Source organism: Nocardia sp. NPDC127606, from assembly GCF_042671725.1.
GTDB lineage: Bacteria > Actinomycetota > Actinomycetes > Mycobacteriales > Mycobacteriaceae > Nocardia.
Map to the genome: position 1 here is coordinate 511,101 of NZ_JBHXWQ010000003.1, position 57,671 is coordinate 568,771.

Here is a 57,671-nt window from a genome sequence, read left to right on the forward strand (position 1 = left end):
TGTCGTCAAATGCCTTGCCGACTGTCGTCGGCCAGCGCAGACCCACGTGGGCCGCACAAAGCAACCCTGCAAGACTAGCGGGCCGGGCCTCGAAGTTCCAAACCGGGTATCCCGGTCGACCTGCCGAGCACAGCCCGGCTGAGGGCCCGTCCGAGGTCAGCGTACCCCGGTCGGTAGCTGGCGCTAACCTGGCGTGCGTGCTCGGCGCGCGGGTACGCAGAACGGGGAGCGAGGTGGCGGTGGCGCACGTGCGGGAGTCTCTCGACGGCCCCGATCTGCTGGTCTGGGCCCGCGGTTGCCGCACCGACCTGGAGCTACGCCGCGCGGAGATCGACGCGCTCAACGTGTTCCCCATCGCCGACGCCGACACCGGGACCAATCTCCTCGCCACGATGCGAGCCGCCGTCGCGACGGCGGAGCGGGCCGTGCTCGACGTGGAGGACGTCACGTCCCACCTCGTCGCCCAGGCCCTGGCTCGCGGTGCGACGACGGGTGCGCGCGGAAACTCGGGCATCATCCTGTCGCAGGTCCTACGCGGGATCGCGGAGGCCGTTGTCGCTGGTCCCTTGACCGGTGCGCGGCTGCAGGAGGCATTGCGACGCTCGGCCGTGCTGGTCCGCACGGGACTGAGTGCCCCGGTCGAGGGCACGATCCTGACGGTTCTCGACCGCGCTGCCGCCGCTGCCGCCGAGGTCACCGAACCCTGCCTGGACGAGGTGGCCAGGTCCGCCGCCGAGGGTGCCGCGCGTGCGCTGAGCCGGACTCCCACCCAGTTGGGCGTGCTGCGCGCGGCGGGAGTCGTCGACGCGGGGGCGCGCGGACTGCTGGTGTTGCTCGACTGCCTCGTGACCGAAGTCTGCGGCGAGGCACCCGCCCGAGTCAGGTACACCCGGGGCGAACGGGCGGACCAGGGGCCGCATCGGCGCCCGGACGACGGCGACGAGCAGGGAGCGACGCTCCCCGGCCGGTCCGGTGACATCGATCACGGACGGGCGCGCGAGGGCGATGGAGAGGCCGTCTCCGACGGCCGGGAGCGCCGGATATACGACACCCGCGACGACCACGATCACCGTGATCAGGACGCGGATCCACACTTCGAGGTCATGTACGTGATCTCCGGCACCGACGAGACCGCCGCGGGTGGGCTGCGCGATCGGCTCGCCGTTCTCGGTGATTCGGTGGTGGTGGTCGGCGACGGTGACAGCACCTGGTCCGCCCATGTGCACTGCCGCGACGCGGGGGCGGCGATCGAGGCCGGGCTCGCGGTGGGCACGGTGACGAGCATTCGGATCGAGAGTTTCGCGGTGACCGCGCCCCACAGCGGCCACCACGAGCACGGCACCCACTGGCTCGCCACGCAGCACGCGCGGGGCAGCAACAGCGCCCGCGACGCCTCCGTGCTGTGTGAGGCGGTTGCGAGTGGTACCGGCGATCGACTGTCCCGTCCCGTGGGCCGAGACGTCGTAGCCGCCACCGGAGACGGCCGCGTCGTCGGCGACCCCGCCGCCGACGATGTCCTCGCTGACCGTGGCGTCCTGGCGGTGGTCGCAGGCGCTGCCGCCACGCGCCTGTTCGAAGATGCCGGCGCGGTGGTGTTACGCGGGGATCGGCAGGTCGATACGAGCACTCTGCTGACCGCGATTCGGCGGATGCCGCATCGTGAGGTGCTCGTGCTGCCCAACGGCGCCCTGCCCGCGCAGGAACTCGTCGCGGTCGGTGTGGCCGCGCGTGACGGGTCGCGTGATGTGTTGTTGCTGCCGAGCGCGTCGATGGTGCAGGGCCTCGCGGCGCTGGCGGTGCACGATCGCGGACGGATCGCGGTGGACGACGCGTTCGCGATGTCGGAGGCGGCCGCGACCACGCGGTGGGGTGCCTTGCGGGCGGCACGGGTGCGGGCCCTGACGATGGTCGGAATGTGTTCTCCCGGCGACGGACTCGGTCTGGTCGGCCAGGATGTGGTGGTGATCGACCCCGATGTGGTCGGCGCGGGGCGCATCCTGCTCGACCGGATGCTCGGTCTCGGTGGGGAATTGGTGACATTGCTGATGGGCGCCGATGCGGGGCCCGAGCTGGCGCAGGTGCTCGCCGATCATGTGACGGCCGGTTTCCCCGGCGTCGAAGTAGTCGTGTATTCCGGTGGACAGCAAGCGGATCTGGTGCAGATAGGGGTCGAGTAGATGGCGACGTTGAGTGACCGGCTCGACCATGTGCTGGGCGTCAAGGCGGCCGACCGGTTGACCGAGGCGTTCGACATGACCACCGTCGAGGATCTGTTGCGCCACTATCCGGCGCGCTACGCCACGCAGGGTCAGCCCCTCACCGAGGAGGAGCCGGAGGAGGGTGCGCACATCACCGTCATCGGCCGCATCACCAAAACCGAACTTCGCCCGATGAAGAACCGGCGCGGCTCCCTGTTGAAGGTGCAGCTCGACACCGGCGCCCAGCGTCCGCTGGAAGCCACCTTCTTCAACGGTGACAAGGTGCGCTATCTGGTGAAAGAGGGTGTGCGAGCGATGATGTCGGGCACCGTGCACTGGTGGCGCCCCGACCGCTGGAACCTCTCGCACCCCGATTACCTGATCCTGCCCGACAAGGCCGAAGCCGGCGTGGAGGAACTCACCTCCGTACGCGGCAGCGGCGCGCTGCGCGGGCTGGCGCAGAGCGCGAAAGGTGCGGGCGGAGTGGACGCCTCGTTCTTCGAGCGCGAATTCGTGCCCGTGTATCCGGCGACCGCGAAGGTCCAGAGCTGGGACCTGCTCGCCTGCATCCGCCAGGTTCTCGACCAGCTCGACCCCATCGAGGACCCGCTGCCCGCCGACCTGCGCGAGGAACGTCAACTGCTCTCGCTCTCGGAAGCGTTGCGCCTGATCCACCTCCCCGAGCACAAACTGGATATCGAGAAGGCCAGGGACAGACTTCGTTTCGACGAGGCGCTCGCCTTGCAGCTCGTGCTGGCCGAACGCCGCCACGAAGTGGAGGGCCGCACCGCCCCCGCCTGCCCGCCCTCGGCCGACGGTATCGCCGCGACCTTCGGCGAGCGCTTGCCGTTCGAGCTCACCGAAGGCCAGCAGCAGGTGCTCGCGGAGATCTCCGAAGACCTCTCCCGCACCCGCCCGATGCACCGCCTGCTCCAGGGTGAGGTGGGCTCGGGCAAAACGATCGTGGCGCTGAACGCCATGCTCCAAGTGGTGGACTCAGGGCGCCAATGCGCCCTGCTCGCACCGACCGAAGTCCTTGCCGCCCAGCATTATCGGTCACTGCGGGCCATGCTCGGCGACCTCGGCAATGCGGGCGAACTCGGTGCCGCGGAGAGCTCGACGAAGGTCGTGCTGCTCACCGGATCGATGTCGACGGCCGCGAAGAAGGCGGCATTGCTGGACGCGATGACCGGCGAGGCGGGCATCGTCATCGGCACCCACGCGTTGATCCAGGATGCCGTCGAGTTCTACGACCTCGGCCTCGTGGTGGTCGACGAACAACACCGCTTCGGTGTCGAACAGCGTGACGCGTTGCGCGCCAAGGCGAAAGACGGCATCAGCCCGCACCTGCTGGTGATGACCGCGACCCCGATCCCGCGCACCATCGCGATGACCACACTCGGCGACCTCGAAACCTCCACGCTCACCCAGCTGCCCAAGGGCCGTTCACCGATCGTGTCGAAAGTTGTTCCGCGCAAACTGCACCCGGGCTGGGTGGATCGCGCGTGGGAGCGCATCGTCGAAGAGGTCGGCCAGGGCAGGCAGGCGTATGTCGTGTGCTCGCGCATCGGCGAGGATCCCGACGCGCCACCGGCCAAGGGGAAGAAGGCGGAGAAGGAAGGGCCGACCACCGCGGCCGCGGTCGAGATGTACGAGACGCTGAGCGCCGGTCCACTCGCCGGTGTGCATGTCGGCCTGCTGCACGGCAGGCTGCCGTCCGATGAAAAAGACCACGTGATGCGCCAATTCAACGACGGCGCCATCGATGTGCTGGTCTGCACCACGGTCGTCGAGGTCGGTGTCGACGTGCCGAACGCGACCGTCATGGTGATCGTCGACGCCGACCGGTTCGGGGTGAGTCAGCTGCACCAGCTGCGCGGTCGCATCGGCCGAGGCAAGCATCCGGGCCTGTGCCTGCTGGTCACCGATGCCGCGCCGGGCGGGACGGCGATGGCGCGGCTCGAGGCGGTGGCGGCGACCACCGACGGCTTCGAACTCTCGGTGCTCGACCTGCGGCAGCGTCGCGAAGGTGACGTCCTCGGCTCGGCGCAGTCCGGTACCGCCCGGTCGCTGCGTCTGCTCTCGCTGCTCGACGATCTCGAGGTGATCACCGCCGCACAGGAACTCGCCCGCCAGGTCGTCGCCGAGGACCCGGGTCTGGTGAACCACCCGGGCCTGGCGGGCATGATGCACGCCGCCGTCGACGGCGAACGCATCGAATACCTCGCCAAGTCCTGAAACCCGCGCGGTGTCAGCGCGGTAGGCGCGGGTACGGCAGGTCGGTGGAGGTGTGTTCGGTCACGGCCAGTGGCCGCCCGATCTGCGGGAACGCGCGCTGCGGGCACGACGGACGCTCGCACACCTTGCACCCGGCTCCGATCGGCACCGCCACCTGCGGATCGTCCAACTGCAGCCCCTGGGAATACACCAGCCGGTCGGCGTATTCGATGTCGCAGCCGAGTCCGATGACGAAGTTCTTCGACGCCGCCCCGAATCCCTGCGCGGCGGGGGGAGTGGTGCGGGCGATCCACAGGTACCGGCGCCCGTCGGGCATCTCCGAGATCTGGGTGAGGATGCGACCGGGGTGCGCGAACGCCTCGTGGGTGACCCACAGGGGGCAACTACCGCCCACCCGGGAGAAGTGGAACGCGGTGGCGGACTGGCGTTTCGAGATATTGCCCGCCCGGTCGGTGCGTACCAGGAAGAACGGCACACCGCGCTGACCCTGCCGCTGCAGGGTGCTGAGCCGATGGCAGACCGTCTCGAAACCGACCTCGAACCGCAGCGCGAGCAGGTCGACGTCGTAGCGCAATTCCTCGGCCGATCGTAGGAACCGGCCGTAGGGCAGGATCAGCGCGCCGGCGAAGTAGTTGGCCAGCCCGACCCTGGCCAGCGTGCGGGATTCGCCGGTGAGCGCGCGGGATTCGGCGAGCACGTTGTCGATCTCGCGGCCGTAGAGCAGCAGGCCGAGAGTGGTCGCGATCTGGAAGGCGCGTTGCCCGGGGCGCAGTCGTCTGGCCAGCGTCAGGGTTCGGGTGTCGGGGTCGTAGTGGCGTTTCGGGATGGCCGGGTCGGCGCCGTCGCCGCGTACCAGCACCGTGACGCCGGCCCGTTCCTCGGCGATCCTGGCCAGCTGACGATCCAGCGAACCGATGCTCAGACCGGATTCCTCGAACAGCTGCTCGGCGGCGTGATCGAGGGTCGAGATGTGATTGCGGTGGTCGTAGAAGAAATCGCGTACGTCCTCGTACGGCATGGGGGTGCCCGGCGCGCCCGCCGGTGTGTCGACGCGCGAGGACAGCAGGTCGAGCTGGTCGGTCGCCGCGCGCAGCCGCCGGTGCATCGCGATGACGATGCGCGCCACCTCGGGCAGCCGGGTCGCCAGTTCCTCGACCTCGGTGATCGGGGCGGTGTCGCCGCCGCCCGCGGCTTCCACCAGTACCTCGTGCAGGTCCGAGACCAGCCGCGCGTCGGAGTCGGCGGCGAAGAACTGCACGTCCAGATCGAAGGTCGAGTTGAGTTTCAGCAGAACGGGAATGGTCAGCGGACGCTGATCACGCTCGAGCTGATTGAGATAGCTGGGTGAGAGGTCCAGCGACTTCGCGAGCGCTGCCTGGGTCATCCGCCGTTCTTCGCGCAGCCTTCGTAGCCTGGCCCCCGCGTACATCTTCCGCACGTCGCAGATCCTAACGCGACCTGTTCGCAATGTTTGCTCAAAGTGGCGAATGCCTCGGGAGAAGTCCAGTCCTGCAAGGGATTTTACCTGTGTCTACCCGTGCGTAACATGCGAAGCCCGCGCCGGTGGCAGGAAGAAGTTCGCTCGCGGTGACCGAATCATCGCCGCGAGACAGTGACGCGTTCCCTGTGTGGTTGCCGGAGAATTCACCATAGCGCTTCGGCATCATCGTTTCGGGGCCGATCGCCGATCTTCACAGCATCCGGCCACACTGATCGCGGAGGTGGCCGCGGCGGCGGGACCTGCGCCGAACCACTGCCCCGGACGGAAATTCCGTCCGGGGCAGTGATCTGTGGAGTCGGTGGACAGCTCAGTCGGCCGGAGCGGTCAGCGCAGTGCCGCGGCGGCCGTCACCAGATTGCGCAGCGACGCTTCGACCTCCACCGGTCCGCGGGTCTTCAGTCCGCAGTCCGGATTCACCCAGAGACGTTCGGCCGGAACGGCTTTCAGCGCGGCGGACAGGGAAGTCGTGATCTCCTCGACCGAGGGCACCCGCGGCGAGTGGATGTCGTAGACCCCCGGTCCGACGCCGAGCGCGAAACCGGCCGCGTTCAGATCGTCGAGGACCTCCATGTGCGAACGCGCCGCCTCGATCGACGTGACATCGGCGTCCAGGCCCGCGATCGCCGAGATGACCTCGCCGAACTCCGAGTAGCACAGGTGCGTGTGCACCTGGGTGGTGTCGGCGACGCCCGCGGTGGCGAGGCGGAACGAGTCCACCGACCACCGCAGGTAGGCAGGCTGTTCGGCAGCGCGCAGCGGCAGCAGCTCGCGCAGGGCGGGCTCGTCGACCTGGATGATCCGCGCGCCCTGGGCTTCCAGGTCGACGGTCTCGTCCCGGATGGCGAGCGCGACCTGGCGGGCCGAGTCGCCCAGCGGCTGGTCGTCGCGGACGAACGACCAGGCCAGGATCGTCACCGGGCCGGTGAGCATGCCCTTGACCGGCTTGGTGGTCAGCGACTGGGCGTACCCGATCCACGACAGCGTCATCGCCTCGGGCCGGGTGACATCGCCGAACAGGATCGGCGGACGCACGCAGCGGGTGCCGTAGGACTGCACCCAGCCCGCCTCGGTGACGGCGAAACCGTCGAGCAGTTCGGCGAAGTACTGCACCATGTCGTTGCGTTCGGGTTCGCCGTGCACCAGCACGTCGAGGCCGAGCTTCTCTTGCAGGGTGATCACGTCGGCGATCTCGGCCCGCATCCGCCGCACGTACTCGCACCTGTCGATCTCGCCTTTGCGCAGCGCGGCGCGGGCCAGCCGGATGGTCGAGGTCTGCGGGTAGGAGCCGATGGTGGTGGTCGGCAGCACCGGCAGGTCGAGGTGATCGCGCTGGAGGGCGCGGCGCTCGTCGGCGGGGGAGCGGGTCAGGTCGTGCTCGTCGAGCGCGGCCAACCGGCTGCGGACCTGGTCGTTGTGCAGACGCGGGTCGGTCCGGCGTGAGTCGGCGGCGGCGCGGGCCGCGGCCAGTTCGTCGGCGACGGCGTCGACGCCCGCGGTGAGGGCGGTGGCCAGCACGCGCACCTCGCCGACCTTCTCGGCGCCGAAGGCCAGCCACGAGCGCAGCCGCTCGTCCAGCCCGGTCTCGGGAGTCAGCGAATACGGCACGTGCAGCAGCGAGCACGAACTCGACACGGCCACCGCGCCGGCGCTACAGAACAGGGTGCCCAGGGTGCCGAGCGCCGCGTCGAGATCGGCGCGCCAGATATTGCGGCCGTCGACCACGCCCGCCACCACCAGCTTGCGGGACAGGGCGGGCAACGCCGCGACGTCGGCGCCCGCGGTGAAATCGAGGGCGACACCCTCGATTTCGGTGTCGGCCAGCACCGCCAGGGCGGCATCGGGGTGCCCGAAGTAGGTCGCGACCAGGATCGCGGGCCGGTTCCGCGCGGCCGACAACGCGCTGTAGGTCTGGCCGACCAGGGCGAGCTCCGCCTCGGTCAGGTCGGTGACCAGCACCGGCTCATCGATCTGTACCCACCGCGCGCCCGCATCCGCCAGCTGGGCCAGCAGCTCGAGGTACAGCGGCACCAGCTCGGGCAGCCGCTCCAGCGCGGCGTTGTCGGCAGCCTTGGCCAGCTTCAAGAAGGTGATCGGACCGATCACCACCGGCCGCGCGGGGACCCCGAGCTCGATCGCCTCGTCGAGTTCGGTCAGCAGCTTGCCCGGCTGCAGGGAAAAGGTGGTGGCCGCGTCGATTTCGGGCACCAGGTAGTGGTAGTTGGTGTCGAACCACTTGGTCATCTCCAGCGGAGCGACCGTGTCGGTGCCACGCGCGGCCGCGAAATAGCGGTCGAGCGGATCGGCGATTCCGGCGACCCGCGGCGGCAGCGCGCCCAGCAGTTCCGCGGTGTCGAGCATCTGGTCGTAGTAGGAGAAGGTGCCCACCGGCACCGAATCCAGTCCGGCCGCGGCGAGTTCGGTGAGCTGGGCGCGACGGAGCTGACGGCCGACCGCGTGCAGGTGCGCGGCGTCGGCGCGGCCCGCCCAGTAGGACTCGGTGGCGCGCTTGAGTTCCCGGTTCGGGCCCACTCGCGGTAGGCCGAGAACCGTTGCGGTGAACGGAGTATGCGAAACAGTCACGGAGATTCTCCAGTGTGGTGCAGGGAGAGCCGTCGCCTTTTCGCGGGCACACGCCACACAGCCGACAGAGTCGCGAAAGCTGCGACAGGTCGGCATCGGTGGTCCGCGCGCCCGATCCACGAGGCGGTGGCCGCCGGATACGGCGTATCCGGCACAGTCGGCAGGTCTTCGGACTCGCGGGCACCGGTCGTGTGATCGACCGACCTACTGGCCGTCGCTTCCCAGGCGTGCAGCCCAGTGCTGATGACGGCGGTCGTTCCTGCTCACCGCTGCGGGACAGTCCCGGATTCTCACCGGGTTCCCTCTCACCCGGTGCGGAACATGATCCGCACCCGGGTTTCGACGCCTACCCGGGAGGTCGGGGCTCCGACTCTTCCACCGCGCACGCGAACCAGCTGCCTGCCCAGCATAGGCCCTCAGCAGGGCCATGGGACACCGCACCATCCCGAACACCCCCGTGACCTGCGGTTGCGCCCACGTTGTCCGCGCGCACCACGCACCGCTGCGCACGGTGAGATGTGACGGCCCGATGAACGCAACTTCGCAGGTAGGCAGGTGTGCGGTGTGAAGATTGCTGCGAAGCCACCTTGCGTGTCCGGCCCCGGCTCGTGGCCGGGTACCGTAGGCCAATGTTCTCGAAAGTCTTGGTCGCAAATCGTGGTGAGATCGCTATCCGTGCCTTCCGCGCGGCCTACGAACTCGGCATCGGAACGGTCGCGGTGTTCCCGTACGAGGATCGCAACTCCGTGCATCGCCTGAAGGCGGCCGAGTCCTACCAGATCGGCGAAGAGGGACATCCCGTTCGCGCGTACCTGTCGATCGAGGCGATCATCGAGGCCGCCAAGAGCGCCGGCGCCGACGCGATCTACCCCGGCTACGGCTTCCTGTCGGAGAACCCCGACCTCGCCGCGGCCTGTGCCGCCGAGGGCATCACCTTCATCGGCCCCACCGCCGAGATCCTGGAGATGGCGGGCAACAAGGCCACGGCCATCGCGGCGGCGAAAGCGGCCGGGCTGCCGACACTGAAGTCCAGCGAGCCCTCGGCCGATATCGACGAATTGCTCACCGCCTCGGCCGAACTCGAATACCCGATCTTCGTCAAGGCCGTCGCCGGTGGTGGTGGCCGTGGCATGCGCCGGGTCGCCGCGCCCGAGCAGTTGCGCGAGTCGATCGAAGCCGCGTCGCGCGAAGCGGAGTCGGCGTTCGGCGATCCGACGGTGTTCCTCGAGCAGGCGGTGGTGAACCCGCGCCATATCGAGGTGCAGATCCTGGCCGACCAGCACGGCAACGTCATGCACCTGTTCGAGCGGGACTGCTCGCTGCAGCGTCGCCACCAGAAGGTGATCGAGCTCGCGCCCGCCCCGAACCTGTCACCCGAACTGCGCGAGCGCATCTGCGCCGACGCGGTGGCCTTCGCCCGCCAGATCGGCTACATCAACGCGGGCACCGTGGAGTTCCTCCTGGATGAGCGCGGCAACCACGTGTTCATCGAGATGAACCCGCGCATCCAGGTGGAGCACACGGTCACCGAGGAGATCACCGACGTCGACCTGGTGCAGTCGCAGCTGCGCATCGCGGCGGGCGAATCCCTCGCCGACCTGGGCCTGAGCCAGGAAACGGTGCAGATTCGCGGCGCCGCCCTGCAGTGCCGCATCACGACGGAGGACCCGGCCAACGGTTTCCGCCCCGACACCGGCCGCATCACCGCCTACCGCACCCCCGGTGGCGCGGGCATCCGCCTCGACGGCGGCGCGAACCTCGGCGCCGAGATCGGCGCCTACTTCGACTCGATGCTGGTGAAGCTCACCTGCCGTGGTCGTGACCTGCCCGCCGCTGCCGCTCGCGCCCAACGCGCGCTGGCCGAATTCCGTATCCGTGGCGTGACGACCAACATCCCGTTCCTGCTGTCGGTGCTCGATGACCCCGATTTCCAGGCCGGGCGGGTGACCACGTCGTTCATCGACGAGCGTCCAGAACTGCTCACCTCACGGGGGTCGGCCGACCGCGGCACCAAGATCCTCACCTATCTGGCCGACGTCACCGTCAACAAGCCCAACGGCGACCGCCCGACCACGGTGTACCCCTACGACAAGCTGCCCGCTGTCGACCTCACGCTGCCGCCGCCGGACGGTTCGCGCCAGCGTCTGCTCGCCCTCGGACCGGAGGGTTTCGCGAAGGCCCTGCGCGAGCAGAAGGCGCTCGGCGTCACCGACACGACCTTCCGTGACGCACACCAGTCGCTGCTGGCCACCCGTGTCCGCACCAACGGTCTGCTCGGTGTGGCGGGTCATGTCGCGCGGCTGACCCCCGAACTGCTCTCGATCGAAGCCTGGGGCGGCGCGACTTACGATGTGGCACTGCGGTTCCTGCACGAGGACCCGTGGGAGCGCCTGGCCGCGCTGCGCGAAGCCGTGCCGAACATCTGCTTGCAGATGCTGCTGCGCGGTCGCAACACCGTCGGCTACACGCCCTACCCCGAACAGGTCACGCGCGCTTTCGTGTCCGAGGCCGCCACCACCGGCATCGACATCTTCCGCATCTTCGACGCGCTCAACAACGTCGACCAGATGCGCCCCGCGATCGACGCGGTCCGCGAAACCGGTACCGCGATAGCCGAAGTCGCGCTCAGCTACACCGGTGACCTGCTCGACCCGAACGAGTCGCTCTACACCCTCGACTACTACCTGAAGCTGGCCGAACAGATCGTCGACGCGGGCGCGCACGTCCTCGCGATCAAGGACATGGCCGGTCTGCTGCGCGCCCCCGCCGCCGCGAAACTCGTGACCGCACTGCGCAGTAACTTCGATCTGCCGGTGCACGTGCACACCCACGACACCCCCGGTGGTCAGCTCGCGACCTACCTGGCGGCCTGGCAGGCCGGGGCAGACGCGGTCGACGGCGCGTCCGCGGCCATGGCGGGCACCACCTCACAGCCGGCGTTGTCGGCGATCGTGGCCGCCACCGCGCACACCGATCGCGACACCGGCCTGAACCTGCAGAACGTGTGCGATCTCGAGCCGTACTGGGAAGCGTTGCGCAAGGTCTACGCGCCGTTCGAGTCGGGTCTGCCCGCGCCGACCGGTCGTGTGTACACCCACGAGATCCCGGGTGGTCAGCTGTCGAACCTGCGTCAGCAGGCGATCGCGCTCGGCCTCGGCGACCGGTTCGAAGCGGTCGAGGCCAAGTACGCGGCCGCCGACCGGCTGCTGGGTCGCCTGATCAAGGTGACTCCGTCGTCGAAGGTCGTCGGTGACCTCGCGCTCGCGCTGGTCGGCACCGGTGTCGACATCGAGGACTTCGCCGCCGATCCGGGCCGCTACGACATCCCCGATTCGGTGATCGGTTTCCTGCGCGGCGAGCTCGGCACCCCGGCCGGCGGCTGGCCGGAGCCGTTCCGCAGCAAGGCCCTGGCCGGGCGCAACGAGCCCAAGCCCGAGACCCCGCTGAGCCCGGCGGATCAGAAGGCCCTCGACGGCTCGTCCGCCGAGCGTCGCGCCACGCTGAACCGGCTGCTGTTCCCTGGCCCGACCGCCGAGTTCGACGCCCACCGCGAGAAGTACGGCGACACCACCGGGCTGTCGGAGAACCAGTTCTTCTACGGCCTGCGCCGCGGCGAAGAACACCGTGTGCAGCTGGAGAAGGGCGTCACCCTGCTCATCGGCCTCGAGGCGATCTCCGAGCCGGACGAGAAGGGCATGCGGACGGTGATGTGCATCATGAACGGGCAGTTGCGCCCGGTCGCGGTGCGTGACCGGTCCGTCGCCTCCGAGGTGCCCGCGGCGGAGAAGGCCGACAAGAACAACGCAGGCCACATCGCGGCACCGTTCGCCGGTGTGGTCACCCTGGCGGTGTCCGAGGGCGACGAGATCCACGCCGGAGACACGGTCGGCACCATCGAGGCGATGAAGATGGAAGCGGCCATCACCGCGCCGCGCGGTGGCGTGGTGGGCCGGATCGCGACCACCAAGGTGGCCCAGGTCGAGGGCGGCGACCTGCTGGTGGAACTGGTCGCACGCGAGTCGGAATGACACGCATCGTCGCGGGTGTGGCGGGCGGGCGGCGCTTGAAAGTGCCGCCCGCCGGTACCCGGCCCACCTCCGATCGGGTGCGTGAAGCGCTGTTCAGCGCGATCGACGCCCGCCTCGATCTGGACGGGACGCTGGTCCTCGACCTGTACGCGGGCTCGGGGGCGCTGGGATTGGAAGCGCTGTCGCGCGGGGCGCAGCGGGCGCTGCTCGTCGAGTCCGATCGCAAGGCGGGCGATGTGGTGCGCGCCAATATCGCCGAGCTCGGTCTGCCCGGTGCCGAACTGCGGCTCGGCAGCGTGTCCTCGGTCCTGAAGCAGACCGCGCCGAGGGCCTACGACGTGGTGTTCTCGGATCCGCCCTACGACGTGAGCACCGAGGACGTGATCGCCGACCTCGCCGCGCTGGCGAACAACGGCTGGCTCGCGCCGGAAGCGCTGGTGGTGGTGGAACGGTCGAGCCGGTCACCCGAGATCACCTGGCCCGCAGGCTATGTGGCGTTGAAGACACGCAAATACGGGGAGACCAGAGTCGAGCTCGCCGAGTTCGGTGCTAGCGTCTGAGGTATGGCTGCAGCACTGTGCCCCGGCTCCTTCGACCCGGTCACCAACGGTCACCTCGACGTGTTCGCTCGCGCGGCCGCGCAGTTCGACGAGGTGATCGTCACCGTCAATGTGAACCCCAAGAAGCAGGGCATGTTCACCGTCGAGGAGCGCATGGAACTGCTGCGCGAATCGGTCGCGCACCTGCCGAACGTGCGCGTCGCCTCCTGGCAGGGCCTCACGGTGGACTTCGCCAAGCAGGAGGGCATCAGCGCGATCGTCAAGGGCCTGCGCGACGCGGGCGACTTCGGCTACGAGCTCCAGATGGCCCAGATGAACCACAAACTGGCCGGCGTGGACACCTTCTTCATCGCCACCAACCCGTCCCTGAGCTTCCTGTCCAGCTCGCTGGTCAAGGAAGTAGCGGCCTACGGCGGCGACGTGAGCGACATGCTCCCGCCCGCTGTCCACAAGCGGCTGCTGGACCGCCTGGCCGAGCGTAAGGGCTAGGAAGTCGCGGGTAGGCGGAACAAACCGCGCAACGCGAGGAACCGCATGCCGCCGACCGCGGCGGTGATGGCCAGGACTGTCAGTGCCTGCGTGATGTCACCCAGGCCGGGTGCCCAGAAATCCAGTCCGGCCAGACACGCGGTCGTGATCGCAAGTCCGATCAACGCGATCCCGCCGCCTTCCCACTGTGCGGTGAACCAGGTGACCCGGTCGGTGGCGTGGAACGTGAGCTGACGGTGGAATTCGTTGGCGATGATCGTGCTGACCACCGATCCGGCCACATTGGCGATCAGCGGGCCGATGCCGTGCATCGCGAAGAACAGCAGCACATAGGCGATATTGCTCGACCCGCCGACGAGAGCGAAGCGGAAGAGCTGAGGGAGCGCGCGGTCGCCGCGCAGGTACGTGAGCGCGCCCTCGAACTGCGGGCGCAGCGCGGGTGCGACTTCACTCGGTGTCACCACGGGGAACGGACCGGTCCAGGGAGTGAACATGCCCGCGACGTGCGACACCGGACTCCTAGGAGTTTCCAGGAGGGTCATGTTCGACTCCGATCCCAAATGAACAGACGTCGAGGAGTACAACAGCGAAAAGGTTGCGGTGCTTCCCGGCGGACGGCGTTGTCGTGCTCACTGATGGTAACCGAAGTGGAGGGCTGCACTCCACTTGATATCTGTGCGATCTTGGACACTGTCGCGACACACCGTGCCGACATTCGGCACAGCCGCCCGGGACAGGCACACTGGGCGTCGGCGGTAGTGGTTTCGCCGTGAGTCCGCAGGAGGGTAGTGAGCATGTATCGCGTATTCGAAGCACTCGACGAACTGGTCGCCATCGTCGAAGAGGCGCGCGGCATCCCGCCGACCCGCAGTTGCATCGTGCCGCGCGGCGATGTCCTCGAGCTGCTCGACGACGTCCGCGACGCGCTACCCGGTGAACTCGACGACGCCCAGGACGTCCTCGATCACCGCGACAAGATCGTCGGCGACGCCCGCAGCGGTGCCGAGACGACGGTCACCACGGCCAACGAGCAGGCGCGCACCACGATCGACAAGGCTCGTGCCGAGGCCGATCGCATCCTCGCCGACGCCAAGGACCACGCCGACCGGATGGTCGCCGAGGCCACCGCCCACGCCGACCGCCTGGTGACGTCCGCCCAGGCCGAGGCCGATCAGGTCGTCGCCGACGGCAATGCCGAGTACGACGAGCTCACCGGTCGCGCCCAGATCGACGCCGACCGGGCCATCGAAGCGGGCAAGGCCTCCTACGAGCGTTCGGTCGCCGACGGCAAGGCCGAGCAGGCCCGCCTCGTCGCGCAGACCGAGGTCGTTCGGGTCGCGCACGCCGAATCCGCCCGTCTGATCGACGAGGCGCAAGCCGAGTCCGACCGGGTGCGCACCGAATGCGACGACTACGTCGACGAGCAGATGGCCGATTTCGGCAACAGGCTCGCGTCCATGGAAGAGACGCTCAACACCACCCGGCGTTCGATCACCCGCGGCCGCCAGCAGATGCGCGGCGCACCGGCCGCCGAATACCCGGAATACGCTGCCGAGCACCGGCGCTGACCTGTCCCGGCGCCCAGCGCGCGTTTTGAGTTCCGGCGGGGTCCTGCCGTACTGTGGAGTGGTTGCCCATTATCCCCTCGACGGTAAGTGAGTCCGTGATGTCCGCCGGTTCCGGTTCGTCCGCGCGTCCACGCAAGACCAGTGGTCCTGTGTCGGAGGCGGGCTTTGTGCTGGATGTCCGCAATCTCGGCCGTCGGCCGGGAACCATGCGGGAGTTGCGTCGCACGGTCACCGACCACGAGCGGCTGGGTCTCGACCTGATCGCCATTCCGGCCGATGCCGAGGTGGAACTCGATCTGCAACTGCAGGCGGTCTCGGAGGGTGTGCTGGTCACCGGCACAGCGTCCGGGCCGACGGTCGGGGAGTGCTCGCGCTGCCTCGAACCGTTCGACGACCAGGTGGAGATTCGTCTGACGGAGTTGTTCGCGTATCCGGACAGCACCACCGAGCAGACGACCGAGGATGCCGAGGTCTACCGCATGGAAGACGACCTCGTCGACCTCGAGCCGGTGATCCTCGACGCCATCGGGCTGGAGCTTCCGCTGCAGCCGCTGTGCTCGCCGGACTGCGCGGGCCTGTGCCCCGAGTGCGGTGTGCGGATGGCGATTGCGGGTCCTGATCATGGGCATGAGATACTGGACCCTCGCTGGGCGAAGTTGGCGAATTTTGCCACTGACGAGCCCGGTACCGGCGACCCCGCCTGAGGGTTCCACCACCAAGACCAAACCGCTGCCGCGGCATCTGATGCCGGTGTAGTCAGCGAAAACCAAGAGGAGAAGTAGCCGTGGCTGTTCCCAAGCGTCGGATGTCGCGTTCCAACACCCGGTCGCGGCGCAGCCAGTGGAAGGCCACCGCGCCGACCCTGGTCACCTGCCCGAACCGCGCGTGTGGTGAGAAGACCCTCCCGCACATCGCGTGCCCGTCCTGCGGCACCTACAAGGGCCGCCAGGTCACCTCTGCAGTCTGATCGTTGTAGATCATTCCTAGCAACGTGACAGCCAGTAAAGACAATGTAGGCGCGGCGGATCACGCCAGCCTGCTCACCGCCCTCGGTGTCGACGTACGACCGGAGCTTCTGCGCCTAGCGCTGACGCACCGGTCGTACGCGTACGAGAACGGCGGTTTGCCGACCAACGAGCGCCTGGAATTCCTCGGCGACTCGGTACTCGGCCTCAGCATCACCGAGCGCCTGTATACCGAGCATCCGGAGAAGTCCGAGGGTGAACTCGCGAAACTGCGCGCCAGCGTGGTGAACATGCACGCGCTCGCCGAGGTGGCGCGTGGTCTCGGCGACGGCGGTCTCGGTCAGTATCTGCTGCTCGGTAAGGGCGAAGAGCTCACCGGCGGTCGCGACAAGCCGAGCATCCTCGCCGACGGCATGGAATCGCTGCTCGGTGCGGTGCACCTCGAGCACGGCATCGAAACCGCGCGCGGTGTGGTGCTGCGGCTGTTCGCCGACCTGCTCGAGCGCGGCCCCCGCATGGGCGCCGGCCTCGATTGGAAGACCAGCCTGCAGGAGCTCACCGCGGAGCGCGGTCTCGGCGTGCCCGCCTACGAGATCACCTCCACCGGACCGGACCACAACAAGGAGTTCACCGCCACCACGGTGATCGCCGGTCATCCCTACGGTTCCGGCATCGGTCGCTCCAAGAAGGAAGCCGAGCAGAAGGCTGCCGGCACCGCCTACAAGGCGCTGACCGCCGAGTCCGCAGACAAAGCCTGATCCGTGCCCGAACTGCCCGAGGTCGAGGTTGTTCGGCGCGGTCTCGCCGATCACGCCGTCGGTCGCGCGATCGATACCGTCACCGTCACCCACCCGCGTGCCGTGCGCAGGCACGCCGCGGGTGGTGCTGATCTGGCGGCCAGGCTCACCGGGTTGCGGATCGACTCCGCGCAGCGCCGCGGGAAATATCTCTGGCTCACCTTCGACGAGCCCGACACCGCGCTGGTCGTACATCTGGGCATGAGCGGTCAGATGCTCGTGCAACCCGCCGACGCACCCGTCGAGAAACACGCGCACATCCGGGCCGTGCTCGGTGACGGCGCCGAATTGCGCTTCGTCGATCAGCGCACCTTCGGCGGTTGGGCCCTGGCCGATCTCGTCGAGGTGAACGGGACCGTGGTACCCGATTCCGTGGCCCATATCGCGCGCGATCCGCTCGACCCGCTGTTCGACCGCGAAGCCGTGGTCGCGGCCATCCGCGCCAAGAACACCGAGATCAAACGAGTGCTGCTCGACCAGACGGTGATCTCGGGCATCGGCAACATCTACGCCGACGAAGCACTGTGGCGGGCCGGATTGCACGGCACCCGCGTCGCCGCCGAACTCACCCGCCCGGTCGTGCGCACCCTGCTCGACGGGGTTACCGCCGTCATGACCGAAGCGCTGGCCGTCGGTGGTACCTCCTTCGACGCCCTGTACGTGAATGTGAACGGCGAATCCGGCTATTTCTCGCGGTCACTGGCCGCTTACGGGCGCGAGGACGAGCCGTGCGATCGGTGTGCGACGTTGCTGGTACGGGAACAGTTCATGAATCGGTCGTCTTTTTCCTGTCCGAAGTGTCAACGGAAGCCGCGCCGCCGCTGATCCGGGCACGCTAACGTTTCCTCTGACAGGTCGTGACAGACCGGGTCCGTGCAGGGAGGACGTTATGCGCAAGCTGACCTATTTCGTGGCATCGACAATCGACGGTTTCATCGCCGCCGAGGACGGAACGCTGGACTTCTTCCCGGTAGGCGGTGATCACGGGCCCGCGATCATCTCGCAGTACCCGGAAACCCTGCCCACCAAGGTGCGCGAGGCGCGCGGGATCGCGGCGGGCAACATCTACTTCGACACCGTGATCATGGGCCGCAAGACCCACGACTTCGGGGTACGCACCGGCACCGCCAGCCCGTACGAGCACCTGCGCCAGTACGTGGTGTCCACGACGCTGCCCGAAGCGCCGGCGCCCGGGGTGGAACTGATCGCCGAGGATCCGGTCGCCGCAGTGCGCGAACTCAAACGCGAAGACGGACTGGGGATCTGGCTCTGTGGCGGCGGTGAACTGGCGCAGGCACTGCTGCCCGAGATCGACCAGGTGTTCCTGAAGCTGCACCCGGTGGTACTCGGCACCGGCAGGCCGCTGTTCGGCGGCGGGGCGAAACTGCCCGCGCCGGAGAAGTTCCGGGTGATCACCAGCCGGGTGTACGCCGACGGCGTCGCGTTCCTCAAGTACGGCCGGATCAAGTAGTCGCGATGACATCGGCGGCGAGTCCGGGTCCGGTGGCGGCGCTGCGCGAGGTCGGGTTCTGGCTCGAACGCGGTCGTGCCGAAACGCACCGGGTGAAGGCTTACCGCCGTGCCGCCGATGTCGTCGCCCGGCTCGCCGACGACGAGGTGGCGACTCGCGCCCGCGAACACAGTTGGCGTGAGCTCGCCGGCATCGGGCCCAAGACGGCGGCCATCATCGAACAAGCCTGTGCCGGTGAGGTTCCCGGCTACCTGGCCGAGCTCCGTGCACAGGCGGAGCCGATCGCGCCCGCGGGCGAGCAGCTGCGCGTCGCGCTGCGTGGTGATCTGCACACCCACTCGGACTGGTCCGACGGGGGAAGTCCGATCGCCGAGATGATGGGCGTCGCGGCCGCGCTCGGCCACGAATACTGTGCGCTGACAGACCATTCGCCGCGTCTCAAGGTCGCCAACGGCCTGTCCGCCGACCGGCTGCTGCGTCAACTCGACGTGATCGCCGAACTCAACGAGCAGATGGCGCCGTTTCGCATCCTCACCGGCATCGAGGTCGACATCCTCGACGACGGCACCCTCGATCAGCGAGCGGATCTGCTCGAACGTCTGGATGTCGTTGTCGCCAGCGTGCACTGGCACCTGCGCGACGACAGCGACACCATGACCAAGCGTATGGTCTACGCGGTCGCGAACCCCCACGTCGATATCCTCGGCCACTGCACCGGCCGCCTCGTGGAAGGGGCCCGCGGCACCCGCCCGGAGTCGTCGTTCGATGCCGAACTCGTCTTCGAAGCCTGCCGCCGCTACGGCACCGCCGTCGAGATCAACAGCCGGCCCGAACGCCGCGACCCACCCGGGCGTTTGATCGAGCTGGCTGTCGAGATGGACTGCTTGTTCTCCATCGACACCGACGCGCACGCGCCGGGCCAGCTGGCCTGGCAGGGGTACGGATGCGAGCGGGCGCTGGCGCACGGGGTGACGGCCGAGAAGGTGATCGATACCTGGCCGGTCGAGGAGTTGCTCGCCTGGTGTTCGGAATCGAATGGGTGAAGTCTTGCCCAACAACTGATTTCGATCTCCGATCGGCCGAATCCCGCCTGGTACACATCAACTCGCTGATCGAACTGGTTTAGTGGGGGATTTGATGGATATTCCGGTGGAGCTCATACTGTCCGCGGTCGGCCTCGTGGTGGCCTCGGCGGCGTTCGTCCGCGAATTCGTCCTGGTCGGGCGGCGTCGACTGGGGTACCGCTTCCAGATGGATACGCCGGTGACAGGCGAGACGGACACCGCGTCGCTGGTCGGCGCCTTGGCCAATCTGAGCACCCCGGAAGCCGGTGGGCCGCAGTTGGACCTGTCCAAACTGTCGGTCGTGCTGGTCCGCATCGAGAACAGCGGCACGCTCGCCATCGACCCCGACGACTACACGATGAGTGGAACCGATCCACGTGTTGGACTTCATGTCACGTTCCCCGGCCGTGAGGTCATCGGTCTGGCGGTGACCGAGCTGGACGGGCCGCTCTCCGACAATCTCGGCCCCGGATCGGGGATCGGCAAGCGGGCCAGAGGCGAGGGCGAGAACTTCGTCGGCATCATCGACCTGCCGAAGGTGCAGCTCGAACGGCGCCAGCACTACAAGATTCTCGCGGTGCTCAAGCGGGTGCACGGTGACGGTGAGCCGGCGGAACCGGTGCTGACCGGGCGCGTCAAGCGGGGCAAGGTCGTCGAGACCACGAGTCACTCCGGCCCGTCGAAGAAACTGATGGCGCTGTCCGGGTTCCTCGTCGCGTTGATCGCGGTGCAAGCGGTGCTCGCTCTGCAACCGGACCCGCCACCGCGTGACTGCGCCGAGGGGGATCTCACGCTGGTCGGGTCCACCGCGATGGCGCCGATGATTCGCACGGCCGCGCAGAACTACGCAAAGACCTGCACCGGAGCGAAATTCACCTTCGACTTCGCGGGAACCTCCGACGGGCTCGTCAAGCTGGTCCAAACAGGCCCGACGCAGGGGATGCTCGCGATCAGTGACGGTCCCAAGGGCAACGGCTTCGACAAGCTGGTCGAGTATCAATTGGCTCTCAGTTCCTTCTCGATCGTGACCCACCCGGGTGTCGGGCTGCCGAATCTCACGACGCAGCAGGTCCGCGATCTGTACCGGGGAAACATCAAGAACTGGAACCAGATCGGTGGGCCCGATCAACCGGTGGTGCTGATCGACCGGGAGGCGGGCTCGGGCACCCGAACGGCGCTCGAGAACCGGTTGCTCGAAGGTAACCGAAAGGTTTTCCCGTTCATCCCGTGCGCCGGAAGACCCTCCGGGGGCGAACAATGCGAGGTCAAGACCACCGAAGGGGTGGCATCGTTCGTCGCCCGGACCCCGGGCGCGGTGGGCTACATGGAGACTTCGGCGGTCAGCGATGAGGTGAAACTCGTCGCGCTGGACGGGGTCAGCGCCTCGGAGGACACCATGAAGGCCCGGACGTATCCGCTCACGGTGGTGGAGTATGCCGACACGCATGAGCAGGTGGCCGGTGATTCGCTCGCGGCTCAGTTCATCGACTACCTGATGCACGGTCAGGGCAGGGCCACTATTCGGGAGTTCGGCAATATTCCGTGCCTGGATTCAGTTGGACAGGCAATCTGTACGCCGTAGACCACCTCTGACCGCGTAATCTCCTGCCGTGGTAGGGAATCGAAATAGAACATTTCCAGCAACACGCTGGTTTACTCTGCGGTAGCGGGGTACGTTCCTTGACGGCCCCTCTGTTCAGGCGGGCACCCGAAACGGTGCGCATCGCGTCTGGCCAGGCCAACCATGCCCCATGGACGGCGGTGAAGCTCTCGTCTCCACCTCCGCCGAGGCGGCCATCTCTTGTTCGCGCAAGTGTTGCGAGGTTGCGTCCCTGGAAGGAAGGTCATGAGTACAGACACGTCGGCAATGTCGCCGATCGGTTTGTCCGCGTCCGATCTCTATTCGATCGATCACCACGGTGGTCCACTGCGGATCGCCATGGTTGTTCCACCGTATTTCGACGTTCCACCCAAGGCCTACGGCGGCGTCGAGGCCGTAGTCGCCGATCTGGTCGACTCACTGTGTGAGCGCGGCCATCACGTCACCCTGTTCGGTGCGGGCGTAGACGGCACCGAAGCGAATTTCGTCCCACTGTGGGACCGGATCCAGCCCGAACGGCTGGGCGACCCGTTCCCGGAGATCGTGCACGCGCTGCGGGTGCGCCGCGCCATCGAGCGGCTGGCCGATACCGAAGGCATCGACCTGGTCCACGACCACACGTTCGCAGGCCCGCTGAACGCGCCCGCCTACGCCAATCTCGGGTTGCCGACGGTGGTCACCGTGCACGGCCCGGTGCAGGACGACTGCTACCGCTATTACAAGGAACTGGGCCAGGAGTGTTCGCTGGTCGCGATCAGTGACCGTCAGCGCGCGCTGGCGCCCGATCTGCCGTGGGCGGGCCGGGTCCACAACGCGCTGCGCCCCGATCAGTGGCCGTTCGAGACCGAGAAGCAGGATTACGCGCTGTTCCTCGGCCGTTTCAGCGACGACAAGGGCCCGCATCTGGCGCTCGACGCCGCCCACGCCGTCGGCATGCCGCTGATCCTGGCGGGCAAGTGCAGTGAGCCGCCGGAGAAGGCCTACTTCGAGGAGTTCGTGCGACCGCGGATGACCGATCAGGATCAGATGTTCGGTCTCGCCGACGCGGCCGCCAAGCGTAAGCTGCTCTCCGGAGCTAAGTGTCTGCTGTTCCCCATTCGATGGGAGGAGCCGTTCGGCATGGTGATGATCGAGGCGATGATCTGCGGAACACCGGTGGTCGCGCTGCGCGGCGGTGCGGTGAGCGAAGTGGTGGTCGACGGGGTGACCGGGCGGATCTGTGACGATCCGGCCGAGCTGCCCGCCGCCATCGCCGAAGTCCAGACCTACGATCCGGCGGTCTGCCGTAAGCACGTGGTCGACAACTTCAGCGCCGACACCCTCGGCCGCGGCTACGAGCAGGTGTACCGGGAGCTGCTCGCCCGCACCACGATCGGGTACGACACCGCGTATGCGATGCCGATGCCCATCGGGGTGGCGGCCAACGGGCGCGCATGAGCACCGACAGCGCCTCGGCGCCGAGCCCCTTCAACGCGGGGGAACCCGCGGGGCTCGGTGGCGGTGGCGGCAACATCACCCTTGTCGAAGGCGGCACGTTCTGCCTGTCCGACCGGCTCGGCGATATCGAGCCGGGCAAGCCGCAGGGCCTGTTCTTCCGTGACGCCCGGGTGATTTCGCGCTGGGAGCTGATGATCGACGGCAAACGGCCCGAGGCGCTGTCGGTGTTGAGCCCGGAGGCCTTCGCGGCACGGTTCGTGCTGCGCAGGCCGCCGCAACAGGGTCGGGCCGACAGCACCCTGCTCGTGGTGCGCGATCGGCTCGTCGCCGAGGGCATGCACGAGCTGATCACGCTGGAGAACATGAGCCGCGAGGCGACAGCGGTGGTGCTCGAACTGCACGTCGACGCCGATTTCGTCGACTTGTTCGCGGTGAAGGAAGGCCGTACCCACGGGCGCCGGGCGGAGATGACCACCACCGACGGTGAGCTGCTGCTGCACGACCGCGCCGATCTGTCGCGTGGGCTCGCGCTCACCTCGACCGTCGAGCCGATGGTGTTGCCCGGAACCATGATCTGGCGGGTCGTGGTCCCGGCGGGCGGGCGCTGGCAGACCGAGATCACCGCCCAGCCCGCAGGCGCCGCGCAACGCCCGCAGACCGCGGGAACACCGGGCGAGCGTTATCGGGCCAGCGAGCCCGTGCGCAAGATCCAGGCCTGGCGAGCCACCGCCACCGATATCTCCGCCGATTCGGGGCTGCTCAACCAGATCCTGCGGCGCACCGAAAGCGATCTGGGCGCCTTGCAGATCCACACCGATTCGGGCACCAACCGGCCCTTCGTGGCGGCGGGCGCACCGTGGTTCATGACGCTGTTCGGCCGGGACTCGCTGCTCACGGCGTGGATGTCGCTGCCGCTGGAAACCGATCTGGCACTGGGTACTTTGCAGCAGCTGGCCGAATTGCAGGGCCAGACGATCGACCCTCTCGTCGAGGAGGAGCCGGGCCGGATCATGCACGAGATGCGGCGCGGGCCCTCGGTCGGGCAGGTGCTGGGCGGGCAGATCTATTACGGAACCGTCGACGCCACACCGCTTTTCGTGATGCTGCTCGCCGAATGTCTGCGGTGGGGCGCGGATCCGGCGTCGATCGCCACCCTGCTGCCCGCGGCCGACGCCGCGATCAGCTGGATCACCGATTTCGGTGACCGCGACGACGACGGTTTCGTCGAGTACGTGCGCGCCACCGATCGCGGCCTGATCAATCAGGGCTGGAAGGACAGTTTCGACGGAATCAACGACGCCGCAGGACATATCTCCGAGGCCCCGATCGCGCTGGCCGAGGTCCAGGGATATGTGTACGCGGCGTTCCTGGCCCGTGCGGAGCTCGCCGACCAGTTCGACGACCCGGAGCTGGCCGTGCGGATGCGGGAGCGGGCCGACGAGTTGCGGACCAAGTTCGCCGAACAGTTCTGGCTACCCCATTACGGGTGGTACGCGGTGGCCTTGGACGGCCGCAAACGGCAGGTCGACGCGTTGACCAGCAATGCGGCGCACTGTCTGTGGTCGGGCATCGCGACCGACGAGCACGCCGAGATCCTGATCCGGAATCTGTCCCGGGCGGAGATGGATTCGGGCTTCGGGTTGCGGACATTGGCTTCCGATATGGGCGCCTACAACCCGATGAGTTACCACTGCGGGTCGATCTGGCCGCACGACACGGCGATCGCTGTCGCCGGGTTGATGCGATACCAGCATGTGCCGGGCGCGGTGGAACTGGCGACGAAGCTGTCGGGTGGTCTGCTCGATGCCGCCGCGGCGTTCGACGGCCGGTTGCCCGAGCTGTTCTGTGGTTTCCCGCGTGCGAGATTCGCCGCGCCCGTGCCGTATCCGACGTCGTGTTCGCCACAGGCCTGGGCCAGTGCGGCGCCGTTGCTGCTGGTTCGGTCGTTCCTCGGGCTCGATCCCGATGTGCCGGCCAAGACCTTGACGTTGCGGCCGCAGGTGCCCCCGGCCTGGGGGTGCGTGCGGATGTCGGAGTTCCGGCTCGGCGACGGGGTGACCGTGGATCTCGAGGTGTGTGGCTCGGCGGTGACCGTGACGGGCTTGCCCGAGGGCTGGGCTCTGATCACCGACGAGGAGTAGACCGCAGAATCGGGGCCGCGACGAGCGATGGTCGCGGCCCCGATTGCTGTGTTTCAGCCCTCGAACGGGTAGCGGGCGTCGAGATCGAGGTTGAGTTCGACGACGTTCACCCGTGGCTCGCCGAGGAATCCGAGCGTGCGCCCGTCGGTGTGCGCGGCGAGGAGTTCGCGCACCTGTGCGGCGGTGATGCCGCGCGCCTTCGCGACCCGCTCGACCTGGATGGCCGCGTACTCGGGGGAGATGTGCGGGTCGACTCCGCTGCCGCTCGCGGTGACCGCGTCGGCGGGGACGGCGGCCTCGGCCGGTGCGTCACCGAGGATCGGGATGATCCGGCCGACGGAGTAGTCCTCGCCCTCCGTCGCGCACTCCACCGCGACACCGCGGAACGTGGGTAGGAACGGTCGCGCGGGGCAGAGTTCGTTGACGCTGACCACCTGCACCGGCCGCGACACATCGCCGTCGGCGTCGCGCGGCCCGATCACCGAGAGCACCGCGCCCACACCGTCTTTCGTGCAGAACTGTCGGGCCCCGTCGACCCCCTCACGGTCGCCGACCTCCTTCGAGCGCGCGCACACGGTGGTGAGCAGACCGGTGCGGTCGGCGGTGTCGACGATGTCCTCCGGGCCGAGATTGCTCGCGGCGGTGGACAGCGGGTCGTAGCCGTCGCCTGCGACCGAGGGGCGGCTCTGGAAATACTGCGTCATCGCCTTGCCCTCGGCATCGGTGAAGGACTGCCCGATCAGGCTGGAGCCCACCAGCTTTCCGTCGCGCTCGAGGAGCGAGCCTTCGGCGTTCTCGTCGAGTCCCGGCAGGTGAGCGATCGCGAAAACGGCGACGGGATAGACGATTCCGGTGATCACGGTCAGCACGAGCAGGGCGCGTAGCGCGGCCAGGTGCTGCCGGATCCAGGTCGACATGCGCATTTCAGGCCATCCCGGGGAGAAGTTGGACGAGGAGGTCGATGAGCTTGATTCCGACGAACGGCGCGATGATGCCGCCGAGGCCGTAGATCGTCAGGTTGCGGCTCAACAGCGCCGAGGCATTGCTCGCCCGATAGTTCACACCGCGCAGCGCCAGCGGGATGAGCGCCACGATGACGATCGCGTTGAAGATGACCGCGGACAGGATCGCCGACTGCGGGCTGGCCAGGCGCATGATGTTGAGTGCGTCCAGGCCGGGGAACAGTGCCACGAACAGCGCGGGAATGATCGCGAAGTACTTGGCGATGTCGTTGGCGATGGAGAACGTGGTGAGCGCGCCGCGGGTGATCAGCAACTGCTTGCCGATCTCCACGATCTCGATCAACTTGGTCGGGTCGGAGTCCAGATCGACCATGTTGCCCGCCTCTTTGGCGGCCGAGGTGCCGGTGTTCATGGCCACGCCCACGTCGGCCTGGGCGAGCGCGGGGGCGTCGTTGGTGCCGTCGCCGGTCATCGCGACCAGGCGGCCGCCGTCCTGTTCGGACTTGATCAGGGCGAGTTTGTCCTGCGGCGTGGCTTCGGCGAGGAAGTCGTCCACGCCCGCCTCCTCGGCGATCGCCTTGGCGGTCAACGGGTTGTCGCCGGTGATCATCACGGTGCGGATGCCCATGCGGCGCATCTCGTCGAAGCGTTCCCGCATGCCGTGTTTGACGACGTCTTTGAGGTGGATCACCCCGAGCAGTCGTGGTGTGCCGTCGCGGAGTTCACCGACCATCAGCGGGGTGCCACCGGAGGTGGAGACGCCGTCGACGATCGCGGCCGCCTCGCTCGGAATCGAACCGCCCTGGGCGCGAACCCATTCGGTGACAGCGCCGGCCGCGCCCTTGCGCAGTTGGTGCCCGTCGGCGAGGTCGACACCGGACATGCGGGTCTGTGCGGTGAACTCGACCCACGTCGCGCCCGGCAGTTCCCCCGCGCTGCGTTCACGCTTGTCGAACACCTCCTTGGCGAACACGACGATCGAGCGGCCCTCCGGTGTTTCGTCGGCCAGGCTCGACAGCTGCGCCGCGTCGGCCAGTTCGTCGTCGAGAACGCCGGGCACCGGGATGAATTCGGCGGCTTGCCGATTGCCGAGGGTGATGGTGCCGGTCTTGTCGAGCAGCAGGGTGTTCACATCGCCCGCCGCTTCGACCGCACGACCGGACATGGCCAGCACATTGCGCTGCACGAGACGGTCCATCCCGGCGATGCCGATGGCCGACAGCAGCGCGCCGATGGTGGTCGGGATGAGGCAGACCAGCAGCGAGACCATCACGATGCCGGTGATGCCGTGCGCGTCCAGCGCCGAAGTATCCGACACACCGGGGTTGTTCGACTTGGCGAAGATCGCCAGTGGTTGCAGGGTCGCCACCGCGAACACGAAGATGATCGTGAGCGCGGCCAGCAGGATGTTGAGCGCGATCTCGTTGGGTGTCTTCTGCCTGTTCGCGCCCTCGACGAGTGCGATCATCTTGTCGATGAAGCTGGCGCCCGGCTCCTGGGTGATCTCGACGACGATCCGGTCCGAGAGCACCGTGGTGCCGCCGGTGACCGCGCAGCGATCGCCGCCGGATTCGCGGATCACCGGCGCGGACTCACCGGTGATGGCCGATTCGTCGACGGACGCGATGCCTTCGACGACGTCACCGTCACCGGGGACGACCTGACCGGCCTCCACGACCACGAAGTCGCCGCGCCGCAGTTCCGTCGCGGCGACGCGCTCTTCGATGATCCGGCCGCCGGGGGTCCAGTCCGCCAGCCGACGAGCGACGGTGTCGGTCTTGGCTTGTCGCAGCGTGTCGGCCTGGGCTTTGCCGCGCCCTTCGGCGACGGCCTCGGCCAGATTGGCGAACACGACGGTGAGCCACAGCCAGACGACGATGGCCCAGGCGAAGAAGGTCGGGTCGCCGATCGCCAGGATCGTCGACCACACCGCGCCGATCTCCACGATCAGCATGACCGGGTTCTTCCACAGGGTGCGTGGGTCGAGCTTGCGGACCGCGTCGGGAAGTGAGGTGAGCAGCAGCTTCGGGTCGAGGACGCCCTTGCGTACGCCCTTGGTCCGCGGTGCGACCGTGGATTGGATGGTGGGAGTTGTCATTTCAGTGGAGTCCTTCGGCGAGCGGCCCGAGCGCGAGAGCGGGCAGGAAGGTGAGCGCGACCAGGATCACCGTCACGCCGACGACCATGCCGACGAACTGCGGCCGGTGCGTCGGCAGCGTGCCGATCGACGCGGGAGTGGTGCCCTGGCTTGCCAGCGATCCGGCCAGTGCCAGCACGAAGATGATCGGCAGGAACCGCCCGAACACCATCGCCAGACCGAGCGCGGTGTTGAACCACTCGGTGTTGCCGGTGAGACCGGCGAAGGCGGAACCGTTGTTGTTGGCCGCGGAGGTGAAGGCGTACAGCACTTCCGAGAGTCCGTGTGGGCCGCTGTTGAGCATGCTCGCCCGTTGGCCGGGCAGTGCCATCGCGACGGACGTGCCGATCAGCACGATCAGCGGGCTCACCAGGAAATAGGAAGCGGCCAGCTTGATTTCGCGCGGGGTGATCTTCTTGCCGAGGTACTCGGGCGTGCGACCGACCATCAGGCCGGCCACGAACACCGTGATCACCGCGAGGATCAGCATGCCGTAGAGGCCGGAGCCGACGCCGCCGGGCGCCACCTCGCCCAGCTGCATGTTGAACATCGTCATCATGCCGCCGAGGCTGGTGTAGGAATCGTGGAACGAGTTCACCGCGCCGGTGGAGGTGAGGGTGGTCGCGCCGGCGAAGGTCGCCGAATCGGCTACGCCGAAACGGGTTTCCACGCCTTCCATCGACGCGCCGATCGCGGTCGGCACCGTGCCGTGGGCTCGCAGCTGGAAGAAGTTGGTCAGCGTGATGCTGGTCAGGGCGATCGTTCCCATCACCGCCACGATCGCGTAGCCCTGCTTGGTGCTGCCGACCATCCGTCCGAACGTGCGCGGCAACGAGAACGCGATCACCAGGAGCAGGAAGATCTCCAGGAAGTTCGTCCACGTGCTCGCGTTCTCGAACGGGTGCGCGGAGTTGGCGTTGTAGAACCCGCCACCGTTGGTGCCCAGCTCCTTGATGACCTCCTGGCTCGCGACCGGACCACCGGTCAGGGTCTGCTGCGCGCCGCCGACGGTCTGCGCGAGCTGATCGTGCAGGTGGAAGTTCTGGATGACGCCACCGGCGACCAGCACGATCGCGAAGACGAACGCGATCGGCAGCAGGATGCGCAGGGTGCCGCGCACCAGGTCGACCCAGAAGTTGCCCAGCTCACCGGTGTGGCGGCGGGCGAAACCGCGCACCAGGGCCACCGCCACCGCCATGCCGACGGCCGCGGAGACGAAATTCTGCACCGCCAGACCGGCCATCTGCACCAGGTGCCCCTGGGTGGATTCGCCGGAGTAGTTCTGCCAGTTGGTGTTGGTGACGAAGCTGACCGCGGTGTTCCACGCCAGCGCCGGGGTCATCTCGGTGCCGGGATCGTTCAGATGCAGCGGCAACGCGCCCTGGACCAGCTGGAAGAAGAACAGGAACAGGATGCCCACGGCCGAGAACGCCAGCACACTGCGGGCGTAGATCGGCCAGGTCTGCTCGACCTCGGGTTTCGCGCCGATGGCGCGGTAGATCAGCCGCTCGACGCGAGAGTGCTTGTCGGCGTTGTACACCCGGAACATGTAGTCGCCGAGCGGTACGTGCACCAGGGCCAGCGTGATCACCAGGGCCGCCACGAAGGCGATCCCCGCGGTTGTCGTGTTCACCTAGAACCTCTCGGGGAAGAGCAACGCCGCGACCATGAAGACGGCGACGAGAACGGCCAGGACCAGACCGACAAGGTTCGCGATCACAGCTTCTCCACCCCCCGCTGGATCAAGCCCAGTAGCGCGAAGATCGCCACGGTGAGCACCGTGAACACCACGACAGACATTTCCAACCTCCTCGACGCTCCGAGGTGAAGCGCCGAGGTGAGTGAAACGCCGATTTCGGGCTCGGCGCGGTTTCCTTACGACTCCTTAGCGCCCGACGGCGCCGCCTTTGCGGAATGTTGACGCGCGAGGGGCGTGCGGATGCCGTCAAAGCGGGGCCGATAGCCGTCAACACTCCGTAAAGATCGAGATCAGGTGAATTCCGGCGCGGTAGACAGTGGTGTACCGGCAGGCGAAGGGCGCTGTCGGACCCAGTTCGCGGAAAGTGAGATCGCGGTGTCTGTTGTGACCCTTGCGGTGATCGGAGGTTTCGTCGGATCGCTGCTGTTGATCCGGGTGCTCGGTGGGCGCAGCAGCGCGCACGCGCCGATGGTGAGCGTCGGTGTGTTGCCGGTGCGCCCACCGGTTGCGGCGCGTCGGCACGCGATGATGGACCGGTGAAACGCGGACAACTGCGCATCTACCTCGGTGCGGCGCCGGGCGTGGGCAAGACCTACGCCATGCTCGGCGAAGCGCATCGGCGGTCCGAACGCGGCCGTGATGTGGTCGCGGCCGTCGTGGAGACGCACGGGCGCAAGAAGACCGCCGAACTCCTGGACGGCATCGAGCGCATTCCGCCCAAGACGGTCTCCTATCGAGGGACCGAGCTGCCCGAACTCGATGTCGACGCGGTGCTCACGCGCAAGCCCGCGGTGGTGCTGGTCGACGAACTGGCGCATACGAACGCGCCGGGCAGCGTGCACGAGAAGCGCTGGCAGGACGTGGAGCAACTCCTGGCCGCGGGTATCGACGTGATCTCCACGGTGAACGTGCAGCACCTCGAGAGCCTCAACGATGTGGTCGCCCAGATCACCGGTATCGAGCAGCGCGAGACGGTGCCCGATGCCGTGGTGCGCGGCGCCGATCAGGTGGAACTGGTCGATCTGACACCGGAAGCGTTGCGGCGCAGGCTTTCCCACGGCAATGTCTACGCCGCCGACAAGGTCGACGCGGCGCTGCGCAACTACTTCCGGCCCGGCAATCTCACCGCGCTGCGTGAACTCGCGCTGCTGTGGCTGGCCGACCAGGTGGACGCGGCGCTGGCCCGGTACCGGGCCGACCACAAGATCACCGAGCTGTGGGAGGCGCGCGAACGCGTCGTCGTCGCGGTCACCGGTGGTCCCGAGTCGGAGACGGTGGTGCGCCGGGCCGGGCGGATCGCGTCCAAGTCCAGTGCCGATCTGGTCGTGCTCCACGTGGTGCGTGGTGACGGGCTGGTCGGGATATCGACCGAGCGGATGACCAAGCTACGCGATCTCGCCGCCGGTCTCGGCGCCTCGCTGCACACGGTGACCGGCGACGACGTGCCGTCCGCACTGCTCGATTTCGCGCGCGAGGTGAACGCCACCCAGTTGGTGCTCGGCACCTCGCGACGCTCGCGCTGGGCGCGGATGCTCGACGAGGGCATCGGATCGGCCGTGGTGCAGCGCTCGGGCAAGATCGATGTGCACATGGTGACCCACGAGGAGGCCAATCGCGGGGTGCGCAGGCAGTGGCTACGTCCCAGGCGGCCGGTCAGCGCGTGGCTCGCGGCCGTGGTCGTGCCGGTCCTGGTGAGCGTGATCTGCGGGGTGTTCCTCGACGGGTGGTTGCAGCTGGGCGGGCTCAGCGCGATGTTCTTCGTCGGGGTGGTCGCGGTCGCGCTGTTCGGCGGTGTCGTCCCCGCCGGTTTGTCGGCGTTGCTCTCGGGGTTGCTGCTGAACTGGTACTTCACCGACCCGCGCTTCAGCTTCACCATCGCCGAGCCGGACAACTTCGTCACCGTGGTCGTGCTGCTCATCGTCGCGGTGGCCGTGGCGGCGCTGGTCGACGTCGCGGCCAAGCGAACAGTGCAGGCGCGCAAGGCATCTCGGGAAGCGGAGCTGCTGACGATGTTCGCCGGATCCGTGCTGCACGGCGCCGACCTGCCCAACCTGCTCGAGCAGGTTCGCGAAACCTATGGCCAGCGGGCGGTGAGCGTGCGGTGCGGAGATCAGATCGTCGCCGCGGTCGGCGCCGAGCCGCCGACGCGACCGTCCGAAGCCGAGACCGTGATCGAAGCGGGTGACGCGCAGAGCCACTTGCTGCTGGCCGGGCGGGCGATCGACTCCTCGGATCGGCCGGTGCTCAACGCCGTCGCCAACCAGGCGGTCGGGCTGGTGCGTCAGGCCAGGCTGGCGGAGGAAGCCAGTGCGGCGGCGGCGCTCTTGGAAGCCGACCGGCTGCGCCGCGCGCTGCTGTCGGCGGTCAGCCACGACCTGCGCACGCCGTTGGCGGGGGCGAAAGCGGCCGTGTCCAGCCTGCGCAGCGACGACATCGAATTCTCGGCCGAGGACACCGGTGAACTGCTGGAAGCGATCGAGGAGTCCGTCGACCAGTTGACCGCGCTGGTCGGCAATCTGCTCGACTCCTCACGACTGGCGGTCGGGGTCGTCACGCCGCAGTTGCGGCAGGTGTACATGGACGAGGCGGCGCATCGCGCGCTGGTGAGCGTCGGCATGGGCACCCGTGGGCTGCGCCGGGCGGCGATGGAACGGGTGAAGGTCGAGGTCGGTGAGGTTTCCGTGCTCGCCGACAGCGGCCTGCTCGAACGCGTGCTGGCCAATCTGATCGACAACGCCCTTCGGCATTCGGGTAGCGAGTCGCCCGTACGGGTCACCGCCGAACACGACGGCGATCGGGTGTCGATCGCCGTCGTCGACAGCGGCCCCGGCGTCCCGTCGGGCACCGAGGAGCAACTGTTCGAACCCTTCCAACGCCTCGGCGACCGCGACAACACCACCGGCGTCGGCCTCGGCCTGTCAGTCGTCCGCGGCTTCGTCGAAGCGATGAGCGGCACCGTCCACGCCGAGCCGACCCCAGGCGGTGGTCTGACGATGCTCGTCGACCTACCGTCCGGCACACCCGCAGCGGTGCCAGAAGTCGACTCCCGAGGAAAGTGAGCACATGGGTAACTCATCGGGGACGGGCGAACCAGTCGACGCGCAGGACAGTCGGCCGCCGACGCTGCGTGACGACGCGCGTGAGTCCGGCTCGAAGACGCGGGGAGGCGGGACAGTCAAGGTGCTGGTGGTCGATGACGAGCCGCAGATCGTGCGTGCTCTGCGGATCAACCTGTCGGTGCGCGGGTACGAGGTGATCACCGCGGGCAACGGGGCCGCCGCCCTGCGCGCCGCTGCCGAGAAGCATCCCGACGTCGTCATTCTCGATCTGGGCCTGCCGGATCTGGACGGGATCGAAGTGCTGGCCGGGTTGCGCGGGTGGACCTCCGCGCCGGTGATCGTGCTCTCGGCGCGGACGGATTCGGCCGACAAGGTCGAGGCGCTCGACGCGGGCGCCGACGACTATGTCACCAAACCGTTCGGGATGGACGAACTGCTGGCTCGGCTGCGGGCCGCGGTTCGGCGCGGGGCCAGCGCGACCGACGCCGTCGATCCGGTGGTGGTCACCGACTCGTTCACCGTCGACCTCGTCGCCAAGAAGGTCACCAAGCAGGGTGTGCCGGTGCACCTGACGCCCACCGAGTGGGGCATGCTCGAGATGCTGGTGCGCAATCGCGGAAAGCTGGTGGGGCGCAAGGAATTACTGCGTGAGGTGTGGGGGCCCGCCTATGCGACCGAGACCCACTACCTGCGCGTCTACCTCGCGCAGTTGCGGCGCAAACTCGAGGACGATCCGGCCAACCCGCGCCATCTGCTCACCGAGGCGGGGATGGGTTACCGCTTCCAGGAATGAGCGTGCGCCCGGTCACGTGCCCGGAATGCCGGGAGTGGCGGTGACGTTCCCAGGCGTGGATCGTCCTCGAGCGAATGGCAGGATCTAGGCATGGCTGAGCAGACCGCACCCGTGACCAACGCCCCCACCGAACTGTGGGTCGAGCGCACCGGAACCCGTGCCTACACCGGGCGCAGTAACCGTGGCGCGGAGGTCTTGATCGCCTCCCAGGGTGTCCCCGGCGCCTTCACGCCCGGTGAGCTGCTCAAGATCGCGCTGGCCGGGTGCACCGGGCTCAGTTCGGACCTGCCGTTGTCACGTCGCCTCGGCGACGAGTTCGACGCCACCATCCGCGTCTCCGGCGATGCCGACCGGGAGAACGAGCTCTACCCGCAGCTCGACGAGGTCCTCGAACTGGATCTGTCCGAACTCGACGAGGCCGCTCGCGAACGACTACTGGTCACCGTGCAGCGTGCTGTCGACAAGGTGTGCACCGTGGGCCGCACGCTCAAAGCGGGCACGAAGGTGACGTTGACCTTCAACATCGACGCATGAGCGAGGAGCCGGTTCGGCTGAGCGCGTGGGTGCACGGCTACGTGCAGGGCGTGGGTTTCCGATGGTGGACGCGGTCGCGCGCACTGGAACTCGGCCTCGTCGGCTACGCGCGCAACCACCGCGACGGTCGCGTCCACGTTGTCGCCGAAGGGTCACGAACGGCGGGCGAGAAATTGCTGGAACTGCTACGGTCCGGCGAAGCGCCCGATAGCTCTCGAGCCATCGGGCACGCGACACATGGTCTGTCCGGGCGTGCTCCTGGGCGGGTAGACCTGGTTGTGGAAAGCTGGGAGCCCGCGCGGGGCGACATGACCGGATTCGAGGAGCGCTAGTGGTGACTTCGGGGGCTAGGGGGCGGCAGCGGTGAGCACACAGAACCCCGGACCGCCCGATCGACCGGAACAACCCTCGAACGGCGAGCCGGGCAGGTCCCCGTGGACGCCACCCGATCCCGGCGCGGGATGGTCCGCACCGGAGGGGAGTTCGACACCGTCCGAACCCGACGCAGGGTCGACGCCGCCCGCTTTCGGCGCCGGCGGGCATCCCGTCGGCCAGTCGCGACCCGGCCGGATGGCGCGGCAGGAACCCGGCGTCACCCAGCCGCGTCCGCCGACCGTCGGCGAGGCGCGCGCCAGGGACAAGGCCCGCAGGCAAGCCGAAGAGGCCGAGCGCGCGGCGGCCGCGGCGGCGGAGGAGAAGCGGCGCAACCGCAAACGCGTGATGATCGGCGGTGTCGCCATCGTGGGCGTCGCCGCGCTCGTCGGCGGCGGCTACCTCGCCTACCGGGCGATCACCGCACCCGACCAGGTGACGGCCTCGTGCGTGCAGATCGACCAGAACGGGCAGGAAGTCGTTGTCCCCGACGACAAGTGCGGCGACGGCAAGTCCAATTTCCGCAGCGAGGGCTCCGGTGGCGCCGGACTGCTGATTCTGGGATGGCCGCAGTACCGCTACCACTACGGCGGCACACCGACGATCGGCAAGCCACCGACGGGCGGCACCTCGGTGAAACCCCGTAATGCCCAGATCACGACCAAGAGCGGCACCACGGTGCAGCGCGGCGGACTCGGCAGCAAGTCGACCGGCGGGAGTGGGTCGTAGATGCGGCGTACCAAGAGCACGCCACGCCGGGACTGGCAGCAGATCGTCGAAAAGCAGGGCCTCGTCTACGGTGCGCCGGGGCGCGATGCCAGCGGTCAGCCACGGCCGTACTGGGACGAGTCGGTGCACTACGAGTTCTCGATGGACGAGATCCTCGCGCTGGAAGCCGATGTGGAACTGCTCCAGTCGATGTGCCTGCACGCGGTCGAACACGTGGTACTCACCGAACGTTTCGCCGATTTCGGTCTGCCGGAATGGACGTGGGCCCCGATCGCTGAATCATGGCGTCGCAGTGACCCTTACGTGTACGGTCGCTTCGATCTGCGCTATGACGCGCGCCGCCCGGCCAAGCTGCTCGAATACAACGCCGACACTCCGACCTCGTTGCTCGAGGCCGCGATCATCCAGTGGCACTGGCTCCAGCAGGTGCATCCCGGTGGCGACCAATGGAATTCGCTGCACGAGAAGCTGGTGGAGCGCTGGACCGAACTGCGCGGCGTGCTGCCCGGCACCGAACTGCACTTCACCTGGTCGGGCGCCGACGCGACCGGCGAGGACAACGTCACCACCGCCTACATGCAGGAGACGGCGGCCGAAGCCGGTTTCGACACCGTCGCGCTGCCGATCGAGGAAGTCGGTTTCGACACCGAGCTGAACCGGTTCGTCGATCTGGCCGAGGCGCCGATCGAGGCGATCTTCAAGCTGTATCCGTGGGAGTGGATCCTCGACGACGACTTCGGCAAGCGCGTGGTCGGCAGCCTGCCCGCGACCGCGTGGGTCGAGCCGCTGTGGACCACGTTGCTGAGCAACAAGGCGATCCTGGCGATCCTGTGGGAGATGTATCCCGGTCATCCCAATCTGCTGCCCGCCTACCTCGACGACCCGCACGAGCTCACCGAATACATTCGCAAACCCAAGCTCGGCCGCGAGGGCGCGAACATGACCATCGTCGGCCCCGGCATGGAAACCGCGACCGGCGGCGTCTACGGCGCCGAGGGTTTCGTCTACCAATTGCTCGACCCGCTACCGGAATTCGACGGAATGCGGCCGGTGCTCGGCGCCTGGGTCGTGGGTGACACCGCGGCGGGGCTCGGCATCCGGGAGACCGCCGGCCTGATCACCGATGACGGTGCCGCGTTCGTGCCGCACCGCATCGTCGACTGACACCTGACCTCACAACATTGTTCGAAAGGACCACGATGACCGCCCTCGCCCTGGAATCGGGTTATTGGAGTGCGCTCGGTGAAGGCGTCGGCGCCATCATCCTGTACTGCCTGATCGGCCTCGCGCTGATGCTCATCGGCTTCTTCGCCATCGACCTGACCACGCCGGGCAAGCTGCGCGACCTGGTGGTCGCGGGCAAGCCGAACGCGCTCATCGTCTCGGCGGCCGGAATGATCAGCATGGCGTTCATCGTCGTGTTCGCGGTGCTGGCCACCGGCGGCAGCGGCAAGCTGTCGGAAGGGCTGATCGCGGCGATCGTGTACGGCCTGGTCGGCATCATCGCGCAGGTGATCTCGGTGCGGGTGATCGAGAAGGTCACCGGCATCGACATCGGCCGCACCCTGCACGCCGAGACCTACACCCCCGAGGTCCTCGTCGTCGCCGCCGCGCACTTCGCGCTGGGTCTCGTGGTGGCCTTCGCCATCCTCTGAGCGAGTGTGAGCGGTTGACATCGCACTGTGGAGGGTGGACGCTGGAAACCAGCACTCCACCGTGGATGTGACCGAGAGGACGTCGGCATGGATATCACCCCGGGTACGCGCGCGTCCGACGCCGAACGCAACGCGATCGTCGCCCAGCTGGGCACGCATCTGGCCGACGGCAGGCTCGACCTGGGCGAATACGATCTGCGCGTGGCCAAGGTCTACGCGACCACCACGCGTGACGAACTCGCCGTCGTCCTGTCCGACCTGCCCGAGCTGACGAAACAGCAGCAAGCGGCCGCACCGGTCGAACGCAAGCCCGGGACGCGCTTTCCGATCTGGCAGCGCATCGAGGCGGGCAGCTGGCTCGGCGTCAGCGTGATCGTGCTGGTCATCTGGGGTCTGATCTCGCTCACCGCGGGCGAGCTCACCTACTTCTGGCCGATGTGGGTGATCGGCCCGTGGGGCGCGGTCCTGGTCTTCCGCGTGATCACCGGCTGGGAAGCGAGCCCTGGTACCGCAACCCATATCCGTCAGCTGCAGAAGCAGATGAAGCACATCAACCCGCACTGACCGCAAACCTGCCGCTACGTCCGCTAGGCTTTCGCGAGCACATGGGTAACTCGTCGGGAACCGGCTGCCCGAGTCACCCCCATCACCGCTGGCCGCGTGCGATGCCTGCACGCACCTAGGTCTGGCCTGAGTCGCGGAGAGGCGGACGAGTTCTCTTGCATCTGAAGAGCTTGACGTTGAAGGGTTTCAAGTCCTTCGCGTCTGCGACCACTTTGCGCTTCGAACCGGGCATCACCTGCGTCGTCGGGCCGAACGGGTCCGGCAAATCCAATGTCGTGGACGCGCTCTCCTGGGTGATGGGCGAGCAGGGTGCCAAAGCGTTGCGGGGCGGGAAGATGCAGGACGTCATCTTCGCCGGGACCGTGGGCCGGGCACCGCTGGGTCGTGCCGAGGTGACGTTGACCATCGACAACTCCGACGGCGCGCTGCCCATCGACTACGCCGAGGTGTCGATCACCCGGCGCATGTTCCGCGACGGCGCGGGCGAGTACGAGATCAACGGCAGCAGCTGCCGGTTGATGGATGTGCAGGAACTGCTGTCGGACTCCGGTATCGGGCGCGAGATGCACGTCATCGTGGGTCAGGGCAGGCTGTCGGCGATCCTGGAATCGCGGCCGGAGGATCGGCGCGCGTTCGTCGAAGAGGCCGCGGGCGTGCTCAAGCACCGCAGGCGCAAGGAGAAGGCGGTCCGCAAGCTCGACGCGATGCAGGCCAACCTCGCCCGGCTCACCGACCTCACCACCGAACTGCGCCGCCAGCTCAAGCCGCTGAGCCGTCAGGCCGAGGTCGCCCGCCGCGCGCAGACCGTGCAGGCCGACCTGCGTGACGCCCGGCTGCGACTGGCCGCCGACGACCTGGTCACCCGCCGTGGCGAGCTCGAATCCCAGCTCAGCAAAGAGGCCTACGCCCGCGAACAGCAGATCAACGTGCAGACCGAACTCGACGCCGCCAACGCCGCACTGGCCCAGCAGGAGTTCCAGCTGTCGCGGCTGAGCCCCAGCGCCGAGGCCGCCGCGCAGACCTGGTTCCAGCTCTCGGCGCTGGCCGAACGGGTCAACGCCACCATCCGCATCGCCAGCGACCGGGCCCGGCACCTGCACACCGAGGCGCCGGTGGGCACCGGACGCGACCCGGACCAGCTCGAAGCCGAGGCCGACCGGATCGAAGCCGAAGAGGCCGAACTGCGGTACGCGGTCGAGATGGCCACCGAGACCCTCGAAGCCGCCCGCGAGGCCCTCGCCGAGCGTGAACAGGCCGCCAAGGCCGCCGAGCAGGCGCACCTGGCCGCTGTGCGCGCGATCGCCGACCGCCGCGAAGGGCTGGCCCGGCTGTCGGGTCAGGTCGACACGTTGCGCACCCGGGCCCAGTCCGTGGACGCCGAGATCGCGCGCCTGTCCGTGGCCATCGCCGACGCCCGGCACCGTGGTGAGACCGCGCAGGTCGAATACGACTCGGTGCAGGACGAACTCGGTGAACTCGACGCCGGCGAGAAGGGCCTGGACGCCCAGCACGAACACGCCGTCGCCGCCCAGGAACTGGCCGACGAGCGCGTGCGGGAACTGCGGGAACTCGACCGGGAGGCGAGCAAGCTGGTCGCCCGGCTCGGGGCCCGCATCGAAGCGCTCGGCATGAACCTGGCCCGCAAGGACGGCGCGGCCTGGCTGCTCGAGCACGGCGTGAGCGGGCTCGGCGGACGGCTGTCGGGCCTGTTGCGCGTGCAGTCCGGGTTCGAGGCCGCGGTGGCCGCACTGCTCGGTCCGCTCGCCGATGCCATCACCGCCGATACCGCGACCACCGCCGACTCGGCGGTGCGGGAATTGCGCAGCGGTGACGGTGGTCGGGTGGCATTCGTCTTTGCTACCGAGGGCACGATCGCGAGTGCGCAGGGTGATCTGCCCGCCGGTGCGCAGTGGCTCGCCGAGGTACTCGACGGCGACGACCAGGTGCGACCCGCCCTGGCCGCGCTCACCGCGGGCGTCGTGGTCGTCGATGATCTGGCCACCGCCACCGAGCTGGTTTCGCTGCGCCCGGAACTGCGGGTGGTCACCCGTGACGGCGATCTGGCCGGTGCCGGCTGGATCGTCGGCGGTTCGGAACGGATGCCGAGCCAGCTCGAGGTCCAGGCCGATATCGACACCGCCACCGCGGAACTGGAGGCGGCGCAACGGCGGGCCGAGGAGCTGGAGGCGGCGCTGGCCGGCGCGCTGGCCGAACAGACCGACCGCAAGGACGCCGCCGGCCACGCGCTGATGGCGCTGCACGAATCCGATCAGGCGCTGCTGGCGATCTACGACCGGCTCGCCCGGGTGGGGCAGAACGCCCGCGCGGCGCAGACCGAGGGGGAGCGGCTGGCCACCCAGCGCGCGGAAGCCGAAGCGGCGCGGGAGAAGTCGCTCGCCTCGCTCGCCGAACTCGAGGACCGGCTGCGGCATGCCGAGATCGAACACGACGGCAGCGACGACAGTTACGGCGCCGCGAGCACCGAGACCGCGGGCTATGCCCGCGAGGAAGCCGCCGCCGCGCTCGCCGAGGCCCGGACCATGGAGGTCGAGGCCCGACTGTCGGTGCGCACCTCGGAGGAGCGCGCGGAATCTGTTCGCGGCAAAGCGGATTCGCTGCGCAGGGCGGCCCGTGGGGAGCGGGAGGCCAGGGCTCGCGCCGAACGCGCGCAGGCCGCTCGGCGCCAGGCTGCCGCTGTCGCTGCGGCCGTCGCCGAATCGGGTACCGAGATCAAGAACGAACTCGAGCAGGTCGTGGCCGCCGCCGCGGCACGGCGTGACGAATTGGTCCGTCGCCGTGGCGAATGCGCGGCCGCGCTGGAACAGGTGAAGGAACGCGCACGCGCGCTGAACACCCAGCTGGCCCAGCTCACCGACGCTGTGCACCGCGACGAAGTCGCCAAAGCCCAAGCGGCACTGCGCATCGAACAGCTGGAGACGACGATCTCCGAACAATTCGGTATCGCGCTCGCCGACCTCGTCGCCGAGTACGGGCCCGAGGTGCCGCTGCCGCCCTCGGCGCTCGAGATGCACGAGTACGAGGAGGCCAAGGAGCGCGGCGAGCAGGTCAGCGCACCGCAGCCGATGCCCTATGACCGGCCGACCCAGGAGCGCCGCGCCAAACGCGCCGAGAAGGACCTCACCACCCTCGGCAAGGTGAATCCCCTTGCGCTGGAAGAGTTCGCGGCCTTGGAGGAGCGCTACACCTTCCTCGCCACCCAGCTCGAGGACGTGAAGAACGCGCGTAAGGACCTTCTCGACGTGGTCGCCGAAGTCGATGCCCGCATCCTTCAGGTGTTCACCGAGGCCTATGCCGATGTGGAACGCGAATTCGTCGGCGTCTTCGGGAAACTGTTCCCCGGCGGCGAGGGCAGGCTGGTGCTCACCGACCCGTCGGACATGCTCACCACGGGCATCGAGGTCGAGGCGCGCCCGCCGGGCAAGAAGGTCAAGCGCCTCTCGCTGCTCTCCGGTGGCGAGAAGTCGCTCACCGCGGTCGCGTTGCTGGTCGCCATCTTCCGCGCTCGCCCCTCCCCGTTCTATGTGATGGACGAGGTCGAGGCGGCCCTGGACGATACCAACCTGCGCCGCCTCATCGGCCTGTTCGAACAGCTGCGTGAGAAGAGCCAGCTGATCGTCATCACCCACCAGAAGCCCACCATGGAGATCGCCGACGCACTCTACGGCGTGAGCATGCGCGGCGACGGCATCACCCAGGTCATCTCCCAGCGGCTGAACCGAGCCGAGGTCACCGACCCCGACCCGGTCTCGGCCTCGGCCTGAGAGGTCGGGTCGGCGCTCGCGCGGCAGGACGGATTCTCAGCCGAACCGGGTCGCCGGAACCTCGGAGTCGATCCGGTCGATGATCCGCGCTGTGGCGCCGCGGGCGAGCCAATCCCGCAGGGAGGTCAGCTCTGGGTGCAGGGCGCGCAACGCGGGGATGTCGGCGTGCCAGCCGCCGGTGTCGCGGATCAGGCGCCAGGTGTTGCCGAGTTGGGGGCCGATCGCGTCGGCTTCCTCCTCGGTGACCTCGCGGTAGTGGACGGGGCGACCGATGGCGGCGCCGATGATAGCGGCCGCGTCGACGGGCGTGATGGCATCGCCCGCGAGCTCGAGGATGCGGGCATGCCAGCCTTCGGGGTCGGCGAAGGCCAGGGCAGCGAAGGCGGCGATGTCATCGACGGCGATCATCTGGAGCGGGCGATCGGCGGGGAACAGGTGCGGGTGTTCGCCGCCGTCGCGGATACCGTCGACAGGGGAGCCGTGCAGGAGGTAGTTCTCCATGAACCGCACAGGGCGCAACACCGTGTAGCGCAGACCGGACGTGGCGAGGGCCTCTTCGATCTGTCGTTTGCCCTGCTGACCCCATGATTTCGCGTCGCCCATCGTCGCGACGCCGGTGAACACGATCTGTTCGGCACCGGCGGCGCGGGCCGCGTCGATCATGGCGACACCGCGGCGGGCCTCGGTGTCCTCGCCCCAACCCTCGACGCGGTAATCGGCTGGGGGAACGAGAAATACGGCTCGGGTTCCGGTCACCGCCACCCGCAGGGACGCCGCGTCGTCGAAGTCGCCGACCGTCAGTTCGGCACCGGCGTCGGCCAGTGCGCGGGCGGCGGGGGAGTCGGGGTCGCGCACCAGCGCGCGAACCGGGTGGCCTTCGGTGAGCAATCTGTGGGCGGTCGCGCCGCCCTGCTTGCCCGTCGCGCCGGTGATCAGAACGGGAAGTGCTGACGTCATTGCGGAGGAGCTCCGTTTCGTGATCGATCGTGTGCCTACAATCGGGTCGGTCGACCCGTATTCCGGACGGTACGGGCGGTCGCACCCGGTTGGCCAGGTCCGGTGCAGGGAAGGCGTAACGAAATGACGGTCGAGCACGGCGTGGAACCGGCGATCCGATCCGACGCGCGCCGCAATCGCGCGCTGATCCTGGCTGCCGCTCAGCGTGCGCTCGCCGAACGCGGCGCCACCGTCTCACTGGCCGAGGTGGCCCGCCGCGCCGGTGTCGGCGCGGGCACCGTCCACCGGCACTTCCCCACGAAAACCGATCTGCTGGAAGCGGTTATGCAGGAGCGCGTCGACCGGTTGGCCGCGCTGGCCGCCGACCATCTCGCCGATCCGGACCCGGGCACGGCCTTTTTCGCCGTGTGCACCCACGTCATCGTGACAAGGCCCGGCAACAAGGACCTGTGCGACCTGGTGCAATCCGACGACGGCTGGCCCCGTGCCCTGCTGCGCGGGGCGGGCAACCGCTTCCACCGCGCGCTGGGCGCACTGCTTGCCTCGGCTCAACGTCAGGGCGCGGTCCGGCGCGACGTGGTCGTCGCCGACGTGCTGGACATCTTCACCGGATGCGTTGCGATCCAACGACATCGACGCGCGCAGGACCCACTCGCACCGGCCGTCGCGCTCATCCTCGACGCCCTGCGCACCCATCCGTCACCCGTAACGGAACACCCGGCAGTCGACCGTAACGAAACAGCGGAAGGTAACGAAACCTCGGCGCCCTGCGCCGTCTGTGGCGCGCCTGTCCGGCGACCGGCCACCGGCAGGCCGGCCCGCTACTGCTCCCCGGCCTGCCGCCAGAAGGCCCACCGCCTCCGCAACGGGTCGCGACCCCTTACAGCAGGTCGCTGACGTCGTCGGGGACGTCTACGGCGTATTTGCGCAGGATGTCCACGGAGATGACCTCCAGCGCGTTCTCATGGGTCGCCGCCAGCACCACGGGTGCGGCCACGCCGTCCTCGTGGGCGTGCAACCAGCGGACCGCCACCACACACCAGCGGTCGCCCGGTTGCAGTCCGGGGAAATTGTTCTCTGGGCGAGGGGTGCTGAGGTCGTTGCCGATGGAGGCCTGATGCTCCAGGAATTCCGCCGTCACGACGGTGCACACGGTGTGGCTGCCGAGATCCTCCGGACCGGTGCTGCAGCAGCCGTCCCGGTAGAAGCCCGTGAGAGGATCGGTGCCGCACTCTTCCAGCGGCCCCCCAAGCACGTTTCGATCGGTCACTCCGCCGATCCTATGGGGCAAGCGCCAGAAGTTCCGCAGGACAACGAATCTGTAGTGTTTCCGCCATACGGCGACAGGCCCGCGATCAGGCCGCCGACCCGCCGCGCAGACGCCGCCGACGTGCGGCAACTCCCCGCCCGAATAGACTCGCCGGGTGAGTTCGCAAGCGTGGATCCTGATCGCCGCGATCGCCGCCGTCCTGTTGGTGGCGCTCGTCGCGGGTTTCGTCCTGTACAAGCGACGCCAGATTTCGCTGGCCCCGCCCGAGCCGGACAAGGAGTTGACGGACCGCTCCGGTGGTTACACCGCGTCCGGTGGATTCAGCTTCAGCCAGGGCGGCTCGACGGCGACCGTGCCGAAGCCCGAACCCGTCCCTGAACGCACCGATACAGACGGCCAACCGCATGTCGGCGACGACGCCGCGATCCCGCGTGACGCCCCGCGCCGCGCGATCACCGACGTTCCGCTGCCCGAGGGCGATGTCGCCGTCGACGAGACCGTGGTCGTCCCCGACGACGCGTCCGCACTCGACACGGTCGCACCGGCCGAGCCGGACACCGATTCCGCGCCCGCGGACACGGCCCCCGCGAAGACCGCGCCGTCCGACCCGGCCGTCACCGAAGTCGAGCCCGCGGACGCGGCGTCGACCGAGGCGCCCGCCGCACCGACCACCGAGCCCGCACCGGCCCCGGCCGAGACCGCCCCGGCCGGAGTCGACGCCACCACCACGGCGATCGACGAGATCGACCCCACCACCGGCCGCCTCGTCCGCCTGCGCGGTCGCCTGGCCCGCTCCCAGAACGCGGTCGGCAAGAGCCTGCTCGGCCTGCTCGGCGGCGGCGACCTCGACGAGGACTCCTGGGAGGAGATCGAAGACACCCTGGTGCTGGCCGATATCGGCACCGCGAGCACCGCCAAGATCGTCGAACGGCTGCGCGAGGAGATGGCCTCGCGCAGCGTGCGCACTCCCGAACAGGCGCGCGCCGCGCTGCGTGACGTGCTCATCGAGGCGCTGCGTCCCGAGCTCGACCGTTCCATCCACGCCCTCCCGCACGGCGACAAGCCCGCGATCCTGCTCGTCGTCGGCGTCAACGGCACCGGGAAGACCACCACCACCGGCAAACTGGCCCGCGTGCTCGTCGCCGACGGCCGCCGGGTGCTGCTCGGCGCCGCCGACACCTTTCGCGCCGCCGCCGCCGATCAGCTGCAGACCTGGGGCGAACGGGTGGGCGCCGAGACCGTGCGCGGTAAAGAGGCCGCCGACCCCGCCGCCGTCGCCTTCGACGCGGTCACCGCGGGTATCGACCGGGGAGTCGACGCGGTTCTGGTGGACACCGCGGGACGCCTGCACACCAAGACCGGCCTGATGGACGAACTGGGCAAGGTGAAGCGGGTCGTGGAGAAGAAGGGTGAGGTCGACGAGGTGCTGTTGGTCCTCGACGCGACCGTCGGCCAGAACGGCCTGATGCAGGCGCGGGTGTTCGCCGACGTCGTCGACATCACCGGCGTGGTCCTCACCAAGCTCGACGGCACCGCCAAGGGCGGCATCGTGTTCCAGGTGCAGCACGAACTCGGTGTGCCGGTGAAACTCGTCGGCCTCGGCGAGGGCGCCGACGACCTGGCGCCGTTCGAGCCTGGCGCGTTCGTCGACGCGCTGCTCGGGGGCACCGCGTAACGGTCCCGTCGATGCCCGTCCGATCCAGCGATCGGGCGGGCATCGCTGTTTTCCGGGCCTGACATCACTGTTTCCGGGGGACGGTGGGGTGGCGAATCGCCGCGCGAACTCGCGGCGAATCGCACATCCGTACCAACCTCACCGTGAGCTGACAGGCTCATGCCAATCATGCGAAACGTGGATGCAACACAACAGCGCTATCCGTTCACTCAGGTGAAACACCACAGCTCAACGGATGAAACACCGAGTGGCGACCCTTCTGTACAGGTCCTTTTGCCGTCATCGGCAGGGCCCGAGATGAGGAGGAACACAAGGTGGCATTTCCACTGATCGGCGCACCGGACGCCGGTGACACCGCCTGGATGCTGGCGTCAGCGGCCCTCGTGCTGTTGATGACGCCGGGTCTGGCGTTCTTCTACGGCGGTATGGTCCGTGGCAAGAACGTGCTGAACATGATCATGATGAGCGTCTCCGCGATGGGCCTGATCACCATCCTGTGGTGTCTATACGGCTTCTCGATGGCGTTCGGCGAGGACAAGGGCAAGCTGGTCGGTGACCCGCTCCAGTACTTCGGCCTCAAGGGCGTCCTGGGCGGCGACTATCTAGCGACTACCGACCCCGCGGCCCCGGCCGCCATCCCGCTGTTCGGCACGATCCCGCTCTCGGTGTTCGTCGCCTTCCAACTCATGTTCGCGATCATCACGGTCGCACTCATCTCGGGCGCGGTCGCCGACCGCTTGAAGTTCGGGTCGTGGCTCGTATTTGCCGGAATCTGGGCCACGGTCGTCTACTTCCCCGTCGCGCACTGGGTGTTCGCCTTCAGCGGCTACACCGGTGAGAACGGCGGCTGGATCGCCAACAACCTCAAGGCGATCGACTTCGCCGGTGGTACCGCGGTCCACATCAACGCCGGTGCCGCCGGTCTGGTGCTCTGCCTGATCCTCGGCAAGCGCAAGGGCTGGCCGAAGACGCCGTTCCGCCCGCACAACCTGCCGTTCGTGATGCTCGGCGCCGGTCTGCTGTGGTTCGGCTGGTACGGCTTCAACGCGGGTTCGGCGCTGAGCGCCAACGGTGTCGCGGGTGCCACCTTCCTCACCACCACGATCGCCACCGCCGCCGCCATGATGGCCTGGTTGCTCGTGGAGAAGATCCGCGACGGTCACCCGACCTCGCTCGGCGCTGCCTCGGGCATCGTCGCCGGTCTGGTCGCGATCACCCCGGCCTGTTCCTCGGTCAACGTGGTCGGCGCCCTGGCTGTCGGTGTCGTCTCCGGTGCGCTGTGCGCCCTGGCCGTCGGCCTGAAGTTCCGATTCGGCTTCGACGACTCGCTCGACGTCGTCGGCGTCCACCTCGTCGGTGGTCTGGTCGGCACGCTGATCGTCGGACTCGTCGCTACCAGCGAAGCTCCCGCAGGTGTCGATGGACTGTTCTACGGTGGTGGAGTCGAGCAGTTGAAGCTGCAGGCTGTCGGTGCCTTCGCCGTTCTCGCCTACTCGCTGGTCGCCACGGCCATCATCGCGTACGCGATCAAGTTCACGATCGGCCTGCGCGCCAGTGAAGAGTCCGAGGCTGCGGGCCTCGACGAAGCCGAGCACGCGGAAACCGCATACGATTTCGCTGCTGTGGGTGGCACGGCACGCACGCTCGTCAAGGAGGCATGACGAACATGAAACTGGTTACGGCAATCGTCAAACCGTTCACGCTCGAAGATGTGAAGTCCGGGCTGGAACAGGCAGGCGTGCTCGGCATGACCGTCAGCGAAGTCCAGGGATACGGCCGGCAGAAGGGCCACACCGAGGTTTACCGCGGTGCCGAGTATTCGGTGGACTTCGTGCCCAAGGTCCGAGTCGAGGTCGTCGTCGACGATGCGTCGGTCGAGAAGGTCGTCGAGGTGATCGTCGAAGCCTCGCGCACCGGCAAGATCGGTGACGGCAAGGTGTGGGTGACCCCGGTGGACACCATCATCCGCGTCCGTACCGGCGAACGCGGAAGCGACGCACTGTAGTTCGGTAGGGCACGCACGATAAATCGATCGAGCGGCGGCCCCGCTCCCACCGGTGAGACTTATCCGGTCGGGGCGGGGCCGCCCGCATGAAATGGTGGTGTGGGCTGTGGCACAGCGGAACGGTGGTATTCAGAACAACGGAGCGGCGGATCTGGTCAAGGCCAGGGCGCAACTGCTCGACGGAGCGGGCACCCGCAATCCGCGGCTCGATCCGGAATCGCTGCGCGAGGCCTTGGTCGACCTGTTCGAACTGTGGCTCACCAGCAAGGGCAACGAACTCGGCATCACCGCCGACAGCGGCCTCTCGGTCGTGGCGGTGGGTGGACTCGGACGCCGCGAGATGCTGCCCTACTCCGATCTCGACCTCGTGCTGCTGCACGACGACGTCGACCCCAAGGTGGTCTCGGAGGTCGCCGATCAACTCTGGTATCCGCTGTGGGACGCCCACATCAAGCTCGACCACAGCGTGCGCACCGTGCCCCAGGCGCTGCGGGTGGCCGCCGACGACATGATCGCCGCACTCGGCCTGCTGGAGGGGCGCCACATCGTCGGCGACCAAGACCTCAGCAATCTGCTCATCGGCGGCGTGCGCCGGGAATGGCGCACCGGCATCCGGTCCCGCTTCGACGATCTGATCGCCCAGACCACCGCACGCTGGCAGCGCAGCGGCGAGATCGCCCACCGCGCCGAACCCGATCTCAAGAACGGTCGCGGCGGGCTGCGCGACATCCAGCTGCTCGACGCGCTCGCGATCGCCCAATTGACCGACGCCATGCCGGGATTGGGCCCCGAGGTCCCCGGCGGCGGGCTGAAACAGGCACACCGCAGGCTCCTCGACGTGCGCACCGAACTGCACCGCGTCGCGGGCCGGGCCCGCGATCAACTGCGCGCCCAGGACGCCGACGAGATCGGCGCCGCGCTGCGCATCGGCGACCGCTTCGATCTCGCCCGGACATTGACCGATTCGGCGCGTACGGTGAGCTATTCGTGCGACGTCGGTCTGCGCACGGCCGCCAACGCGTTACCGCGGCGCGGCCTGGCCAGACTGCGCCGGATGCCGGTGCGCCGACCACTCGATGAGGGGGTGGTCGAGCACTCCGGCGAGGTCGTGCTGGCCAGAGATGCCCGCCCGCAGCGTGATCCCGGGCTGATCCTGCGCGTCGCGGCGGCGTCGGCGCAGACCGGGCTGCCGATGTCGGCGACCACGCTCAACCGGTTGTCCGAGGACGCGCCCGAACTGCGCGAACCGTGGCCCAAGGACGCGCTCAACGATCTGCTCGTGTTGCTCGGCGCGGGCCGCGGCAGCATCGACGCGGTCGAGGCGCTCGATCGAACCGGATTGTGGGGCAGACTCTTTCCCGAATGGGGCGCGGTCCGCGATCTGCCGCCGCGCGATGCGATGCACACCTGGACCGTCGATCGGCACCTGATGGAGACGGTCGCCTTCGCGAGCAGCCTGAGCACCAGGGTCGCCCGGCCCGACCTGCTCGCGCTCGGCGCGCTGCTGCACGACATCGGCAAGGGGCGGCAGGGCGACCACAGCATCGTCGGCGCCGAACTGGCCACCCATATCGGCCGCAGGCTCGGCATGTGGCCTTCGGATGTGCGCACCCTCAGCGCGATCGTGCGCCACCACCTGCTCCTGCCCGACACCGCGACCCGGCGCGACCTCGACGATCCGGCGACCGTGCAGCACGTCGCCGACGCGCTCGGTGGTGACGTCGGCCTGCTCGAACTGCTGCACGCGCTGGCAGAGGCCGACTCGATGGCCACCGGCCCCGGCGTCTGGGGCGACTGGAAGGCCTCGCTGATCGGTGAACTGGTGCGCCGCTGCCGGCTCGTCATGGCGGGCGAGCCGCTGCCGCAACCGGAACCGATCGACCCGGAGCTCCTGGACAAGGCCACGGCCGGCGGCGTGCACGTCACCCTCGCGCCCGGCGACGGCAAGCACACCTTCGTGGTGACGGTGATCGCCCCCGACGAGCCCGGCCTGCTCTCCGATGCCGCCGGTGTCCTGGCGCTGCACGCGTTGCGGGTGCTCTCGGCCTCGCTGGGCAGCGCGGGGGACTCGGCGATCAACACCTTCGTGGTGATGCCGAAATTCGGCGATCCGCCGGACGCGGGCCTGCTGCGTCAGGAACTCATCCGGGCCACCACCGGCGCGCTCGACCTGCCCGCGGTGCTGGCCAAACGCGAAACCGACGCTGTCGGGACCGGGCCCGGCCGGTACGCGCGCGCCGCGCCCCGCGTGATCTGGTCACCGATCAGCACTCCCGGACAGGTGATCCTCGAGCTGCGCGCCGACGACCGGATCGGTTTGCTGAGCAGGCTGGCCGGTGCGTTCGCCGCGACGGGAGCCAGTGTCCGATGGGCCAAGGTGGTCACGATGGGCTCGGCCGTGGTCGACGCCTTCTGCCTCGATCTGGGCGACACCGACAGCCCGGCCCTGCGCGACCGCATCGAAAAGGCCGTCCTCGACGTGGTTCCGCGGCCCGCTCCCGCCCCGCCGCCGACCGAAACAACCGAGGCCGACTGATACCGCAAGGACACGGTTTACTCACTGATTGCTATCAGGTTGCTACACAGCGTCCTCGCGGCCCGATAAGTCGATATGGGACCTATAACATTCCCCTGGTCCGGCTGTCACTCGTACGAGGGGAGCTGATCCGTGGCTATCGAAGTCGTTTCCGCGTCAATGATGACCAGCGACGCGACCGCGCACATCGCGCGTTGCGTCGGTGGTGACCTGTGGGTGGTTTCGTGGTTGCCGGGTCGCACCCTCAGTGGTGCGCAGGCGTTGGCCGCGATGACCATCGCCTCGACCGCCGCCCACCACGCCGACAGTGCCGATTCCGAATGGCTTCGGATCGAGGCGCTGTCCCGGGAACTCGGCCTCACCGGCAGAGAAGCGGTGTACCTGGTGGACATCGAATCCCACGAGTTGCGCCGCACGGCGCCACCGCACGTGCAACATACCGAATAACCTCCATTACCCTGGGTGGGCAAGAGACGTCCGGCTTCGGTCAGACGACCTGAGACCCTTTCAGATCAGGAGCGCGATCGGTGTTCGAATCCCTGTCCGACCGGCTTACCGGTGCACTGCAGGATCTGCGCGGTAAGGGGCGTCTGTCACCGGCCGACATCGACGCCACCGCGCGTGAGATCCGCCTCGCACTCCTCGAGGCCGACGTCGCGCTGCCCGTGGTGCGCGGTTTCATCACCAACGTCAAGGAACGCGCCAAGGGCGCGGAGGTCTCCGGCGCGCTCAATCCCGCGCAGCAGGTCGTCAAGATCGTCAACGAGGAACTCGTCGCGATCCTCGGTGGCGAGACCCGTCGCCTCAACCTCGCCAAGAACCCGCCGACGGTCATCATGCTGGCCGGTCTGCAGGGTGCGGGTAAGACCACACTCGCGGGCAAGCTGGCCAAATGGCTCAAGGGTCAGGGCCACCAGCCGCTGCTGGTGGCCTGTGATCTCCAGCGTCCCGGCGCGGTCACCCAGCTGCAGGTCGTCGGTGAGCGCGCGGGTGTGCCCGTGTTCGCCCCGCACGGCGGCACCTCCATCGGTGGCGGCGAGAACCCGCTCGGCATCACCGCGGCCGACCCGGTCGCCGTCGCCGCGGCCGGTATCGAAGAGGCCAAGGCCAAGCAGTACGACGTGGTCATCGTCGATACCGCCGGTCGCCTCGGTATCGACGCCGAGCTGATGCGCCAGGCCGCCGGCATCCGCGATGCCGTGCAGCCCGACGAGACGTTGTTCGTGCTCGACGCCATGATCGGTCAGGACGCGGTCAGCACCGCCGAGGCCTTCCGCGACGGCGTCGGGTTCACCGGTGTCGTGCTCACCAAGCTCGACGGTGACGCCCGCGGTGGTGCGGCGCTGTCGGTGCGCAACGTCACCGGCGCGCCGATCATGTTCGCCTCCACCGGTGAGAAGCTCGAGGACTTCGACGTCTTCCATCCCGACCGGATGGCCTCGCGCATCCTCGGCATGGGTGATGTGCTCACCCTCATCGAGCAGGCCGAACAGGTCTACGACGCCCAGCAGGCCGAGGAGACCGCGCGCAAGATCGGCAGCGGCGAGCTCACCCTCGAGGACTTCCTCGATCAGATGCTGGCCATCCGCAAGATGGGCCCGATCGGCAACCTGCTCGGCATGCTGCCCGGCGCGGGCCAGATGAAGGACGCGCTGGCCGCGGTCGACGACAAGCAGCTCGACCGGGTGCAGGCGATCATCCGCGGCATGACCCGCGCCGAGCGGGACAACCCGAAGATCATCAACGCCTCGCGCCGCCTGCGCATCGCCAATGGTTCCGGTGTGCAGGTGTCCGAGGTCAACCAGCTCGTCGACCGGTTCTTCGAAGCCAAGAAGATGATGGCGATGATGGGCAGGCAGATGGGCATGCCGGGCGCTCGCCGCGGCAACAACAAAAAGGGCGGCAAGAAGGGCAAGAAGGGCGGACGTGGGCCCACTCCGCCGAAGGTGCGCGGCGGGTTCCCCGGAATGCCCGCCGGGATGCCGGGCCTGCCGCCGGGCATGGATCTGTCGAACATGCCGCCCGGCCTCGATCAGCTGCCGCCCGGCCTGGACGGGATCGATCTGTCCCAGCTGAAGTTCCCCAAGAACTGAGCTTTCGGCGCGCTGGCGCGCGCGTGTCCGCGGCCCTGAGGGGCCGCCGGTCAGGCACCGTTGCTTGCTCCTTCGTCGCCTACGCAACGGCGCCTGACCGGCGACCCGGCCGCGGACCGGCCACTTCGTGGCCGCCGCTCCCCAAGGGTCGCGGGTGGTGGTCGGTGTGTCAGATCACGCCGGGGATCAACGCTTTCCGGTTCGCTGGGTAGTCGGCGAACTTCTCCCGGTACCACCGGTGGGTGGCGAAGGCGCGCGGCACCAGGTTTCCCGCGGTGATCAAGAAGATCGCGACACCGGCCAGCGACCAGGTGAGCAGGGCGAAACCGGCCCAGGCGATCAGCTCGCCCAGGTAGGCCGGGCTGCTGACGAAGCGGAAGCCCGCGCCGTGCGGGACGCGGTATTCGGCGGCACCGGGGTTGTTCTTGTCCCGCAGATTGCGCACGATCGCCTCGGATCGCACCAGCAGCCCGAATCCGCACAGGTACACGACCAGGCCGATCAGGAAGCGCGGATCGGCGAGCCAGGCGGTGCCGTACTGGTTCTTGTAGTCGTTGCTGAAGAACGCGCCGTTGAGATAGCCGTGCAGGGCCGTCACGAACACGCCCGCCGCGACCACCGAGACGTTGAAACTGCTCGTCTTACCCGGCACCTGCCGGATGGAGAGCGGGAAGAACCAGCCGCGATTGCCGTAGTGCAGCAACCAGATGGCGGCCAGCACCAGCGGCACCGGCTCGAAACGATCGGGGCCGCTGAGATAGAACACCGCGAACACGACGGTCGCGGGCAGCTCCATCAGCCACCAGCCCAGCTTGGGGTTGAGATTGAAGCCGACCTTGTTCGACGCGAAGCGGCCGTAGGGGCTCTGCGCGAACAGTCCGCCGACGATCACGAACGCGGCGAAGGCGAAGGCGATGGCCAGCACGGTGTCGTAGGTGGTGTTCCCGGTGTACCAGTCCATCGAGATCCTCTTGTCCAACAGGCGCCGCGCACGATCGCCGACGCAAAACTAGAACACGTTCTATCATGGATCGCGCAGGGGAAGCGTGACTATGGAGGACCTACATGTCGTTGGATCGGACCGCCGAGGACCTGCTGGCGGCGGTGCGCGCGTCACCGCGCGCGGTGGCCGCGCACGACAAGACCGCGTGGGTCGGGCTGTTCGCCGAGCGAGCCGCGGTGCACGACCCGTACGGCTCGCGCGAGCACATCGGCCCGGACGCGATCTCGCGCTTCTACAACGTCTTCATCGCGCCGAACGCCATCGCCTTCCGCGTCGACCGCGACATCGTCGCCGGCTACACGGTGGTGCGTGACCTGCACATCGAGACCACGATGTCGACGGGCGCCACCGTCACCGTGCCGATGCATCTGCGCTACGACCTGGTCGACACCGACGGCGGCTGGCGGATCGCCCGGCTCGCCGCGCACTGGGAGCTGGGGGTGATGATCGCGCGACTGCTGCGCACCGGCCCGTCCGGACTGCTCGCGGGAGCGAAGCTCGGGCCGCAACTCGTGGGCGAGCTCGGCATGGGCGGTGCGATGGGCATGATGCGGGCGCTGCGCGGCGTCGGCGGGTCCGGCAAGCGCATCGTCCGCCGGCTCTTCGCCGCTGTCGCGTCCGGCGACGGGGGTGGCGTGCGAGCGCTGCTCGATGAGCGGACGGTGGTCGAGCTGCCCGCCGGGCATCCGGTCTCGGTCGCGGACTTCGCCGAGCGCGCGCGAGACATGGCGTGGGACAAGATGATCGCCGCCGGGCGCACCGTCAGTGTGAGCGTGCGGGTCGGTGCGTCGCGCGGTGTGGCCTTCGTCGACTTCGCCCCGGACCGGCCGCGGATCACCGCGGTGCGGGTTTTCCTCGACGGCGATCCGTCGGGCGACTGACGGTTCGCCCGACGGGTGCCGAGTCGGCCTGGTGCTGCCGCGGTGGTCGGCCCCGCGGGGGCGGGTGCGTGGGCCGATCGTGCGAGGTAGGTTCGGTCCCAGGCCGACGACTGGAGGTTCGTGTGCATCTGCGTGGTGTGGTTCTCCCCGACGACCGGGAGCGTGACCTCTGGGTCGTCGACGGGACTGTCACGTTCGAACCCGTCCGTGACAACGAAACCCTGTGCAGCACAGGCTGGATCGTGCCCGGTCTGGTCGACGCGCACTGCCATGTCGGCATCCGCTACGGCGGCGGGGACGAGACCCACGACGGCGCGATCGAGCAGGCCGAGATCGAACGCGACGCGGGGGCGCTGCTCCTGCGCGACGCGGGCTCGCCGATCGACACCCGCTTCATCGACGAGCACACCGAGCTGCCGCGGATCATCCGCGCGGGCCGCCACATCGCCCGCCCCAAGCGCTACATCCGCGAACTCGGCATCGAACTCGACGACGAGCGCGACCTGCCCGAGATCGTCGCCGAGCAGGCCCGCTTCGGTGACGGCTGGGTGAAGATCGTGGGGGACTGGATCGACCGCTCCGTCGGTGACCTGCGCCCGCTGTGGAGTGACGACATCCTGAAGCAGGCCATCGACGCCGCCCACGCGAACGGGGCAAGGGTCACCGCCCACGTATTCGGTGAGGACGCGCTGCCGGGCCTGATCAACGCGGGCATCGACTGCCTCGAACACGGCACGGGCATCACCGACGACACCATCGAGCTGATGGTGGCCAACGGCACCGCCCTGGTCCCCACCCTGATCAATATCGACACCTTCCCCGGCATCGCCGACAGCGCCACGAAGTTCCCGGTCTACGCCGCCCACATGCGCGACCTGCACCGCCGCGTCCGCGACACCGTCGGCAAAGCCCACGAGGCGGGCGTCCCGATCTACGCGGGCACCGACGCGGGCGGCTCCATCCGCCACGGCCGCATCGCCGACGAGATCACCGCCCTGACCGGCGCGGGCCTGTCGCCCCACGACGCCCTCGGCGCCGCCTCCTGGAACGCGCGCACCTGGCTCGGCCGCCCCGGTATCGAAGAGGGCGCTCCGGCCGACTTCGTCGTCTACGCGCACGACCCCCGCGTGCACCCGCAGTCGCTCACCGACCCACAATGGGTCGTGCTGCGTGGCCTGGTCGTGAAGACCCCCGATCCGGTCACCGGACACCGCTGAATCGACGTTGCGCGGCGATAGCGGAGGCGATTTCCGGCCGCAGCGGGTCGTCTGGCAGAATGAACCCTCGTCCTTCCTGGACAGGTGTCAGCCCGTCTCCGGTTACGTACCGCGCGGCGGTCACGCACACATGCGCGAAACCGGACCCGCAGACCATGCGGGTCGCCGAATCGCGTGGTGACCAAACTACTGAAAGAAGACTGAACAGCATGGCTGTCAAGATCAAGCTCACTCGTCTCGGCAAGATCCGCAACCCGCAGTACCGCGTCGTCGTCGCCGACGCCCGTACTCGTCGTGACGGCCGGGCCATCGAGTCCATCGGCCTGTACCACCCGAAGGAAGAGCCTTCGCTGATCCAGATCGACGCCGAGCGCGTCGCGTACTGGCTGTCCGTCGGCGCGCAGCCGACCGAGTCGGTGCAGCGTCTGCTGGAGATCACCGGCGACTGGCAGAAGTTCAAGGGCCTGCCGGGCACCGAGGGCACCCTGAAGGTGAAGGCTGAGAAGACCTCCAAGCTGGACCTGTTCAACGCCGCGCTCGCCGCCGCCGACAACGCGCCCACCACCGAGGCCGTCACCCCGAAGAAGAAGGCCGCCAAGAAGGACGAGGCTGCCGCTGAGGAAGCCGCCACCGAGGCTGCCGAGTAATGACTGCTGTTGTTGCCGATGCCGTCGAACATCTGGTTCGCGGCATCGTCGCCAACCCTGACGACGTCCGTGTCGAGCTGCTCACCGGACGTCGTGGACGCACCGTCGAGGTACACGTCCATCCTGAAGACCTGGGCAAGGTGATCGGGCGCGGTGGTCGTACCGCGACCGCGCTGCGCACCCTGGTCGCCGGCATCGGCGGCCGTGGGATCCGGGTCGACGTGGTCGATACCGACGCCTAGATGGAACTCGTCGTAGGTCGGGTCGCCAAGTCGCACGGCGTGCGCGGTGAACTCGTCGTCGATGTTCGCACCGACGAGCCGGACGTCCGGTTCGCGCCGGGCTCGACATTGCGCGGCAGGATGCCGAAGTCCTCGGCGACCCGTGACTACACCGTGAAGTCGGCCCGAGAGCACTCGGGCCGGCTTCTGGTGTTCGTCGACGGGATCGACGATCGCACCGCCGCCGACGCCCTGCGTGGCACGTTGTTCGTCGTCGACAGCGATTCGCTGCCGCCGTCGGAGGATGACGACGCCTTCTACGACCACGAACTCGAAGGCCTGCGGGTCGAGTTCACCGACGGCACCGCTGTCGGCACGGTCACCGAGGTGCTGCATTCGGCCGCGGGCGAACTGCTGTCGGTGCGTGCCGCCGACGACGGTCGCGAGATTCTCATTCCCTTTGTCACCGCCATCGTGCCGACGGTTTCGCTCGCCGATGGACTGGTGGTCATCACGCCGCCCGAGGGCCTGCTCGATCCGGAGTAATTCGTGCAACTCGACGTCGTCACGATCTTCCCGGAGTACCTCGAGCCGCTGCGTACCGCGCTGCTCGGCAAGGCCGTCGACAAGGGCTTGATCTCGATCGGCGTGCACGATCTGCGCCACTGGACGCATGACGTGCACAAATCGGTCGACGACTCGCCCTACGGGGGCGGTCCCGGCATGGTCATGAAGCCCACTGTCTGGGGCGATGCCCTGGACGAGGTGTGCCCCGACGACGCACTGCTCGTCGTCCCCACTCCGGCCGGTGTGCCGTTCACCCAGGCCACCGCGCAGCGCTGGGCCACCGAGAAGCACCTCGTGTTCGCCTGCGGGCGCTACGAGGGCATCGATCAGCGCGTGTTCGACGATGCCGCCCGCCGCGTCCGCGTCGAAGAGGTGAGCATCGGCGACTATGTGCTCATCGGTGGCGAGGCCGCGGTACTCGTGATGACCGAGGCTGTGGTGCGTCTGATCCCCGGCGTGCTCGGTAATCAGCAGTCCCACCAGGAGGATTCGTTCTCCGACGGACTCCTCGAAGGTCCCAGCTACACCCGGCCGGTGTCGTGGCGTGGCCTCGACGTGCCCCCGGTCCTGCTCTCGGGCGACCACGCCAAGGTCGCCGCGTGGCGCCACGAACAGTCACTGGAACGCACGGCGCAGCGCCGTCCCGATCTGCTGCCCTGACCTATCCCGCGATTACGCGGGTGGTGATACAGAACGGGTGCCCGGCGGGGTCGAGTAGTACCCGCCAGCGCGGATCCGGTTGTACCGGCGCGGGTTTCGCGCCGATCGCGAGGGCATGCTGTTCGCACAGGTCGAGGTCGGCGTCCGCGGCCAGGTCCAGGTGCACCGCGGCCGTGCCGGGCCACTGCGGCGGAAAATAGTCCTCGACGCGTTGCGCGGCGACCGTCAGTCCCGACGGGATACGGATTCCGACGCTGTGCGCGTCGTTCCACAGGACACGGCCACCGAGCAGCCCGAGGTAGAAGCGGGCGAGGGACTCGGGGTCGTCACAGTCCAGTGAGAGGCCGGCCAGTTGAAAAGGCTCCGTCATCGAAGCGACGCTACCGGGCCGAACGGGCACCGAGATTGTTTTGCGCTAAAGACATTTGGGTATCCATCCAGGTCGTTCTTTGTGCGATCGTCCATAGTGAGGCTTGCTGGTTCCATCCGGAACGGGTTCGGCCCCGGCGTCCGTCGGCGCGGTCGGGCCGGACGCGACGAGGCCGAACGGGCTGCGCGCCGATGTTCCCAGTACAGGCACTGCGCCCCTTGGCAATCGGGCGCTGCCCGAGTGCGCGCTCGGTGACGTTCGCGTGGAGGTGTCGCGCCCACGGTGTGAGACCTTGCCGGTCCGCTCGGTCGGTCCGGGGGCATTGCGGCAGATCCGGTGGCCGAATGGCGGTGATATATCCCACATTTGGCGCGGGAGTTGACGGGGTCGTGGGTCGTGGCAGTCAGGGCAGCAGGCCGTGCCGACGTGCCCGCGCCACCGCCTCGTGCCGGGTGCCGGCATCCAGCTTGCTCATCGCCTGCCGCAGGTAACTCTTGACGGTCTCGGCGCCGAGCGAGAGTCGAAGCGCCGCTTCCTGGTTCGTACAGCCGAGGGCGATCTGGGCGAGCACGTCGAGTTCCCGCCGCGACAGCCGCGGCGCGTCGCCGATGGACTCGCCGGTCAGCACCCCGGTCAGTCGGTCGCA

50 protein-coding genes and 1 riboswitch (1 of these 51 only partly in view) are annotated in these 57,671 nt (G+C 68.3%); of the genes, 38 read left to right on the forward strand and 12 right to left on the reverse strand.

Annotated elements, in window-relative coordinates:
- Window positions 1–197 precede the first annotated feature (197 nt).
- On the forward strand, window positions 198–2,177 hold the full coding sequence (locus ACFVJ5_RS17970) for a DAK2 domain-containing protein (protein ID WP_379221373.1): 1,980 nt from the start codon (window positions 198–200) through the stop codon (window positions 2,175–2,177).
- The gene (gene recG, locus ACFVJ5_RS17975) at window positions 2,178–4,436 is read left to right on the forward strand and encodes an ATP-dependent DNA helicase RecG (RefSeq protein ID WP_379221375.1); all 2,259 of its coding nucleotides are present in this window, start codon (window positions 2,178–2,180) and stop codon (window positions 4,434–4,436) included. It begins immediately after the preceding gene.
- A 13-nt stretch (window positions 4,437–4,449) separates the two neighbouring features.
- On the opposite strand, the gene ACFVJ5_RS17980 is transcribed toward recG, so the two are convergent.
- The gene (locus ACFVJ5_RS17980) at window positions 4,450–5,874 is read right to left on the reverse strand and encodes a short-chain fatty acyl-CoA regulator family protein (protein WP_379221377.1); all 1,425 of its coding nucleotides are present in this window, start codon (window positions 5,872–5,874) and stop codon (window positions 4,450–4,452) included.
- 387 nt (window positions 5,875–6,261) lie between these two features.
- A complete protein-coding gene (gene metE, locus ACFVJ5_RS17985) occupies window positions 6,262–8,523 on the reverse strand; it encodes a 5-methyltetrahydropteroyltriglutamate--homocysteine S-methyltransferase (RefSeq protein WP_379221900.1) in 2,262 nt (753 codons plus the stop codon).
- 135 nt (window positions 8,524–8,658) lie between these two features.
- Window positions 8,659–8,856: riboswitch (cobalamin riboswitch) on the reverse strand.
- Between the two features lie 290 nt (window positions 8,857–9,146).
- Between metE and ACFVJ5_RS17990 the strand changes: the two genes are divergently transcribed.
- The 3 genes from ACFVJ5_RS17990 to coaD are packed head-to-tail and all read left to right on the forward strand — an operon-like array spanning window position 9,147 to window position 13,594.
- The gene (locus tag ACFVJ5_RS17990; protein ID WP_379221379.1) at window positions 9,147–12,545 is read left to right on the forward strand and encodes a pyruvate carboxylase; all 3,399 of its coding nucleotides are present in this window, start codon (window positions 9,147–9,149) and stop codon (window positions 12,543–12,545) included.
- Window positions 12,542–13,105 carry a 16S rRNA (guanine(966)-N(2))-methyltransferase RsmD gene (rsmD, locus tag ACFVJ5_RS17995; RefSeq protein ID WP_379221381.1) on the forward strand — a complete coding sequence of 188 codons (564 nt, stop codon included), beginning with the start codon at window positions 12,542–12,544 and terminating at the stop codon, window positions 13,103–13,105. Before ACFVJ5_RS17990 ends, rsmD begins: the two co-directional genes overlap by 4 nt.
- Window positions 13,106–13,108: 3 nt before the next feature.
- Window positions 13,109–13,594 (forward strand): pantetheine-phosphate adenylyltransferase, encoded by a 486-nt coding sequence (gene coaD / locus ACFVJ5_RS18000; RefSeq protein WP_056811926.1) that lies wholly within the window; start codon window positions 13,109–13,111, stop codon window positions 13,592–13,594.
- Here coaD and ACFVJ5_RS18005 read toward each other — a convergent pair.
- On the reverse strand, window positions 13,591–14,136 hold the full coding sequence (locus tag ACFVJ5_RS18005) for a GtrA family protein (RefSeq protein ID WP_379221383.1): 546 nt from the start codon (window positions 14,134–14,136) through the stop codon (window positions 13,591–13,593). The genes coaD and ACFVJ5_RS18005 overlap by 4 nt on opposite strands.
- A gap of 252 nt (window positions 14,137–14,388) precedes the next feature.
- On the opposite strand from ACFVJ5_RS18005, the gene ACFVJ5_RS18010 reads away from it, so the two are divergent.
- The 10 genes from ACFVJ5_RS18010 to ACFVJ5_RS18055 all read left to right on the forward strand — a co-directional run bounded on the left by ACFVJ5_RS18010 (window position 14,389) and on the right by ACFVJ5_RS18055 (window position 24,637).
- The gene (locus ACFVJ5_RS18010) at window positions 14,389–15,162 is read left to right on the forward strand and encodes a DivIVA domain-containing protein (protein WP_378992397.1); all 774 of its coding nucleotides are present in this window, start codon (window positions 14,389–14,391) and stop codon (window positions 15,160–15,162) included.
- A 98-nt stretch (window positions 15,163–15,260) separates the two neighbouring features.
- Window positions 15,261–15,866, forward strand: coding sequence for a YceD family protein (locus ACFVJ5_RS18015; protein WP_379221385.1), 606 nt, complete (start codon window positions 15,261–15,263; stop codon window positions 15,864–15,866).
- Between the two features lie 80 nt (window positions 15,867–15,946).
- Window positions 15,947–16,129: a 50S ribosomal protein L32 gene (gene rpmF / locus ACFVJ5_RS18020; protein ID WP_040708879.1), complete on the forward strand. Its 183-nt coding sequence runs from the start codon at window positions 15,947–15,949 to the stop codon at window positions 16,127–16,129.
- A gap of 24 nt (window positions 16,130–16,153) precedes the next feature.
- The gene (gene rnc / locus ACFVJ5_RS18025) at window positions 16,154–16,885 is read left to right on the forward strand and encodes a ribonuclease III (protein WP_379221387.1); all 732 of its coding nucleotides are present in this window, start codon (window positions 16,154–16,156) and stop codon (window positions 16,883–16,885) included.
- Between the two features lie 3 nt (window positions 16,886–16,888).
- On the forward strand, window positions 16,889–17,749 hold the full coding sequence (gene mutM, locus ACFVJ5_RS18030) for a bifunctional DNA-formamidopyrimidine glycosylase/DNA-(apurinic or apyrimidinic site) lyase (protein ID WP_379221389.1): 861 nt from the start codon (window positions 16,889–16,891) through the stop codon (window positions 17,747–17,749).
- Between the two features lie 64 nt (window positions 17,750–17,813).
- A complete protein-coding gene (locus tag ACFVJ5_RS18035) occupies window positions 17,814–18,395 on the forward strand; it encodes a dihydrofolate reductase family protein (protein ID WP_379221390.1) in 582 nt (193 codons plus the stop codon).
- A gap of 5 nt (window positions 18,396–18,400) precedes the next feature.
- Window positions 18,401–19,438, forward strand: a complete 1,038-nt coding sequence (locus ACFVJ5_RS18040; protein WP_379221392.1) for a PHP domain-containing protein — start codon at window positions 18,401–18,403, stop codon at window positions 19,436–19,438.
- A 106-nt stretch (window positions 19,439–19,544) separates the two neighbouring features.
- The gene (locus ACFVJ5_RS18045; RefSeq protein ID WP_379221394.1) at window positions 19,545–21,041 is read left to right on the forward strand and encodes a PstS family phosphate ABC transporter substrate-binding protein; all 1,497 of its coding nucleotides are present in this window, start codon (window positions 19,545–19,547) and stop codon (window positions 21,039–21,041) included.
- 285 nt (window positions 21,042–21,326) lie between these two features.
- Window positions 21,327–22,496 (forward strand): glycosyltransferase family 4 protein, encoded by a 1,170-nt coding sequence (locus ACFVJ5_RS18050; protein WP_379221902.1) that lies wholly within the window; start codon window positions 21,327–21,329, stop codon window positions 22,494–22,496.
- Window positions 22,493–24,637, forward strand: coding sequence for a glycogen debranching N-terminal domain-containing protein (locus ACFVJ5_RS18055; RefSeq protein ID WP_379221396.1), 2,145 nt, complete (start codon window positions 22,493–22,495; stop codon window positions 24,635–24,637). The genes ACFVJ5_RS18050 and ACFVJ5_RS18055 overlap by 4 nt, the downstream gene beginning before the upstream one ends.
- A 53-nt stretch (window positions 24,638–24,690) precedes the next feature.
- On the opposite strand, the gene ACFVJ5_RS18060 is transcribed toward ACFVJ5_RS18055, so the two are convergent.
- The 4 genes from ACFVJ5_RS18060 to ACFVJ5_RS18075 all read right to left on the reverse strand — a co-directional run bounded on the left by ACFVJ5_RS18060 (window position 24,691) and on the right by ACFVJ5_RS18075 (window position 29,536).
- Window positions 24,691–25,560, reverse strand: coding sequence for a potassium-transporting ATPase subunit C (locus ACFVJ5_RS18060; RefSeq protein WP_379221398.1), 870 nt, complete (start codon window positions 25,558–25,560; stop codon window positions 24,691–24,693).
- A 1-nt stretch (window position 25,561) separates the two neighbouring features.
- Window positions 25,562–27,697 (reverse strand): potassium-transporting ATPase subunit KdpB, encoded by a 2,136-nt coding sequence (gene kdpB, locus ACFVJ5_RS18065; RefSeq protein ID WP_379221400.1) that lies wholly within the window; start codon window positions 27,695–27,697, stop codon window positions 25,562–25,564.
- Window position 27,698: 1 nt separating this feature from the next.
- Window positions 27,699–29,369: a potassium-transporting ATPase subunit KdpA gene (kdpA, locus tag ACFVJ5_RS18070; RefSeq protein WP_378704997.1), complete on the reverse strand. Its 1,671-nt coding sequence runs from the start codon at window positions 29,367–29,369 to the stop codon at window positions 27,699–27,701.
- Window positions 29,370–29,452: 83 nt separating this feature from the next.
- Entirely contained in the window at window positions 29,453–29,536 is an 84-nt protein-coding gene (locus ACFVJ5_RS18075; protein ID WP_067449012.1) for a potassium-transporting ATPase, read from the reverse strand.
- Window positions 29,537–29,810: 274 nt separating this feature from the next.
- Between ACFVJ5_RS18075 and ACFVJ5_RS18080 the strand changes: the two genes are divergently transcribed.
- The 10 genes from ACFVJ5_RS18080 (at window position 29,811) to smc (ending at window position 40,923) form a co-directional block, all read left to right on the forward strand.
- Entirely contained in the window at window positions 29,811–29,975 is a 165-nt protein-coding gene (locus ACFVJ5_RS18080; RefSeq protein WP_379221402.1) for a hypothetical protein, read from the forward strand.
- On the forward strand, window positions 29,972–32,494 hold the full coding sequence (locus ACFVJ5_RS18085) for an ATP-binding protein (protein ID WP_379221404.1): 2,523 nt from the start codon (window positions 29,972–29,974) through the stop codon (window positions 32,492–32,494). Before ACFVJ5_RS18080 ends, ACFVJ5_RS18085 begins: the two co-directional genes overlap by 4 nt.
- A 121-nt stretch (window positions 32,495–32,615) precedes the next feature.
- Window positions 32,616–33,287 carry a response regulator gene (locus ACFVJ5_RS18090; RefSeq protein WP_379221904.1) on the forward strand — a complete coding sequence of 224 codons (672 nt, stop codon included), beginning with the start codon at window positions 32,616–32,618 and terminating at the stop codon, window positions 33,285–33,287.
- Between the two features lie 90 nt (window positions 33,288–33,377).
- Window positions 33,378–33,821: an OsmC family protein gene (locus tag ACFVJ5_RS18095; RefSeq protein WP_056811880.1), complete on the forward strand. Its 444-nt coding sequence runs from the start codon at window positions 33,378–33,380 to the stop codon at window positions 33,819–33,821.
- On the forward strand, window positions 33,818–34,153 hold the full coding sequence (locus ACFVJ5_RS18100; RefSeq protein WP_379221406.1) for an acylphosphatase: 336 nt from the start codon (window positions 33,818–33,820) through the stop codon (window positions 34,151–34,153). The genes ACFVJ5_RS18095 and ACFVJ5_RS18100 overlap by 4 nt, the downstream gene beginning before the upstream one ends.
- A gap of 31 nt (window positions 34,154–34,184) precedes the next feature.
- Window positions 34,185–34,922, forward strand: a complete 738-nt coding sequence (locus ACFVJ5_RS18105; RefSeq protein ID WP_379221408.1) for a hypothetical protein — start codon at window positions 34,185–34,187, stop codon at window positions 34,920–34,922.
- Window positions 34,923–36,086, forward strand: coding sequence for a glutathionylspermidine synthase family protein (locus ACFVJ5_RS18110; protein WP_379221410.1), 1,164 nt, complete (start codon window positions 34,923–34,925; stop codon window positions 36,084–36,086).
- A 35-nt stretch (window positions 36,087–36,121) separates the two neighbouring features.
- Window positions 36,122–36,577 carry a DUF350 domain-containing protein gene (locus tag ACFVJ5_RS18115; protein WP_379221412.1) on the forward strand — a complete coding sequence of 152 codons (456 nt, stop codon included), beginning with the start codon at window positions 36,122–36,124 and terminating at the stop codon, window positions 36,575–36,577.
- Window positions 36,578–36,664: 87 nt separating this feature from the next.
- Window positions 36,665–37,141, forward strand: coding sequence for a DUF1707 domain-containing protein (locus tag ACFVJ5_RS18120; protein ID WP_379221414.1), 477 nt, complete (start codon window positions 36,665–36,667; stop codon window positions 37,139–37,141).
- Window positions 37,142–37,296: 155 nt separating this feature from the next.
- Window positions 37,297–40,923 carry a chromosome segregation protein SMC gene (gene smc / locus ACFVJ5_RS18125; protein WP_379221416.1) on the forward strand — a complete coding sequence of 1,209 codons (3,627 nt, stop codon included), beginning with the start codon at window positions 37,297–37,299 and terminating at the stop codon, window positions 40,921–40,923.
- Between the two features lie 36 nt (window positions 40,924–40,959).
- On the opposite strand, the gene ACFVJ5_RS18130 is transcribed toward smc, so the two are convergent.
- Entirely contained in the window at window positions 40,960–41,880 is a 921-nt protein-coding gene (locus ACFVJ5_RS18130; protein ID WP_379221418.1) for an NmrA family NAD(P)-binding protein, read from the reverse strand.
- A 123-nt stretch (window positions 41,881–42,003) separates the two neighbouring features.
- On the opposite strand from ACFVJ5_RS18130, the gene ACFVJ5_RS18135 reads away from it, so the two are divergent.
- The gene (locus ACFVJ5_RS18135) at window positions 42,004–42,777 is read left to right on the forward strand and encodes a TetR/AcrR family transcriptional regulator (RefSeq protein ID WP_379221420.1); all 774 of its coding nucleotides are present in this window, start codon (window positions 42,004–42,006) and stop codon (window positions 42,775–42,777) included.
- Here ACFVJ5_RS18135 and ACFVJ5_RS18140 read toward each other — a convergent pair.
- Window positions 42,761–43,150 carry a DUF2237 family protein gene (locus ACFVJ5_RS18140; RefSeq protein ID WP_120041702.1) on the reverse strand — a complete coding sequence of 130 codons (390 nt, stop codon included), beginning with the start codon at window positions 43,148–43,150 and terminating at the stop codon, window positions 42,761–42,763. The genes ACFVJ5_RS18135 and ACFVJ5_RS18140 overlap by 17 nt on opposite strands.
- A gap of 154 nt (window positions 43,151–43,304) precedes the next feature.
- Here ACFVJ5_RS18140 and ftsY point away from each other — a divergent pair, with 154 nt between their 5' ends.
- From ftsY to ffh, 6 genes are all read left to right on the forward strand, one after another.
- Window positions 43,305–44,825, forward strand: coding sequence for a signal recognition particle-docking protein FtsY (gene ftsY / locus ACFVJ5_RS18145; RefSeq protein ID WP_379221422.1), 1,521 nt, complete (start codon window positions 43,305–43,307; stop codon window positions 44,823–44,825).
- A 314-nt stretch (window positions 44,826–45,139) separates the two neighbouring features.
- Complete coding sequence (locus ACFVJ5_RS18150; RefSeq protein ID WP_062986933.1) at window positions 45,140–46,486, forward strand: ammonium transporter; 1,347 nt, start codon at window positions 45,140–45,142, stop codon at window positions 46,484–46,486.
- Window positions 46,487–46,491: 5 nt separating this feature from the next.
- Complete coding sequence (locus tag ACFVJ5_RS18155; protein ID WP_067449485.1) at window positions 46,492–46,830, forward strand: P-II family nitrogen regulator; 339 nt, start codon at window positions 46,492–46,494, stop codon at window positions 46,828–46,830.
- Window positions 46,831–46,921: 91 nt separating this feature from the next.
- Window positions 46,922–49,366 (forward strand): [protein-PII] uridylyltransferase, encoded by a 2,445-nt coding sequence (locus tag ACFVJ5_RS18160; RefSeq protein WP_379221424.1) that lies wholly within the window; start codon window positions 46,922–46,924, stop codon window positions 49,364–49,366.
- A 132-nt stretch (window positions 49,367–49,498) separates the two neighbouring features.
- Window positions 49,499–49,813, forward strand: coding sequence for a hypothetical protein (locus tag ACFVJ5_RS18165; protein WP_245914691.1), 315 nt, complete (start codon window positions 49,499–49,501; stop codon window positions 49,811–49,813).
- 80 nt (window positions 49,814–49,893) lie between these two features.
- Entirely contained in the window at window positions 49,894–51,459 is a 1,566-nt protein-coding gene (gene ffh / locus ACFVJ5_RS18170; protein ID WP_379221426.1) for a signal recognition particle protein, read from the forward strand.
- Between the two features lie 169 nt (window positions 51,460–51,628).
- Here the strand turns inward: ffh and ACFVJ5_RS18175 are convergent, their stop codons facing one another.
- Window positions 51,629–52,420, reverse strand: coding sequence for a 3-oxo-5-alpha-steroid 4-dehydrogenase (locus ACFVJ5_RS18175; RefSeq protein ID WP_379221428.1), 792 nt, complete (start codon window positions 52,418–52,420; stop codon window positions 51,629–51,631).
- A gap of 104 nt (window positions 52,421–52,524) precedes the next feature.
- Between ACFVJ5_RS18175 and ACFVJ5_RS18180 the strand changes: the two genes are divergently transcribed.
- The 6 genes from ACFVJ5_RS18180 to trmD all read left to right on the forward strand — a co-directional run bounded on the left by ACFVJ5_RS18180 (window position 52,525) and on the right by trmD (window position 56,655).
- Window positions 52,525–53,343: a nuclear transport factor 2 family protein gene (locus tag ACFVJ5_RS18180; protein ID WP_379221430.1), complete on the forward strand. Its 819-nt coding sequence runs from the start codon at window positions 52,525–52,527 to the stop codon at window positions 53,341–53,343.
- A gap of 122 nt (window positions 53,344–53,465) precedes the next feature.
- Window positions 53,466–54,560: an amidohydrolase family protein gene (locus ACFVJ5_RS18185; RefSeq protein ID WP_379221432.1), complete on the forward strand. Its 1,095-nt coding sequence runs from the start codon at window positions 53,466–53,468 to the stop codon at window positions 54,558–54,560.
- A gap of 209 nt (window positions 54,561–54,769) precedes the next feature.
- Window positions 54,770–55,207 (forward strand): 30S ribosomal protein S16, encoded by a 438-nt coding sequence (gene rpsP / locus ACFVJ5_RS18190; RefSeq protein ID WP_266291542.1) that lies wholly within the window; start codon window positions 54,770–54,772, stop codon window positions 55,205–55,207.
- Window positions 55,207–55,449: an RNA-binding protein gene (locus tag ACFVJ5_RS18195; RefSeq protein WP_056811833.1), complete on the forward strand. Its 243-nt coding sequence runs from the start codon at window positions 55,207–55,209 to the stop codon at window positions 55,447–55,449. The genes rpsP and ACFVJ5_RS18195 overlap by 1 nt, the downstream gene beginning before the upstream one ends.
- On the forward strand, window positions 55,450–55,974 hold the full coding sequence (gene rimM / locus ACFVJ5_RS18200) for a ribosome maturation factor RimM (protein ID WP_379221434.1): 525 nt from the start codon (window positions 55,450–55,452) through the stop codon (window positions 55,972–55,974).
- A 3-nt stretch (window positions 55,975–55,977) separates the two neighbouring features.
- Complete coding sequence (gene trmD, locus ACFVJ5_RS18205) at window positions 55,978–56,655, forward strand: tRNA (guanosine(37)-N1)-methyltransferase TrmD (protein ID WP_379221436.1); 678 nt, start codon at window positions 55,978–55,980, stop codon at window positions 56,653–56,655.
- A 1-nt stretch (window position 56,656) separates the two neighbouring features.
- Here trmD and ACFVJ5_RS18210 read toward each other — a convergent pair whose 3' ends face one another.
- Together ACFVJ5_RS18210 and ACFVJ5_RS18215 are read right to left on the reverse strand one after the other, a co-directional pair.
- Complete coding sequence (locus ACFVJ5_RS18210; RefSeq protein ID WP_101466458.1) at window positions 56,657–57,025, reverse strand: VOC family protein; 369 nt, start codon at window positions 57,023–57,025, stop codon at window positions 56,657–56,659.
- 403 nt (window positions 57,026–57,428) lie between these two features.
- Window positions 57,429–57,671 carry the end of a LuxR C-terminal-related transcriptional regulator gene (locus tag ACFVJ5_RS18215; protein ID WP_379221438.1) on the reverse strand. Its footprint extends 603 nt past the window's final position, so 243 of the gene's 846 nt are visible here — the last part of the coding sequence; its start codon lies beyond the right edge, outside the window — the gene reads right to left on this strand; its stop codon occupies window positions 57,429–57,431.

Excerpts from the sequence above, each read along its gene's own strand:
- recG (WP_379221375.1), top strand. The coding sequence starts at position 2,178 with ATGGCGACGTTGAGTGACCGGCTCGACCATGTGCTGGGCGTCAAGGCG.
- ACFVJ5_RS17990 (WP_379221379.1), top strand. The coding sequence starts at position 9,147 with ATGTTCTCGAAAGTCTTGGTCGCAAATCGTGGTGAGATCGCTATCCGT.
- rsmD (WP_379221381.1), top strand. The coding sequence starts at position 12,542 with ATGACACGCATCGTCGCGGGTGTGGCGGGCGGGCGGCGCTTGAAAGTG.
- coaD (WP_056811926.1), top strand. The coding sequence starts at position 13,109 with ATGGCTGCAGCACTGTGCCCCGGCTCCTTCGACCCGGTCACCAACGGT.
- ACFVJ5_RS18005 (WP_379221383.1), bottom strand. The coding sequence starts at position 14,136 with ATGACCCTCCTGGAAACTCCTAGGAGTCCGGTGTCGCACGTCGCGGGC.
- ACFVJ5_RS18010 (WP_378992397.1), top strand. The coding sequence starts at position 14,389 with ATGTATCGCGTATTCGAAGCACTCGACGAACTGGTCGCCATCGTCGAA.
- ACFVJ5_RS18015 (WP_379221385.1), top strand. The coding sequence starts at position 15,261 with ATGTCCGCCGGTTCCGGTTCGTCCGCGCGTCCACGCAAGACCAGTGGT.
- ACFVJ5_RS18035 (WP_379221390.1), top strand. The coding sequence starts at position 17,814 with ATGCGCAAGCTGACCTATTTCGTGGCATCGACAATCGACGGTTTCATC.
- ACFVJ5_RS18040 (WP_379221392.1), top strand. The coding sequence starts at position 18,401 with ATGACATCGGCGGCGAGTCCGGGTCCGGTGGCGGCGCTGCGCGAGGTC.
- ACFVJ5_RS18050 (WP_379221902.1), top strand. The coding sequence starts at position 21,327 with ATGTCGCCGATCGGTTTGTCCGCGTCCGATCTCTATTCGATCGATCAC.
- ACFVJ5_RS18055 (WP_379221396.1), top strand. The coding sequence starts at position 22,493 with ATGAGCACCGACAGCGCCTCGGCGCCGAGCCCCTTCAACGCGGGGGAA.
- ACFVJ5_RS18060 (WP_379221398.1), bottom strand. The coding sequence starts at position 25,560 with ATGCGCATGTCGACCTGGATCCGGCAGCACCTGGCCGCGCTACGCGCC.
- kdpB (WP_379221400.1), bottom strand. The coding sequence starts at position 27,697 with ATGACAACTCCCACCATCCAATCCACGGTCGCACCGCGGACCAAGGGC.
- ACFVJ5_RS18075 (WP_067449012.1), bottom strand. The coding sequence starts at position 29,536 with ATGTCTGTCGTGGTGTTCACGGTGCTCACCGTGGCGATCTTCGCGCTA.
- ACFVJ5_RS18095 (WP_056811880.1), top strand. The coding sequence starts at position 33,378 with ATGGCTGAGCAGACCGCACCCGTGACCAACGCCCCCACCGAACTGTGG.
- ACFVJ5_RS18100 (WP_379221406.1), top strand. The coding sequence starts at position 33,818 with ATGAGCGAGGAGCCGGTTCGGCTGAGCGCGTGGGTGCACGGCTACGTG.
- ACFVJ5_RS18110 (WP_379221410.1), top strand. The coding sequence starts at position 34,923 with ATGCGGCGTACCAAGAGCACGCCACGCCGGGACTGGCAGCAGATCGTC.
- ACFVJ5_RS18115 (WP_379221412.1), top strand. The coding sequence starts at position 36,122 with ATGACCGCCCTCGCCCTGGAATCGGGTTATTGGAGTGCGCTCGGTGAA.
- ACFVJ5_RS18120 (WP_379221414.1), top strand. The coding sequence starts at position 36,665 with ATGGATATCACCCCGGGTACGCGCGCGTCCGACGCCGAACGCAACGCG.
- ACFVJ5_RS18130 (WP_379221418.1), bottom strand. The coding sequence starts at position 41,880 with ATGACGTCAGCACTTCCCGTTCTGATCACCGGCGCGACGGGCAAGCAG.
- ACFVJ5_RS18135 (WP_379221420.1), top strand. The coding sequence starts at position 42,004 with ATGACGGTCGAGCACGGCGTGGAACCGGCGATCCGATCCGACGCGCGC.
- ACFVJ5_RS18155 (WP_067449485.1), top strand. The coding sequence starts at position 46,492 with ATGAAACTGGTTACGGCAATCGTCAAACCGTTCACGCTCGAAGATGTG.
- ACFVJ5_RS18160 (WP_379221424.1), top strand. The coding sequence starts at position 46,922 with ATGGTGGTGTGGGCTGTGGCACAGCGGAACGGTGGTATTCAGAACAAC.
- ACFVJ5_RS18175 (WP_379221428.1), bottom strand. The coding sequence starts at position 52,420 with ATGGACTGGTACACCGGGAACACCACCTACGACACCGTGCTGGCCATC.
- ACFVJ5_RS18180 (WP_379221430.1), top strand. The coding sequence starts at position 52,525 with ATGTCGTTGGATCGGACCGCCGAGGACCTGCTGGCGGCGGTGCGCGCG.
- rpsP (WP_266291542.1), top strand. The coding sequence starts at position 54,770 with ATGGCTGTCAAGATCAAGCTCACTCGTCTCGGCAAGATCCGCAACCCG.
- ACFVJ5_RS18195 (WP_056811833.1), top strand. The coding sequence starts at position 55,207 with ATGACTGCTGTTGTTGCCGATGCCGTCGAACATCTGGTTCGCGGCATC.
- rimM (WP_379221434.1), top strand. The coding sequence starts at position 55,450 with ATGGAACTCGTCGTAGGTCGGGTCGCCAAGTCGCACGGCGTGCGCGGT.
- ACFVJ5_RS18210 (WP_101466458.1), bottom strand. The coding sequence starts at position 57,025 with ATGACGGAGCCTTTTCAACTGGCCGGCCTCTCACTGGACTGTGACGAC.